55 protein-coding genes, 7 tRNA genes, 1 rRNA gene, 2 pseudogenes and 1 riboswitch are annotated in these 55,111 nt (G+C 42.2%); of the genes and pseudogenes, 46 read left to right on the top strand and 19 right to left on the bottom strand.

The genetic code is table 11. The annotated features are described in order from the left end of the window. From rrf to ASE42_RS18055, 5 genes are all read left to right on the top strand, one after another. A 5S ribosomal RNA gene (gene rrf, locus ASE42_RS18075) occupies positions 1-103 on the top strand; the annotation flags it as partial. A gap of 42 nt (positions 104-145) precedes the next feature. After that, positions 146-220: transfer RNA gene (locus ASE42_RS18070), tRNA-Asn, on the top strand. Position 221: 1 nt separating this feature from the next. After that, positions 222-294: transfer RNA gene (locus tag ASE42_RS18065), tRNA-Thr, on the top strand. Positions 295-649: 355 nt separating this feature from the next. Beyond that, positions 650-2,089 (top strand): SulP family inorganic anion transporter, encoded by a 1,440-nt coding sequence (locus ASE42_RS18060; protein WP_056768516.1) that lies wholly within the window; start codon positions 650-652, stop codon positions 2,087-2,089. 62 nt (positions 2,090-2,151) lie between these two features. Next, positions 2,152-3,117, top strand: coding sequence for a bile acid:sodium symporter family protein (locus tag ASE42_RS18055; protein WP_034283929.1), 966 nt, complete (start codon positions 2,152-2,154; stop codon positions 3,115-3,117). Between the two features lie 44 nt (positions 3,118-3,161). Here ASE42_RS18055 and ASE42_RS18050 read toward each other — a convergent pair whose 3' ends face one another. Genes ASE42_RS18050 through murQ form a run of 6 tightly spaced genes read right to left on the bottom strand, consistent with a single transcriptional unit; the run spans position 3,162 to position 10,891 of the window. Continuing rightward, a complete protein-coding gene (locus ASE42_RS18050; protein WP_041106081.1) occupies positions 3,162-4,406 on the bottom strand; it encodes an exo-beta-N-acetylmuramidase NamZ domain-containing protein in 1,245 nt (414 codons plus the stop codon). Between the two features lie 11 nt (positions 4,407-4,417). Continuing rightward, complete coding sequence (locus ASE42_RS18045) at positions 4,418-6,337, bottom strand: glycoside hydrolase family 3 protein (RefSeq protein WP_056768514.1); 1,920 nt, start codon at positions 6,335-6,337, stop codon at positions 4,418-4,420. A gap of 13 nt (positions 6,338-6,350) precedes the next feature. Beyond that, a complete protein-coding gene (gene pbp4b / locus ASE42_RS18040; protein ID WP_056768512.1) occupies positions 6,351-7,706 on the bottom strand; it encodes a penicillin binding protein PBP4B in 1,356 nt (451 codons plus the stop codon). Positions 7,707-7,719: 13 nt separating this feature from the next. Continuing rightward, positions 7,720-9,099, bottom strand: coding sequence for a PTS transporter subunit EIIC (locus tag ASE42_RS18035; RefSeq protein ID WP_056768511.1), 1,380 nt, complete (start codon positions 9,097-9,099; stop codon positions 7,720-7,722). Next, the gene (locus tag ASE42_RS18030; protein ID WP_041106088.1) at positions 9,096-9,965 is read right to left on the bottom strand and encodes a MurR/RpiR family transcriptional regulator; all 870 of its coding nucleotides are present in this window, start codon (positions 9,963-9,965) and stop codon (positions 9,096-9,098) included. The genes ASE42_RS18035 and ASE42_RS18030 overlap by 4 nt, the downstream gene beginning before the upstream one ends. A gap of 14 nt (positions 9,966-9,979) precedes the next feature. Further along, positions 9,980-10,891 carry an N-acetylmuramic acid 6-phosphate etherase gene (gene murQ / locus ASE42_RS18025; protein ID WP_056768510.1) on the bottom strand — a complete coding sequence of 304 codons (912 nt, stop codon included), beginning with the start codon at positions 10,889-10,891 and terminating at the stop codon, positions 9,980-9,982. A 220-nt stretch (positions 10,892-11,111) separates the two neighbouring features. Between murQ and ASE42_RS18020 the strand changes: the two genes are divergently transcribed. The 26 genes from ASE42_RS18020 (at position 11,112) to ASE42_RS17895 (ending at position 31,510) form a co-directional block, all read left to right on the top strand. Continuing rightward, a tRNA-Glu gene (locus ASE42_RS18020) sits at positions 11,112-11,186 on the top strand. A 6-nt stretch (positions 11,187-11,192) separates the two neighbouring features. Next, positions 11,193-11,268, top strand: a tRNA-Val gene (locus ASE42_RS18015). 3 nt (positions 11,269-11,271) lie between these two features. Further along, positions 11,272-11,344 (top strand) — tRNA-Thr (locus ASE42_RS18010). Between the two features lie 28 nt (positions 11,345-11,372). After that, positions 11,373-11,457, top strand: a tRNA-Tyr gene (locus ASE42_RS18005). 4 nt (positions 11,458-11,461) lie between these two features. Beyond that, positions 11,462-11,533, top strand: a tRNA-Gln gene (locus ASE42_RS18000). A gap of 136 nt (positions 11,534-11,669) precedes the next feature. Further along, positions 11,670-12,581, top strand: a complete 912-nt coding sequence (gene rocF, locus ASE42_RS17995; RefSeq protein ID WP_056768509.1) for an arginase — start codon at positions 11,670-11,672, stop codon at positions 12,579-12,581. A gap of 184 nt (positions 12,582-12,765) precedes the next feature. Beyond that, entirely contained in the window at positions 12,766-13,329 is a 564-nt protein-coding gene (gene sigW / locus ASE42_RS17990) for an RNA polymerase sigma factor SigW (RefSeq protein WP_024424449.1), read from the top strand. 14 nt (positions 13,330-13,343) lie between these two features. Continuing rightward, positions 13,344-13,970 carry an anti-sigma-W factor RsiW gene (gene rsiW / locus ASE42_RS17985; RefSeq protein WP_024424448.1) on the top strand — a complete coding sequence of 209 codons (627 nt, stop codon included), beginning with the start codon at positions 13,344-13,346 and terminating at the stop codon, positions 13,968-13,970. Positions 13,971-14,188: 218 nt separating this feature from the next. Continuing rightward, the gene (gene cdaA, locus ASE42_RS17980) at positions 14,189-15,010 is read left to right on the top strand and encodes a diadenylate cyclase CdaA (RefSeq protein WP_008344027.1); all 822 of its coding nucleotides are present in this window, start codon (positions 14,189-14,191) and stop codon (positions 15,008-15,010) included. Continuing rightward, complete coding sequence (locus ASE42_RS17975) at positions 15,003-16,430, top strand: YbbR-like domain-containing protein (RefSeq protein WP_056768508.1); 1,428 nt, start codon at positions 15,003-15,005, stop codon at positions 16,428-16,430. Before cdaA ends, ASE42_RS17975 begins: the two co-directional genes overlap by 8 nt. A gap of 25 nt (positions 16,431-16,455) precedes the next feature. Continuing rightward, the gene (gene glmM, locus ASE42_RS17970; protein ID WP_034284242.1) at positions 16,456-17,802 is read left to right on the top strand and encodes a phosphoglucosamine mutase; all 1,347 of its coding nucleotides are present in this window, start codon (positions 16,456-16,458) and stop codon (positions 17,800-17,802) included. A 575-nt stretch (positions 17,803-18,377) separates the two neighbouring features. Further along, entirely contained in the window at positions 18,378-20,180 is a 1,803-nt protein-coding gene (glmS, locus tag ASE42_RS17965; RefSeq protein ID WP_008360582.1) for a glutamine--fructose-6-phosphate transaminase (isomerizing), read from the top strand. Positions 20,181-20,397: 217 nt separating this feature from the next. Then, complete coding sequence (locus tag ASE42_RS17960) at positions 20,398-20,754, top strand: DUF2200 domain-containing protein (protein ID WP_056768506.1); 357 nt, start codon at positions 20,398-20,400, stop codon at positions 20,752-20,754. Positions 20,755-20,915: 161 nt separating this feature from the next. Next, positions 20,916-21,107 carry a PLD nuclease N-terminal domain-containing protein gene (locus ASE42_RS17955; protein WP_056768504.1) on the top strand — a complete coding sequence of 64 codons (192 nt, stop codon included), beginning with the start codon at positions 20,916-20,918 and terminating at the stop codon, positions 21,105-21,107. Positions 21,108-21,122: 15 nt separating this feature from the next. Continuing rightward, the gene (locus ASE42_RS17950; protein WP_056768502.1) at positions 21,123-22,040 is read left to right on the top strand and encodes an ATP-binding cassette domain-containing protein; all 918 of its coding nucleotides are present in this window, start codon (positions 21,123-21,125) and stop codon (positions 22,038-22,040) included. After that, the gene (locus ASE42_RS17945) at positions 22,037-22,801 is read left to right on the top strand and encodes an ABC transporter permease (protein WP_056768500.1); all 765 of its coding nucleotides are present in this window, start codon (positions 22,037-22,039) and stop codon (positions 22,799-22,801) included. Before ASE42_RS17950 ends, ASE42_RS17945 begins: the two co-directional genes overlap by 4 nt. A 102-nt stretch (positions 22,802-22,903) precedes the next feature. After that, positions 22,904-23,296, top strand: coding sequence for a RidA family protein (locus ASE42_RS17940; RefSeq protein ID WP_056768497.1), 393 nt, complete (start codon positions 22,904-22,906; stop codon positions 23,294-23,296). Between the two features lie 228 nt (positions 23,297-23,524). Further along, on the top strand, positions 23,525-24,247 hold the full coding sequence (locus tag ASE42_RS17935) for an ABC transporter ATP-binding protein (protein ID WP_056768495.1): 723 nt from the start codon (positions 23,525-23,527) through the stop codon (positions 24,245-24,247). Further along, positions 24,240-25,661 (top strand): sporulation killing factor system integral membrane protein, encoded by a 1,422-nt coding sequence (gene skfF, locus ASE42_RS17930; protein WP_056768493.1) that lies wholly within the window; start codon positions 24,240-24,242, stop codon positions 25,659-25,661. Before ASE42_RS17935 ends, skfF begins: the two co-directional genes overlap by 8 nt. Before the next feature lie 19 nt (positions 25,662-25,680). Beyond that, positions 25,681-26,196 carry a HEAT repeat domain-containing protein gene (locus tag ASE42_RS17925; RefSeq protein WP_041115347.1) on the top strand — a complete coding sequence of 172 codons (516 nt, stop codon included), beginning with the start codon at positions 25,681-25,683 and terminating at the stop codon, positions 26,194-26,196. A gap of 157 nt (positions 26,197-26,353) precedes the next feature. Beyond that, on the top strand, positions 26,354-26,548 hold the full coding sequence (locus ASE42_RS17920; RefSeq protein WP_025093543.1) for a hypothetical protein: 195 nt from the start codon (positions 26,354-26,356) through the stop codon (positions 26,546-26,548). Positions 26,549-26,701: 153 nt separating this feature from the next. Further along, positions 26,702-27,829, top strand: coding sequence for a DUF418 domain-containing protein (locus ASE42_RS17915; RefSeq protein WP_056768491.1), 1,128 nt, complete (start codon positions 26,702-26,704; stop codon positions 27,827-27,829). A 168-nt stretch (positions 27,830-27,997) separates the two neighbouring features. Beyond that, entirely contained in the window at positions 27,998-28,369 is a 372-nt protein-coding gene (locus ASE42_RS17910; protein WP_056768488.1) for a GntR family transcriptional regulator, read from the top strand. Positions 28,370-28,374: 5 nt separating this feature from the next. Next, a complete protein-coding gene (locus ASE42_RS17905) occupies positions 28,375-29,250 on the top strand; it encodes an ABC transporter ATP-binding protein (RefSeq protein WP_041106119.1) in 876 nt (291 codons plus the stop codon). After that, a complete protein-coding gene (locus ASE42_RS17900; RefSeq protein ID WP_041106121.1) occupies positions 29,234-29,839 on the top strand; it encodes an ABC-2 transporter permease in 606 nt (201 codons plus the stop codon). The genes ASE42_RS17905 and ASE42_RS17900 overlap by 17 nt, the downstream gene beginning before the upstream one ends. 282 nt (positions 29,840-30,121) lie before the next feature. Continuing rightward, entirely contained in the window at positions 30,122-31,510 is a 1,389-nt protein-coding gene (locus ASE42_RS17895; RefSeq protein ID WP_041106123.1) for an amino acid permease, read from the top strand. A gap of 38 nt (positions 31,511-31,548) precedes the next feature. Here the strand turns inward: ASE42_RS17895 and ASE42_RS17890 are convergent, their stop codons facing one another. The 6 genes and pseudogenes from ASE42_RS17890 to ASE42_RS17870 all read right to left on the bottom strand — a co-directional run bounded on the left by ASE42_RS17890 (position 31,549) and on the right by ASE42_RS17870 (position 38,136). Next, entirely contained in the window at positions 31,549-32,430 is an 882-nt protein-coding gene (locus tag ASE42_RS17890) for a glycerophosphodiester phosphodiesterase (RefSeq protein WP_056768487.1), read from the bottom strand. 92 nt (positions 32,431-32,522) lie between these two features. Continuing rightward, a complete protein-coding gene (glpT, locus tag ASE42_RS17885; protein ID WP_024424430.1) occupies positions 32,523-33,857 on the bottom strand; it encodes a glycerol-3-phosphate transporter in 1,335 nt (444 codons plus the stop codon). 224 nt (positions 33,858-34,081) lie between these two features. Then, positions 34,082-34,852 (bottom strand): SurA N-terminal domain-containing protein, encoded by a 771-nt coding sequence (locus ASE42_RS17880; protein WP_056768484.1) that lies wholly within the window; start codon positions 34,850-34,852, stop codon positions 34,082-34,084. A gap of 152 nt (positions 34,853-35,004) precedes the next feature. Continuing rightward, positions 35,005-36,888, bottom strand: a complete 1,884-nt coding sequence (locus ASE42_RS19400; protein ID WP_056768482.1) for a thioredoxin domain-containing protein — start codon at positions 36,886-36,888, stop codon at positions 35,005-35,007. Between the two features lie 9 nt (positions 36,889-36,897). Continuing rightward, positions 36,898-37,079 (bottom strand): annotated as a pseudogene (locus ASE42_RS19395) (DUF255 domain-containing protein); the annotation flags it as partial. A 145-nt stretch (positions 37,080-37,224) separates the two neighbouring features. Beyond that, positions 37,225-38,136 (bottom strand): DMT family transporter, encoded by a 912-nt coding sequence (locus ASE42_RS17870; RefSeq protein WP_056768481.1) that lies wholly within the window; start codon positions 38,134-38,136, stop codon positions 37,225-37,227. 135 nt (positions 38,137-38,271) lie between these two features. Here ASE42_RS17870 and ASE42_RS17865 point away from each other — a divergent pair, with 135 nt between their 5' ends. After that, positions 38,272-39,720, top strand: a complete 1,449-nt coding sequence (locus ASE42_RS17865; protein WP_056768480.1) for a PLP-dependent aminotransferase family protein — start codon at positions 38,272-38,274, stop codon at positions 39,718-39,720. Here the strand turns inward: ASE42_RS17865 and ASE42_RS18875 are convergent. Together ASE42_RS18875 and fabF are read right to left on the bottom strand one after the other, a co-directional pair. Beyond that, positions 39,691-39,912: a DUF255 domain-containing protein gene (locus ASE42_RS18875; RefSeq protein WP_082580812.1), complete on the bottom strand. Its 222-nt coding sequence runs from the start codon at positions 39,910-39,912 to the stop codon at positions 39,691-39,693. The genes ASE42_RS17865 and ASE42_RS18875 overlap by 30 nt on opposite strands. Before the next feature lie 138 nt (positions 39,913-40,050). Continuing rightward, positions 40,051-41,283, bottom strand: coding sequence for a beta-ketoacyl-ACP synthase II (gene fabF / locus ASE42_RS17860; RefSeq protein ID WP_056768478.1), 1,233 nt, complete (start codon positions 41,281-41,283; stop codon positions 40,051-40,053). A gap of 103 nt (positions 41,284-41,386) precedes the next feature. On the opposite strand from fabF, the gene ASE42_RS17855 reads away from it, so the two are divergent. Next, a complete protein-coding gene (locus ASE42_RS17855; protein ID WP_024424426.1) occupies positions 41,387-42,223 on the top strand; it encodes a helix-turn-helix transcriptional regulator in 837 nt (278 codons plus the stop codon). 114 nt (positions 42,224-42,337) lie between these two features. Here ASE42_RS17855 and ASE42_RS17850 read toward each other — a convergent pair whose 3' ends face one another. Together ASE42_RS17850 and ASE42_RS17845 are read right to left on the bottom strand one after the other, a co-directional pair. Then, positions 42,338-42,946 (bottom strand): transglutaminase-like domain-containing protein, encoded by a 609-nt coding sequence (locus ASE42_RS17850; protein WP_025092498.1) that lies wholly within the window; start codon positions 42,944-42,946, stop codon positions 42,338-42,340. Positions 42,947-42,986: 40 nt separating this feature from the next. Continuing rightward, positions 42,987-43,494 (bottom strand): annotated as a pseudogene (locus tag ASE42_RS17845) (hypothetical protein). 183 nt (positions 43,495-43,677) lie between these two features. On the opposite strand from ASE42_RS17845, the gene ASE42_RS17840 reads away from it, so the two are divergent. The 7 genes from ASE42_RS17840 to ASE42_RS17810 all read left to right on the top strand — a co-directional run bounded on the left by ASE42_RS17840 (position 43,678) and on the right by ASE42_RS17810 (position 47,753). Further along, positions 43,678-43,938 (top strand): metal-sensitive transcriptional regulator, encoded by a 261-nt coding sequence (locus tag ASE42_RS17840; RefSeq protein ID WP_003217059.1) that lies wholly within the window; start codon positions 43,678-43,680, stop codon positions 43,936-43,938. Between the two features lie 123 nt (positions 43,939-44,061). Beyond that, the gene (locus ASE42_RS17835) at positions 44,062-44,544 is read left to right on the top strand and encodes a DsrE/DsrF/DrsH-like family protein (protein ID WP_056768476.1); all 483 of its coding nucleotides are present in this window, start codon (positions 44,062-44,064) and stop codon (positions 44,542-44,544) included. 12 nt (positions 44,545-44,556) lie between these two features. Beyond that, positions 44,557-44,910 carry a rhodanese-like domain-containing protein gene (locus ASE42_RS17830; RefSeq protein ID WP_056768474.1) on the top strand — a complete coding sequence of 118 codons (354 nt, stop codon included), beginning with the start codon at positions 44,557-44,559 and terminating at the stop codon, positions 44,908-44,910. A gap of 47 nt (positions 44,911-44,957) precedes the next feature. Continuing rightward, on the top strand, positions 44,958-45,512 hold the full coding sequence (locus ASE42_RS17825) for a sulfurtransferase TusA family protein (RefSeq protein ID WP_056768472.1): 555 nt from the start codon (positions 44,958-44,960) through the stop codon (positions 45,510-45,512). Between the two features lie 14 nt (positions 45,513-45,526). Next, positions 45,527-46,654 carry an MBL fold metallo-hydrolase gene (locus ASE42_RS17820; RefSeq protein WP_056768470.1) on the top strand — a complete coding sequence of 376 codons (1,128 nt, stop codon included), beginning with the start codon at positions 45,527-45,529 and terminating at the stop codon, positions 46,652-46,654. 33 nt (positions 46,655-46,687) lie between these two features. After that, positions 46,688-46,918 (top strand): sulfurtransferase TusA family protein, encoded by a 231-nt coding sequence (locus ASE42_RS17815; protein ID WP_024427452.1) that lies wholly within the window; start codon positions 46,688-46,690, stop codon positions 46,916-46,918. A 58-nt stretch (positions 46,919-46,976) separates the two neighbouring features. Then, the gene (locus ASE42_RS17810) at positions 46,977-47,753 is read left to right on the top strand and encodes a sulfite exporter TauE/SafE family protein (protein WP_056768469.1); all 777 of its coding nucleotides are present in this window, start codon (positions 46,977-46,979) and stop codon (positions 47,751-47,753) included. A gap of 35 nt (positions 47,754-47,788) precedes the next feature. Here the strand turns inward: ASE42_RS17810 and ASE42_RS19130 are convergent, their stop codons facing one another. Both ASE42_RS19130 and proS read right to left on the bottom strand, forming a co-directional pair. Then, positions 47,789-47,965 (bottom strand): hypothetical protein, encoded by a 177-nt coding sequence (locus ASE42_RS19130; protein ID WP_162860209.1) that lies wholly within the window; start codon positions 47,963-47,965, stop codon positions 47,789-47,791. Positions 47,966-48,108: 143 nt separating this feature from the next. Then, positions 48,109-49,542 (bottom strand): proline--tRNA ligase, encoded by a 1,434-nt coding sequence (gene proS, locus ASE42_RS17805; RefSeq protein ID WP_056768467.1) that lies wholly within the window; start codon positions 49,540-49,542, stop codon positions 48,109-48,111. A 387-nt stretch (positions 49,543-49,929) separates the two neighbouring features. Next, positions 49,930-50,029: riboswitch (purine riboswitch) on the top strand. 77 nt (positions 50,030-50,106) lie between these two features. On the opposite strand from proS, the gene ASE42_RS17800 reads away from it, so the two are divergent. Next, on the top strand, positions 50,107-51,279 hold the full coding sequence (locus tag ASE42_RS17800; protein WP_025092506.1) for an MFS transporter: 1,173 nt from the start codon (positions 50,107-50,109) through the stop codon (positions 51,277-51,279). Positions 51,280-51,332: 53 nt separating this feature from the next. On the opposite strand, the gene ASE42_RS17795 is transcribed toward ASE42_RS17800, so the two are convergent. Continuing rightward, on the bottom strand, positions 51,333-52,100 hold the full coding sequence (locus tag ASE42_RS17795) for a GNAT family N-acetyltransferase (RefSeq protein ID WP_056768464.1): 768 nt from the start codon (positions 52,098-52,100) through the stop codon (positions 51,333-51,335). A 201-nt stretch (positions 52,101-52,301) separates the two neighbouring features. Here ASE42_RS17795 and ASE42_RS17790 point away from each other — a divergent pair, with 201 nt between their 5' ends. The 5 genes from ASE42_RS17790 (at position 52,302) to ASE42_RS17770 (ending at position 54,909) form a co-directional block, all read left to right on the top strand. After that, entirely contained in the window at positions 52,302-52,760 is a 459-nt protein-coding gene (locus tag ASE42_RS17790; protein ID WP_041106150.1) for a MarR family transcriptional regulator, read from the top strand. Positions 52,761-52,865: 105 nt separating this feature from the next. Further along, positions 52,866-53,096 (top strand): hypothetical protein, encoded by a 231-nt coding sequence (locus ASE42_RS17785; RefSeq protein ID WP_056768461.1) that lies wholly within the window; start codon positions 52,866-52,868, stop codon positions 53,094-53,096. Then, positions 53,093-53,554, top strand: a complete 462-nt coding sequence (locus tag ASE42_RS17780; RefSeq protein WP_056768458.1) for a DUF523 domain-containing protein — start codon at positions 53,093-53,095, stop codon at positions 53,552-53,554. The genes ASE42_RS17785 and ASE42_RS17780 overlap by 4 nt, the downstream gene beginning before the upstream one ends. Before the next feature lie 29 nt (positions 53,555-53,583). Then, complete coding sequence (locus ASE42_RS17775) at positions 53,584-54,000, top strand: DUF5301 domain-containing protein (RefSeq protein WP_056768455.1); 417 nt, start codon at positions 53,584-53,586, stop codon at positions 53,998-54,000. An 81-nt stretch (positions 54,001-54,081) separates the two neighbouring features. After that, positions 54,082-54,909 (top strand): aldo/keto reductase, encoded by an 828-nt coding sequence (locus ASE42_RS17770; RefSeq protein ID WP_056768453.1) that lies wholly within the window; start codon positions 54,082-54,084, stop codon positions 54,907-54,909. Positions 54,910-55,111: the final 202 nt, after the last annotated feature.

Raw genomic sequence — 55,111 nt, 5'->3', positions numbered from 1 at the left:
GCGAAGAGGTCACACCCGTTCCCATACCGAACACGGAAGTTAAGCTCTTCAGCGCCGATGGTAGTTGGGGGTTTCCCCCTGTGAGAGTAGGACGCCGCCAAGCTTTTTGTTTATATCCTTCCAATGGAAGAAGTTACTTTATCATTCCGCAGTAGCTCAGTGGTAGAGCTATCGGCTGTTAACCGATCGGTCGTAGGTTCGAGTCCTACCTGCGGAGCCATGCTTCCATAGCTCAGTAGGTAGAGCACTTCCATGGTAAGGAAGAGGTCAGCGGTTCGAGCCCGCTTGGAAGCTTTCCTCTATATGTTAATATGACAAGGTTTCTCGATGATGAGAAGGCTTTTTTTGTTTGTTTACATATATATTGAACTGCTCGATGATCAGTAGACTGATGACATTAGGAAAGAGAATAAAACGGCTTGCACAGAAGTGTTGCATCGATTTTTTACTTATCTCCTTCTTTTTGTTCTTGATTCTTCATTCTCTTTCTTTTATTCTTACTAAAGTGATATCCTCTATATCAAAAGACTCTGTACGTTCCTCTTTTCCCCCGAAAGTGAAGTATCGTTTGTTTTCCCTTTCTTTATCTCCAGGTATAGTTGCTCTTCTTTTTCCATGTACGGTATGTATATAAAAAGGAGTAGATGATTTGAAAGATTTATTTGTAAAGCAAGAATGGTTTGGACATGTACGTCAGGACGTGCTTGCGGGTATATTAGTCGCACTGGCTTTAATTCCTGAGGCCATTGCGTTTTCGATTATTGCGGGCGTTGATCCGAAGGTCGGCTTGTATGCATCGTTTTGTATCGCGATTGTGATTTCGTTTGTTGGTGGACGCCCAGGCATGATTTCGGCTGCAACAGGGGCTATGGCCCTCGTCATGGTTAACTTGGTCGCTGATCATGGGTTGCAATATTTGTTTGCAGCTACGATTTTGACGGGTTTGATTCAAATTGTGTTTGGATTGTGTCGAGTGTCTCGTTTGATGAAATTTATTCCGAGGTCCGTCATGGTTGGCTTTGTTAATGCGTTGGCTATTATGATCTTCATGGCTCAGCTTCCACATTTCGTTGGGGAAGCAATGGCCATGTATATGATGACAGGGGGCGCCTTGCTGATCATTTATTTATTGCCTATGGTGATAAAGGTGATACCTTCCCCACTCATTGCCATTATTGTAATGACGATATTGGCTGTATTTGGACATATTGATGTTAGAACAGTTGGAGATATGGGAGAGCTTCCTGATTCTTTGCCTGTTTTTCTGATTCCTCAAGTTCCGTTTAACTGGGAAACACTTGCTATCATTTTTCCTTATTCTTTAGCACTTGCGATGGTTGGTTTACTTGAGTCTCTTTTAACCGCACAGATTGTCGATGATATGACAGAGACGTCTAGTAATAAGAACAAGGAAGCGAGAGGTCAAGGGATTGCCAATGTGGTTGCTGGATTCTTTGGTGGTATGGCTGGCTGTGCGATGATTGGCCAATCTGTGATTAATACGAAGGCAGGAGGACGAGGCCGGCTTTCTACCTTTGTAGCGGGTGCTTTTTTAATGGTGCTGATTTTTGTACTAGGTGATGTCGTGGTTCAAATTCCGATGGCTGCTCTAGTGGCTGTGATGTTCATGGTTTCCATTGGCACATTTGATTGGAGTTCCTTTCAGCAGCTAAAAAAGAATCCGAAAACAGATTCTATTGTGATGGTTGTCACGGTCGTGACGGTGGTGTTGACTCATGATTTATCAAAAGGCGTTTTTGCAGGTGTACTGCTTAGTGCGGTATTCTTTGTCGCAAAGATATCGAAGCTTCATATTACATCTAAAGAAAGCCAGACAGGTATTTGGGAATATCGAGTTAAAGGACAAATTTTCTTTGCTTCTGTCACTGACTTGATCCAAGCTTTCCATCAGGGGAAAGAACTCCAATCTGTTGTAATTGATTTGTCTGAAGCACGTATATGGGATGAATCAGGTGTATCAGCGATAGAACGTATAAAGGAAAGGTATCAAGCAAATGGCGTCCAGGTGGACGTAGTTGGAATGGATACATCAAGTCAAAAGCTTATGAAACAGGTGAATGGTTCTTAAAAAGGGCTTTCTGTCTGTTACAATAGAAAGGGTAAGAAAGTGAAGGGATGGAGGTGGCCGGCATGCTTGTGCGTTTAAATCAAGTGCTCGGCCGGATGATGCCGCTCATTACACCTTTTAGTGTGTTACTCGGTGTTTTATTGGCGGCCTATTTAAAGGATTTTACGTTTTTGGTGCCATGGGTATTTGCTGTTATGACCTTTGCAGGGAGTTTGTCTTCTACTTTTTCGGCTTTAAAGCATACGGTGATGCACCCATTACCTTTGATTTTATCGTTTATGATTTTGCACGTGTTGATGCCTCTTTATGCTTGGTCAGCGGGACATCTCATATTTGCGGGTGATGCCATGACGATCACCGGTTTGACACTTGCAATGGTGATTCCCACAGGAGTTTCTAGTTTAATATGGGCGGCAATGTATAAAGGGAATGTTGGGTTAACGTTATCCATTATTTTAATTGATACATTGCTTTCGCCATTGATTGTGCCAGCCAGTTTGTCACTTTTAGCCGGTACACAGGTTCATATGGACATGGTCGCTATCATGAAAGGGCTGTTTGGGATGGTGGTGCTTCCATCTATTTTAGGGATGCTCGTTCGTCAATATGCAAAGCCTGCTGTGACAAAAATGATCAGTCAGACACTGTCACCTTTTTCAAAAATAGGCTTGTTTGTAGTGGTGTCGATTAACAGTTCTGTTGTCGCGCCATACTTGCGTGAACTGGATGCCGCATTTTTTAGCAAGGCAGCGACTGTGTTTCTCATTGCGATGAGCGGATATGCGTTTGCATGGTTGATTGGAAAGACGATGAAATGTACTCAAGGAGAGATTGTGGCCATCGTGTATACGGGCGGTATGAGAAACATTAGTGCGGGGGCTGTGCTTGCCATTAGCTTTTTCCCGCCTGCTGTCGCTGTTCCTGTGGTGATTGGCATGCTGTTTCAGCAAGTGCTTGCTGCCTTGTTTGGTTTCTTACTCAATCGTTTTGAGCTGAAAGCACCTGCTGTGACCAAATCTTTCTCATGAAAAAAACCTCCATCCTCTGATAGATGGAGGTTTTTTCTATGATCTTAATAGATGAGATATTTTTTTCGTTTCTTTTCGAATGTTTTGAGGTCGTGATGATAGCGTTTCATCATGTGTTTGACGGAAGTTCCTTTATTGATTTCTTCTTTCATCCAGCCATTCCCGATGAGTTTGTCAAAGCTGCCAGTTTGAAGGAACTGAAAGTCATTAGGGTATAAATCATGTATTGCTTTGATAATGGATAACCCCGTTTTCACCGCTTCGAAGGATGAGCGGTCTGTGACGTATAACTGCACACCATGAGATAGTGTACCGGCATGTTTAGAAAATGTGGGGGTGAATGACACAGGTCTAAATTGAACGCCTTTTAGTTTTAGCTGATTTAAATGATCTGCCAGCTCGCTGCTATTGATATATGGTGCACCAATGAGCTCGAATGGTTTTGTCGTTCCTCTGCCTTCAGAGACATTTGTGCCTTCAATTAATCCTGTGGCAGGATATACAAAGGTACTATCCACTGTTGGCATGTTAGGAGAAGGAAGGACGAACGGCAGCTTTGTATCATCGAATGTCATGGACCGCTTCCAATTTTTCATTTTGATGACTGTTACATCAGCATTGATATGAAACTCTTTGTTAAACAGTTTTGCAAGTTCACCAGTGGTCATTCCATGTCTTAATGGGATTGGATAGAGCCCTACAAATGAGGCGTGTTCAGGCTCTAAAACAGGTCCTTCTACTTTTAGTCCGCCAATGGGATTTGGGCGGTCTAGGACAACAAAGGGAATGTTGTTTTCTTTAGCGGCTTCCATCGCATAGGCCATCGTGTAAATATAGGTGTAATAACGAGTACCAACATCTTGAATATCAAACAGCAGGACATCTACTTTTTTCAGCATTTCAGGAGTTGGCTTTCTTGTTTTTCCATAAAGAGAGTAAACAGGAAGACCTGTTTTTTCATCGGTATAGGATTCGACGCCTTCTCCTGCTTGTGCATCGCCGCGCACGCCGTGTTCAGGTCCATATAAAGCAGTGAGCTTGATATTTGGATGTTCAAATAGGAGATCGACACTGCTTTTTATATTTGCATCAATGCCAGTCGGGTTGGTAATGAGACCAACTCTTTTCCCTTTTAGCCATGAAAGGTTGCTTGAGAGAAGTGTTTCGATCCCTGTTTTGACTGCTGTTTTTTTTCCTTTTGTATCTGTTCGTTCTTCTGCGGGAGAGGCGGCGGTCAATGTGCTCATCATGAGAAAGCTTGCGAGTATGAAACTAACTGTTTTCTTCAAGAGAATCCCTCCTATTTGATCTGTTTCCCTTTCAAGTTGAGGCCATAGCCGAATGGGTAAAGGGTTTGATTTGGATGAGTGACAGATGGGATATCAACTGGCAGTTTCCCTTTAGGTGATGCAGCTCCAAATATCACTTCTAGTCCAGCAGGAATATTTGGCTGATTGAATTGTCCGTTTGAGTAGCCTTTAAAACCGTACACAGCTAGTAAGGCATCGGCTTCTTCAAAATTTGCCGCATCATAAGGGTTTCTAAGACTCATGATGACCATTTTTTTGTTTTGTGCTGCTGCTTCTTTCATGACAGCACGAGGGAAGGCGGTTGCCCATTTTTTCGGGTCCTGAACATTGTCATCAATTACGCCATCATTCACAGCTGGGTCATTTTGGACAACGTAAGAGCCAGTGATGACATAGTCAGCTTCTTTTATTAGTTTGGCCGAGTCTTTGGTGAACGTTTTATCCGCAAAAGCATATGACTGGATGCGTACAGGCTTGATCTTTTTTTGTTTCATGAGAGATTCGACTGTGAAAGACATTGCTTTTGTCTGATCTTCGTAAGGTGCCATGACCACGATTTTGTCATTCTTTTTAGGCTTGAAAGGTAAGGTCTTTTTGTTGTTTTTAAGCAGGGTGATTCCTTCACGTGCCATTTTTTGTTCTGCTTTAAGGTGCGACTTTTTCCCGACGACTTGAGTGGCTTTTTTGATTTTTTTCTCAAGACTGATTGGTTTTTTGGAGGAAATAATGCCGCGTTTGATTTTCAATTGAAGAATTTTTTCGACAGATTCGTTGATCTGAGATATCGGAATCTCTTTCTTTAAAATCGCTTGTTTGACAGCATTGAATACATTCTCTAGGTTTTTTTCTGTTTTTAATGAGGTGACTGGTGCTGGCATGAGAGCGATGTCGACACCTGCTTTAATGGCCATCACGACGGCTTCTTCCTGTCCGAAATTATCTGCAACCGCTTTCATATTTAGAGCGTCTGTCACAACAACGCCGTGAAAGCCCATCTCTTCTTTTAATAAGTGTGTGATGACTTTTTTTGATAAGGTTGCTGGAACCATGATGTCCTCGCCATCTTTTTTGCTTCGATACGTTGTATCATCAATGGCAGGAAATTGAACATGAGCGGTCATGACCATATCTGCACCAGCATTGATCGCTTGTTGGAACGGATACAGCTCAACCTTTTTTAAACGATCTAGGTCATGCTCTACGAGCGGCAAGCCGTAGTGACTATCGACGGCTGTATCACCATGTCCCGGGAAATGTTTTAGTGTGGAAATGGTCTTTTCCTTTTGAAGTCCTTTCATGGTTTGAAGACCAAGCCTAGTGACAAGAGCAGGATCAGAGCTAAAGGAACGGACTCCAATGACGGGGTTGTTTGGATTATTATTTACATCAAGCACAGGAGAGAAGTTTGTATTGATGCCTAAAGCGTTTAATTCTTTTCCGATGATTTTTCCTGTGTCATATGCATTTTTTTTGCTTCTAGAGGCACCAATCGACATATTTCCTGGGAAATGTGTTCCCTTTTGTAACCTTGTGACGATTCCGCCTTCTTGATCAATGGAAATGAGTAAAGGAATGTTTGGTGATGCTTTTTGAAATTCATGGGTGAGTTTCACGGTTTGTTCCGTATCAACGACATTTTCGGCAAACAAGATGACACCGCCTAGATGATATTTTTCTACAAGATGAGATACTTCGTTATTCATCTTTGTGAAGCCTGTAGGTACGGATTCATCTTTTGTTTGCCAATTGCGAAAGTCCGGCATGAGCATTTGACCTATCTTTTCATCCAGTGACATATCCTGAACCATTTGTTTAGCGGTTGGCAGAGAGGCGGAGCTAACCTTTTCCGTTGGAATGGAAGAGGTTAGCAGGGCTAAAACCAGTGCAGCGGGGAAGAGAGCTTTCAACATCGAATTCCTCCTTTTACTGAAAAGATTCGTAGATTGCGGTCATGATGCTTCCATAAGTGCCAGTTGGGAACAGGTCACCTTCAAATTGATTAGGATTTGTTTCTGGTGAAACAACGGGTGAATGTTTCTTATTCGTCAGCAAGACGACACCTAAATCGTGTTTAGGATCAATCAACGTCATGGTGCCGGTCCAGCCAGTATGCCCATAGGCTTCGTTACTTGCATATTTTCCAAACATCCATTCCATGTCAGTATGACCGTTTTTTCGCCAGCCTAGCCCGTAAGTTGGGTTCGTATCAGATGAGGCTGTAAAGAGATCGATAGAAGCCTGATCAAAAATGGTTGTTTTTCCATAGCCTCCTTTGTTAAGCATCAGCTGTAGCAGCACGGCCATATCTGAGGTGTTCGAGAAAAGTCCAGCGTGGCCGGAGATACCTGCCATTGAGTAATATGCTTTCTCGTCGTGTACTTCACCTAGCAGGGTGTACCGTCGGATGTTTTCAAAATCGATTACACCGTCTCGTGAATTGCCTAAACGTTCAGTTGCTGCAAAATGCTTCGGCTTGAACCCTTTTTGCAGTGGATTGAACATTGTATGTTTGAGACCTAGCGGCCGATAAATCGTTGACTCGACATATTGATCAAGAGGCATGCCTGTTTTCTTCTCGATGATCATGCCTAGCAGCATGTAATCAATGTCACTATAAATGTGCTGGGTACCTGGCTTGTATTGCAGCGGTACCTTTGGCAGCCATTTCATCGTTGTTTTTCTGTCTTGAGAATAAAAAGAGCCAGCTGATTCTTTGCTATAAAATAAGACACTGGAAGGGAGACCCGCAGAATGGGTGAGAAGATCTTTTACCCGAAGCTGGTCTTTACCGGTTACCTTTGCATCAGGTTCATCCTGAAAATCTGGAAGGATGGTCTGTATTTTTTCGTTGACATCAAGTTTTTTCTCGTAGACAAGCTTTTGCAGGGCATAGTTGGTCGCATACATTTTTGTATTGGATGCCAAATCGAATAGTGTATCCTTTTTCATTTTTTTATACGATTTGAGCTCTGTTGTGCCATCGTATTTTTGCCGGTAGCCATAGGCTTTTTGATGGACGATCTTTCCGTCCTTGATAATGATGAGAGCGGCTCCTGGAAATCCTGCTTTGATGTCATTTTGAATCATTTGATCAACCTTCCTCAGCTGCCTGGAAGAAACACCTACTTGTTCCGGTCGTTTTGCTTTTTTTAAGACGGGATATCCTTCAGGAGCTGTTTTAGACAAAGACGATACAGGATGGGAGCTAGTTGCAAATGTTTGTACTGGTAACCCAAGGAGCATGAGCAGACATGTGATCAAAAGAAAACATTTCTTCAAGGTCTAGACCTCCTTATTGATTGTGATCCTCGAACTCAACAGCCATATCATCATGAAACCCAAATAAGTATGTGAAGAAAAATCCAGCAACATATGCGATAAATAGTCCAATTAAGTAAAGAAGCATTTGATGTGTGTGAACAATAAATGTTAATGGAAGACCGGATACCCCGATGGCTTTCGTCGCAATTTGGAAGTAGGCTTGAAATGCGCCGCCGATTCCTGCACCAAGACAAGCGGTGAGAAATGGTCGTCCCAGCGGGAGTGTGACACCAAAAATGAGTGGTTCGCCAATGCCCAGCATCCCTGAAGGAAGCCCACCAGCAATTGCTCTTTTGAGCTTTTTCTTTTTTGTTTTCATATAAATGGCGAATGCAGCGCCTACCTGTCCTGCACCGCCCATAGCGAGAATTGGCAGAAGAGGGTCATCTCCAATTGAATTGATGAGTTCCATATGAATCGGTGTCAGCCCTTGGTGAAGTCCTGTTACAACAAGCGGGAGGAAGGTCGCACCAAGAACAAACCCTGCGAAAATACCGCCCATATTTAATAGGTAAGTCAGTCCTGAGGTGATGGCATCAGATATAAATCCGCCGACTGGCATGAAGACAACGTACGTGAAAATGCCTGTAATGAGTAGTGTGATGGTTGGTGTGACGATGATATCAAGTGATTGCGGGACGAAGCGTCTAATTCGGGTTTCCACAAGTGCCATAAAGATGGCGGCTAGAAGAACACCGATGAGTCCGCCTCTGCCTGGTAGAATATTTGTGCCAAATAACATAATGTCTGCGGAGGCTGGGTTAATAATGAGGATACCAGCTAATGCGCCTAATGCAGGAGAGCCTCCAAATTCCTTTGCGGCATTTGTTCCGACTAATATCCCGAGATAAGCGAACAGGCCAGACCCTATAACCGTTAAAATAATCGCAGCTTGGGATTTTTCGTCAAGCCAGCCTGCTTGCACGATTGCTTTTGTAATCCCGGTGATTAGACCTGAGGCAACTAGTGCCGGAATGATTGGAATGAAAATGCTGGCAATCCGCCGTAAGAACAGCTTGAACGGTGTGCGGTTTTTTTGTGAAATGGCTTGCTTGTTTTTTTGTGCTTCGTTGTTTAAATCATAAGAGCCAGAGGCATTTAGCAGCTGTTCAAACGCACTTGATACTTGGTTGACAACACCAGTGCCTAAAATGATTTGAAGCGTTTCTGCTTCGACGACGCCAATGACGCCATCGAGTTCTTTGATTGCTGTGACGTGAACTTTTTCATTGTCAATCGGTGTAATTCGGAGCCGTGTCATACAATGTGTATGGGAAGAGATATTTTCAGAACCACCACAGAGTGAAAGAATGTCTTTCGCCAACTGCTGATATTTCTTTTGATGACTCATGTTGAATCCCCCTTTGATTTTCGTTTCATGGAGCGGATGGCATGCCTTGTCTTGTCAATATATTGCGCTGTCTCTTCATATTGACGAGAAGCTAAACTGAGGAACAAGACATCAATTAAGTAGAGCTGTGCCATTCTAGAGGAAGTGGCAGCACTGCGAAAAGGTGCTTCATTGGAACCGGACGTCGATAGGTGAACATCACATAAAGCAGAAACGCTTGTATGACCTGGATGTGTTAAAGCAATGGTTTTCACTTGGTTGTCTTTTGCAAGCTGAAGGGCTTGAATGATGTCTAACGTTTCTCCTGAAAAGGAGATACCAAACACAATGTCATTCTCTCCCGCATTTGCAATGACCGTAGATGCAATGTGCATGTCAGTGAAGGCTGTCGCTGCATAGTTAATTCTGAGAAATTTCTGCTGGGCATCAGCTGCGACGATGCCAGATGCACCAACTCCGATAAAATGAATTTGATTTGCATGCAGCAGTAATTGAACAGCCTTTTCTAAAGCTTCTGGATTTAAAATAGAAGCGGTGTCCTTGATCGATTGAATAGAGTTTCCTGCTGTTTTTTGAATAATGGATTGAAGCGGTTCATCTTGTTCGATATCTCTGTAGCCTTGTTTATCGTCATGCATCAAATCTCCAGCGATCCGCATTTTTAAATCGTGATAGCCATCCAGCCCGAGAGATTTACAAAGGCGGATGACTGCAGAGCTGCTTGCGCCAGCTGCCTGACTAATTTCATGTACTGTGCTTTTAATGACTTTGTCAGGATGGGCAAGGATATAGTCTGCAATGATTTTTTCAGATTGGGGAAGCTTTGATTTGATTGTGTGTAGTAGGGTAAGTCCACCTGCTGACATGAGCTCTGCCTCCTTTAGGATTGATAACGTGAGATCGCTTTGTCAATATGGCCATTCGTTTTGTTGAGTAAATCTTTGGCTGTTTTCTTGTCTGTGTTTGTTTGGAGCATGACGATGGCAGTTTTGACTTCTAAGTCTGCTGCTTCAAGAGTCTTTACGGCTTGTTCGTAGGAAGCATTTGTCACATGTTGAATGATGGTGATGGCGCGTTCTTTTAATTTATGATTGCTGACTTTTACATCAACCATCAGGTTTTCATATACTTTGCCTAGTCTAATCATGACTGAGGTGGAAAGCATATTTAAAATCATTTTATGAGCGGATGCTGCTTTCATTCTTGTTGACCCAGTGATGGCTTCTGGTCCTACAATGACCTCAATGGCGCAATCTGCAAGCTCGCTAATTTCTGCCTCTTCATTGCAGCTGAGTGCTACTGTTTTAGCTCCAATTGACTTTGCGTAGTTTAAAGCGCCGATGATATAAGGTGTTCTGCCGCTTGCGGCAATACCGACGACTGTATCTTTTGATGTCAGGTGAATGTGTACTAAATCCTGTTTGCCTGCTTCTTCACTGTCTTCCACATCTTCGGCAGCTTGAGAAAAAGCTGAGTCTCCGCCTGCCATGATGCCTACAATCACATCAGGTGAGACGCTATAGGTTGGTGGACATTCGACAGCATCCATTACGCCAATTCTGCCGCTTGTTCCGGCGCCTAAATAAACGAGTCTGCCTCCATTTAAGATGGATTCATAAGCAAAGTCACTTGCTGTTTTGACATGTGGAAGTACAAGGTTGACTGCTTGAGCGACCTTCATATCTTCTTCATTGATCATCTGGAGTATTTCCAGCGGGTCTGCTTGTGAAATTCCCATTGTGTTGGGGTTTCTTGATTCTGTTGTCAAAGAACGCAGTTGAGACGGCTGCATGTGACATACCTCCTTATTTCTTCATTTTCAGTATATTGAGTATGATATGAAATTTCAATATTATATTTGAATATTGAAATTATATTTCAGTCGAGATGTTGAACGAATAGGGAGTAAATAGTTAGAAAATAAAAAAAATAAAAATCCCCTTTACAAAAGGGGGACAACCTGTATATAATAACTTTTGTCAGCTTCACGGAAACAACAAACTTGACAAACTGGCCCGTTGGTCAAGCGGTTAAGACACCGCCCTTTCACGGCGGTAACACGGGTTCGAATCCCGTACGGGTCACCATGATGTGGAGGATTAGCTCAGCTGGGAGAGCATCTGCCTTACAAGCAGAGGGTCGGCGGTTCGAGCCCGTCATCCTCCACCATATGCCGGTGTAGCTCAACTGGTAGAGCAACTGACTTGTAATCAGTAGGTTGGGGGTTCAAGTCCTCTTGCCGGCACTGTTTTTTCTTTATCAATTCCATATGTGGAGGGGTAGCGAAGTGGCTAAACGCGGCGGACTGTAAATCCGCTCCCTCCGGGTTCGGCGGTTCGAATCCGTCCCCCTCCACCATTTTTGGGCTATAGCCAAGCGGTAAGGCAACGGACTTTGACTCCGTCATGCGTTGGTTCGAATCCAGCTAGCCCAGTTAAGACACCTTTTTGAAAAAGGTGTCTTTTTTTATGTTGGCAGAGGGACTGTATAACTATTCAAAATGTTGTTGAGTTGAGTCAGAAGGCATCAAGAAAGTAAAATATAAGCATGAACGGAAAGGGGATGTACATATGGGAGAGCAAAAGAAGGTCACGATTATTGGAGTTCCAATGGATTTGGGTCAAACGAGAAGGGGCGTCGATATGGGGCCGAGTGCGATTCGTTGTGCAGGCGTAAAAGAAAAATTGGAAACGCTCTCATTTGATGTAGAGGATCTTGGAGATATTCCAGTTGAACAAAGAGATGATGAGAAAGGTTTATATACAAGTGAAAAGCTGAAAAATTTGACGGAGAATGCTGGGGCAAATCAGCTGCTTGCTGAGAAGGTTGACAGTATTGTGCAATCTGGTTCGTTTCCGCTCATTTTAGGCGGTGATCACAGCATTGCGATTGGCACACTTGCTGGGGTAGCCAAGCATTATGAAAACTTAGGAGTCATTTGGTATGATGCACACGGGGATTTGAATACGGAGGAAACGTCTCCTTCTGGAAATATTCATGGCATGCCGCTTGCTGTCAGTCTCGGTTTTGGGCATGCAGATTTAACGAACATTGGCGGTTATTCGCCTAAATTGAAGCCTGAAAATGTCGTTATAATTGGTGCTCGATCTTTAGATGAAGGAGAGCGGGCATTGATTCGAGAGAAAGGCATTAAAGTGTATACGATGCATGAAATTGATCGTTTAGGGATGACAAGGGTGATGGAGGAAGCGATTGGGTATCTAAAGGAGAGAACAGATGGTGTCCATCTGTCGCTTGATTTAGATGGATTAGATCCAGCGGAATGCCCTGGTGTAGGTACTCCGGTAGCAGGCGGCATTAGTTACCGGGAGAGTCATCTCGCAATGGAGCTTTTAGAGGAGGCGGGTATTTTAACGTCTGCTGAATTTGTTGAAGTAAATCCGGTTTTAGATGAGAAAAACAAAACCGCTGAAGCAGCAGTTGCGTTAATTGGTTCGTTAATGGGTGAAAAGCTATTGTAGAGCGGGACTTGTTCCCGTTCTTTTTTTGTTTTGGGAAAATTTAAGGATATGTTAAGGTTTTTACCGGTTGATAAGCGTAACACACTGTCAAAAATTTGTTACACTATTTTTTAGAGGAGAATGAAACCTTTTGGAAAGAGGTTCGTATACATAAAGACCGGTGAAGGCAGAGGTTGAATATACTATGGACACAATGATTAAAAAGAGAATTAAGCAAGTGAAAAAAGGCGACCAGAACGCATTTGCAGACATCGTAGACCTGTATAAAGACAAAATTTATCAGCTGTGCTACCGTATGCTTGGGAATGCACACGAAGCGGAGGATATTGCGCAGGAGGCGTTTATTCGTGCTTATGTGAATATCGAAAGCTTTGATGTGAATCGCAAGTTTTCCACGTGGCTGTACCGCATTGCAACCAACCTGACCATCGACCGTATTCGCAAAAAAAAGCCGGATTATTATTTAGATGCAGAGGTGGCAGGAACAGAAGGGTTAAATATGTATTCTCAAATTGCTGCTGATGGCATTTTGCCAGAGGATGAGGTGGTGTCTCTTGAATTATCGAGTACCATTCAGCAAAAAATTCTAAGATTACCCGATAAATATCGTTCGGTCATCGTATTAAAGTATATTGATGAACTCTCGTTAAAAGAAATTAGTGAGATTCTGAATATACCAGTTGGTACGGTGAAAACGAGAATACACAGGGGTAGAGAGGCTCTCCGGAAACAGTTGAGAGACCTTTGAGTGAGGTGATTTTGATGAGCTGTCAGGATAGAATCGTCCAGCTTATGCATCAGTATTTAGACGGGGACATTGAGCCCCAAGACGAAAAAGAATTAAAAAGCCATCTGCAATCGTGTGAGGAGTGCCGTACTCATTTTCAACAAATTGAGAAATCCATCGCGCTAGTGCAGAGTACATCTCATATAGAAGCACCATCTGATTTCACTGCAAAGGTGATGGCAGGTCTTCCAAAGGAGAAAAAGCGTGTGTCGGTTCAAAGATGGATCAAAGCTCACCCGCTGATGGTAGCCGCTGCCCTCTTTCTCATTTTAATGGGAGGCAGTCTGTTTACGAGCTGGAATACCGATCATAATTTCAGTGTGTCAAAGCAGCCGAATCTCGTCGTTGAAAATGATACAGTGACCGTACCTAAAGGGGAAACCGTAAAGGGTGATGTCACTGTCAAAAATGGCAAGCTGATTGTAGAAGGCAAGGTTGATGGAAATGTCACCGTCGTCAATGGGGAACAGTTGACTGCTTCTGCCGGACAAGTCACTGGTCAAATTAATGAAATTAATGAAGTGTTTGATTGGATTTGGTACAAAATGAAATCAACAGCACAAAACGTAATGCGGGTCATTGGGCCAGAGGAGCAAAAGTAACTCAATCGGCTTAAAGAGCAGTCTCTAAGGGGGGCTGCTCTTTTTCTATACATTGGTGGGATTCACGCATACTAGCAACTTAGCCAGATATGGCAACTATTTTCCTTGCTGAAACAAAATGTGGTATAATAGCCACGCTATGTATTGATACATAGGCTCTTTTTATATTAAAAAATGCATCAAACGAAGAATAACTGAAAATTCTGGAGGACGAGGAAATGGCTTTAGGGGATATTCCTTTTTTGCAGTACCTCGGTAATGCTGTTGATATTCTCGTTGTTTGGTATGTGATATATAAATTAATGATGGTCATCCGCGGAACAAAAGCGGTTCAGCTTTTAAAGGGAATTGTGGTCATTGTTCTCGTCAGGATGGGAAGTGCGTATCTCGGTCTTAACACACTTCAATGGCTGATGGATCAAGCGATTACGTGGGGATTTCTTGCGATCATTATTATTTTTCAGCCAGAGCTAAGGAGAGCGCTTGAGCAGCTTGGGCGCGGCCGTTTCTTCTCAAGAAGCGGGACACCTGTAGAGGAACAGCAGCAGAAAACGATCGAGGCAATTACAAAAGCAATTAACTATATGGCGAAACGCAGAATCGGCGCACTGCTAACAATTGAGCGCGATACCGGAATGAATGATTACATAGAGACAGGAATTCCTTTGAATGCAAAGGTGAGTTCAGAGCTGCTCATTAATATTTTCATTCCGAATACACCGCTTCATGACGGTGCTGTCATTATGAAGCGGGATGAGATTGCAGCTGCAGCTTGCTATTTACCGCTGTCAGAAAGCCCTTTTATCTCTAAGGAGCTGGGGACGCGTCATAGGGCTGCAGTCGGAATTAGTGAAGTGACAGACAGCTTAACTGTCATCGTTTCTGAGGAAACTGGCGGCATTTCTGTCGCAAGGAATGGTGATCTTCACCGAGAATTGACAGAAGAAGCGCTTGAAGAAATGCTGATTGCTGAATTTAGTAAGAACAGCAAAGATGCTTCCTCGACCAAATGGTATTGGAGGGGCAAGAAAAATGGATAAGATTTTGAATAATCGCTGGGCCGTTAAGCTTCTTGCATTGGTCTTCGCTTTATTGCTGTATGGTGCAGTCAATTCAGCGCAAGCGCCCACGCCGAAAAAAATCGGTGAATCCTTTTTCCCAACATCGACGACAGATGAAGCAACTTTAACCGACATTCCTGTTAAAGCGTATTATGATGACGAGAAGTACGTCGTCACTGGTGTGCCGCAGACAGTCAATGTCACGATTAAAGGATCAACAAGTGCTGTGAAAACAGCAAGACAAACAAAGAATTTTGAAATTTACGCAGACATGCAGAACTTATCGACAGGTACACATAAAGTGGAGCTGAAGGCAAGAGATGTATCAAAGGGACTCACACTATCGATTAATCCATCTGTGACGACTGTGACGATACAAGAAAAAACGACAGCTGAATTTCCTGTTGAAACCGAGTTTTATAATCAAAATAAAATCAAAGACGGCTATTCACCTGAACAGCCCATTGTGAATCCGAAAAACGTCACAGTTACTGGATCAAAGGACGTCATCGACAAAATTTCTGTCATTAAAGCTTTTGTGAACTTAGAAGATGTCGATCAGCAAATTGAAAAAGAGGCGAAGCTCACTGTGTATGATAGCAGCGGGAATGAGCTGCCAGTCGAAGTAAGTCCGTCCGTGGTGGATATTACGGTCCCAATCTCTAGTCCAAGCAAAAAGGTCCCTTTTAAAATTGAGCGGACGGACAGCTTGCCAGAAGGGATCAGCATCTCAAGCATTGAGACAAGCCCGAGTGAGGTCACAGTGTACGGCTCTCAAAAGGTGCTGGATGCCCTTGATTTTATTGATGGCGTCAAGCTGGACCTAAGCAAGATCAAAGATGATACGGAGATTGATGCCGATATTCCCCTGCCAGATGGTGTGAAAAAGGTATCACCCGAAACCGTTAAGATCAAAGTGAAGGTTGCAACAGCTGAAGAAAAAAAGATCGATAATGTACCGATTTCTGTCGTGGGTTTGAGCAAGGATCTCACTTCTGATTTTGTGAGCCCCTCTTCTGGACGGCTCACGTTAACAGCAAAGGGATCAAAGAGTGCGATTGATAAACTAAAGGCTTCAGATGTTGAAGCCTATATCAATGCAGGGGACTTGAACGAAGGAACCCATGAGGTCAAAGTTCAAGTGAATGGTCCTCAAAATGTGACTTGGACATTATCGAGATCAAAGGTCAAAGTGAAACTCACTTCTACTGATACAGAGGATCAGCCGGCTTCGACGAATGATCGGAAGGATCAAAAAGATCAACAAGATCCATCAACTGATGACGATGGTCAGGGTGAGAAGAGTAAAGAAGAATCCACGCAAGATAAAGCAAAGAAAGAATCGAGTCAAAGACAGCGGGTCAAAGAAGATAAAAAAGAGGACGAAGCGTCCTCTTGAATGGTAAAAAAGGAGCGATTGAAGCATGGGCAAGTACTTTGGAACTGATGGTGTAAGGGGTGTAGCGAATAGCGAATTAACGCCAGAGCTCGCATTTAAAGTTGGGAGATTTGGCGGCTATGTGCTCACGAAGGATAAAGAACGTCCAAAGGTACTCGTTGGTCGAGACACACGTGTATCTGGTCATATGTTAGAAGGAGCGCTTGTTGCAGGCTTACTTTCAATTGGAGCTGAAGTGATGCGTCTAGGTGTGATCTCAACACCTGGTGTGTCTTATTTAACGAAGGCAATGGATGCTGAAGCGGGTGTCATGATTTCTGCTTCACACAATCCAGTTCAAGACAACGGCATTAAATTCTTCGGCGGTGACGGCTTTAAGCTGTCAGATGAACAGGAAAACGAAATTGAGCAGCTGATGGATCAGCCAGTCGATCAATTACCACGCCCAGTTGGAGCCGATCTTGGAACGGTGAACGACTACTTTGAAGGCGGTCAGAAATACTTGCAATTCTTAAAGCAGACAGCGGACGAGGATTTCACAGGTATTCACGTGGCGCTTGACTGTGCACACGGTGCAACCTCTTCTCTAGCGACACATTTATTTGCAGATTTAGATGCTGATGTGTCTACAATGGGAACATCTCCAAATGGATTGAATATCAATGATGGTGTAGGCTCCACTCATCCAGAAGCACTTTCTGCTTTTGTGAAGGAGAAGGGTGCAGATATTGGTCTTGCGTTTGATGGTGACGGTGACCGTTTAATTGCAGTCGATGAAAAAGGTGATATCGTAGACGGCGATCAAATTATGTACATATGTGCACGTTATTTGAAGGATGAAGGCCGATTAAAGGATGACACCGTCGTGTCAACGGTTATGAGTAACCTTGGTTTCTATAAAGCGCTTGAGAAGCAAGGCATTAAGAGCATTCAAACAGCTGTTGGTGACCGCTATGTGGTCGAAGCGATGAAAAAGGATGGCTATAATGTCGGCGGCGAGCAGTCAGGTCATTTGATTTTCCTTGATTATAATACGACAGGTGATGGCATGCTTTCTGCGATCATGCTTGTGAATACGCTCAAAGCGACAGGGAAAACATTATCAGAGCTTGCAGCGGAAATGGAAAAGTTCCCGCAGCTTTTAGTGAATGTGAAAGTGTCTGATAAATATAAAGTAGAAGAAAATGAAAAAGTAAAAGCGGTGATCCAAGAGGTCGAAAAAGAGATGAATGGTGACGGCCGTATCCTAGTTCGTCCATCGGGGACAGAGCCGCTTGTACGTGTCATGGCAGAGGCGAAAACAAAAGAGCTGTGTAATGAATATGTGGCTCGAATTACAGCTGTTGTGAAAGAAGAAATGGGCATTGAGTAGTAGATGAAAGCAAACCGCTGGCAGCGGTTTGCTTTTTTTCGAATAAACGACATAATTGGATGGATCTATACGAATGATATAAGCGAGGGCAACTTGAAGCTGCCTTCATACATAGGAGAGCACATCAAAGGTAGAACGTGACAAGCCTCATCGCATATAGTGTAGGGAGGTCTCACTTTCTCAAATGAAGGGGATCACCCGCTAAATTGTGATTGACGGAGGTCAGACCTTATAGTACAATCATCCTTGTGTTACTGGATTTTTATTCTATCAGGAAAGGCAGGGTAGATGTTCAGGAACTCTCTTATAATTATAGCGCCCGAACTAAGCGATCGGACGAAAGATGCTTAGTTGACGAGGATGGAGGTTATCGAATTTTCGGCGGATGCCTCCCGGCTGATCAAAAAAAGAGATCACAGCCGTAAGTGTTTCTTTAAACCAAAGAGGTGACTCTTTGTACAAAGGGAATACACATGATCTCCCAAAATAAACATGTAGAGAGGGACGAAGAAATGTCCCTTCTATTTTAGTAGGCTTTCTTTGTCCCTTTCACATGATCGGGAGGAAGAATATTTATGTGTGGAATCGTAGGTTATATTGGTCAGAATGATGCGAAGGAAATCTTACTAAAAGGTTTAGAGAAGCTTGAGTACCGCGGGTATGATTCAGCAGGTATCGCTGTGGCAAACGAAGAAGGCGTGCATGTGTTCAAAGAAAAAGGACGTATCGCTGAGCTTCGTGAAGTCGTGGATGCAAACGTGGCATCTTCAGCAGGAATCGGACATACACGCTGGGCAACTCACGGTGTGCCAAGCCATCTAAATGCGCATCCGCATCAAAGTGCTTCTGGCCGTTTTACGCTTGTTCATAACGGTGTCATTGAGAACTATGTACAATTGACACGCGAATATTTACAAGACGTCACACTAAAAAGCGACACAGATACAGAGGTTGTTGTTCAAGTCATCGAACAATTTGTAAACAGAGGTCTTGATACAGAAGAAGCTTTCCGTCAAACGCTTCTTCAACTAAAAGGCTCTTACGCAATTGCCCTTTTCGATAACGAAAACAAAGAAACAATCTATGTGGCGAAAAACAAAAGCCCATTATTGGTTGGTTTCGGCGAAGATTTCAACGTTGTGGCTTCTGACGCAATGGCGATGCTTCAAGTAACAAACGAATATGCGGAATTAATGGATAAAGAAATGGTCATTGTCACAAAAGACGAGGTCATCATCAAAAACCTTGACGGTGATATCATGACACGTCCTTCTTATATCGCTGAGCTTGATGCAAGCGACATTGAGAAAGGCACATATCCTCACTACATGTTAAAAGAAACGGATGAACAGCCGCTTGTTATGCGCAAAATCATCCAAGAATATCAAGATGAAAACGGCAAGCTGTCAGTCGCTGGCGATATCGCAAGCGCAGTAGCAGAAGCAGACCGCATTTACATTGTGGCTTGCGGAACGAGCTACCATGCTGGACTTGTCGGTAAACAATACATTGAAGACTGGGCAAAAGTACCTGTAGAAGTCCATGTAGCAAGTGAATTCTCTTACAACATGCCGCTTCTATCGAAAAAGCCGTTGTTCATCTTCCTTTCTCAATCTGGGGAGACTGCGGACAGCCGTGCTGTACTTGTTCAAGTCAAAGAGCTTGGTCATAAAGCATTAACGATCACAAACGTACCAGGATCAACGCTTTCTCGTGAAGCGGACTTCACATTGCTTCTTCATGCAGGACCAGAAATCGCAGTGGCTTCAACAAAAGCCTACACAGCACAAATCGCTGTACTTGCAATCCTTGCATCCGTTGCAGCTGAATTAAATGGTCAATCTCTTGACTTTGATCTTGTGAAAGAGCTTGGTATTGTGGCAAACGCAATGGAAGCCCTTGTCGATCAAAAGGATGAAATGGAACAAATCGCTCGTGACTTCTTCACAGTGACACGTAACGCATTCTTTATCGGAAGAGGACTTGACTACTATGTGTGCCTTGAAGGTTCACTAAAACTAAAAGAGATCTCTTACATCCAAGCAGAAGGCTTTGCTGGCGGAGAACTCAAACACGGCACAATTGCTTTAATTGAAGAAGGCACACCGGTCATTGCCCTTGCAACGCAAGAGCACGTGAACCTCAGTATTCGCGGTAACGTCAAAGAAGTCGTTGCACGCGGAGCAAACCCATGTGTCATCTCACTAAAAGGTCTAGAAGACGAAGGCGACCGTTTCGTCCTTCCAGCTGTACACCCAGCACTTGCACCACTTGCATCTGTTGTTCCATTGCAGCTAATCGCTTACTATGCAGCCCTTCACCGCGGGTGTGATGTGGATAAACCACGTAACCTTGCGAAGAGTGTGACGGTGGAGTAGGTTTAAATAAAATCGGATTTTTGATACCCCTTTAGATATCGTTTCTAAAGGGGTATTTTTGTTTCATTAGAACTGGAACGTACGAAGATTTTTGATTAAGGGTACAATATTAGAAGATTTACATGGGTTATAATGTGCTAAGTACATTATAAATAGAATGCCAAACGCACCTTGCGCAGGTAATACAGGTTAAATAATAAAGAAAGAGAGCAGACACATGACCAAACCTAAAATTTACACAATGAGCTTTGCAAAAGTCTATCCTCTCTACATCGCAAAGGCAGAGAGAAAAGGACGAACAAAGGCTGAAGTCGATACGATTATTTGTTGGTTAACAGGGTACAGTCCAGAAGAGTTGCAGGAACAGGTGGATAAAAATACAGATATAGAAACATTTTTTGCCGAGGCTCCTGAGCTTCATCTTTCCCGCAGTTTAATTAAAGGAGTCATCTGTGGTGTACGGGTAGAGGACATTGAGGAAGAAACCATGAAGAACATTCGTTATCTAGATAAGCTGATTGATGAGTTAGCGAAAGGAAAGAAGATGGAAAAGATTTTACGAGGTACATCATGAGAATAACAAGCAAGCCCAGTGAACTAACCTTCACTGGGCTTTTTTATATTTATAGATCATTCGACCAATAAAAATAAAATCCATTTGAACGAATTCACTCTTCATGTCGTCAAAAGAAGTAATACCAAAACAAATTGGCGTTTGAAAAAGGAGTGGCTTGGATGGATATGAAGATGATATTACCTCTTATTTTGCTGCAAGCGATGTTGATGGTGATTGGTTTGTTTGATTTGTTGAAAAGAGACCCATCGAGAATCAGAGGAGAGTTGAAATGGGTTTGGGCGTTGGTGATCGTGTTTGTGGCGAGTGTCGGTCCTATTGTCTATTTGATTTTTGGTCGTAAATCATCTTAAAAGGGGGGGATTTGCTTGAATATGCTGGAGTGTCATGGGCTGACGAAATCGTATGGTCCGAATGAAGTTTTAAAAAATGTTTCGTTTTCTGTTGGGGAGGTTGGATGTGTTGGCTTTTTAGGAGCCAATGGAGCGGGGAAGACAACAACGATCCGGATTTTGACGGGACTTGCTCGTCCTACGTCTGGTGTCGTGAAGGTGGCGGGTATGGATGTGACAAAGGACATGGATCAAATCAGTCATGTGATAGGGTATTGTCCGCAGCATCCTGCATTTTATCAGGATATGACGGGGCAGGAGTGGATGCATTGGGGTGGCGGGTTATTTCATTTAGAGAAAAAAATCATTCGCTCCAAAACAGAGGAGCTGTTGAAGCTTTGCCGCATATATGAGGCGAAAGATCGTGCCATTGGCAGCTATAGCGGAGGCATGAAGCAGAGGCTTGCCATTGCACAAGCGCTTATCAACAGCCCGAAGGTTCTCATCTTGGATGAACCTGTGTCTGCACTTGATCCCATGGGGAGAAAAGACGTTCTGACATTGATTGAGCATCTGAAACAAGAGATGTTGATCTTTATGTCGACCCATATTTTAGATGACATTGAACGTGTGGCAGATCATATTATCATGATCAATAGTGGCAAAATTGAGATGTCTTCTTCCATGAAACAGATCAAAGAAGACTATATCCAGCCAGTGATTGAATTTCAATTAGAACAACAGAATACGAAATTAGTGGCTTTGTTAAAAGAGCGGCATTGGGTGGAGGAATGTATTGAGACAGAAAACGCTTATCAGGTGCGAGTGAACGATCAACAAATAGCATTGAAGGAGCTGCCTTGTCTCATCACTGAATCTGGCGGTGTTCTCCTCCATTATCAACTATCTAAGCTGACGCTTGAAGATATTTTCATGAAGGTTGTGAATGCATGATGATGTTGAAAAAGGAATTTAGGGAGTTATTCACTAGTTATAAAATGTTGTTTGTGCCAATCATTTTTACGATTTTAATGATTACGCAGCCTATTACGCTCAAAATGCTGCCGGATCTTCTATCGAAATCAGCTAATTTACCTGAAGGATCTACATTTTACATACCAGAGCCTAGTGCAGGAGAGGCTTTGGCGAGTGCATTGAGTAAATTTGATTCGCTAGGTGTGTTTATCCTGATTATGATCGTGATGGGGGCGATCGCTGGAGAGCGTGCCTCTGGAGTGACTGCGATGATTATGGTGAAACCGATCAGTCGAACGAGTTACTATGTCTCGAAAATATGCGCCTATGCCTGTTTGACTTTGTTTAGTTTGGTGGTGGCGGTGCTTGCCTCTGTTTATTATGTGGACATTCAATTTGGGCATGTGGATTGGGTCAATGTGTTAAAAGGAACACTTCTTTATTATCCAAATTTATTGCTGATTGTGGTATCGACCATTTGTGCTTCGGCGTTCTTTCAACGTTCTGTCACAGCTGGCGGTGTGTCGCTTTTGATCAACCTTATTCTGTTTACCGTACCTTCATTTTATGAAGAGACATTAGGGAAGTTTGCGCCTAAAGGCGTGACAAGTGCAGCCGAAGAGATGATTCATAAAGGGACTTATTCGGATCAGGCACTTACAAGTTTTCTAGGTGTATCGGTATTGATTGTTTTCTTTTTTCTCATAGGATGTTTTCTTTTTAGAAAACAAGAATTATAGCAGTATCTTCAGGTTTACTTTGAGCATAAAAATCTGAATACGGTTGAAAATTTGATATGATGATAAAAATTGACTGTATTTTCAGAAAAGGGGTTTTTATCAATGAGAACATCACGTAATCCTGAGACCATTCACCCGCCAGTTGCCCCATATACCCATCAAATAGAAACAACTGGACCACAGCGGTGGTTAACTCTATCAGGTCAGGTGGGAATGGAAGCGGATGGGACAATCCCCGAAAGTCCGTTGGAGCAGCTAGAGCTAGCGTTAGAGAATGTGAAACGAAATGTAGAAGCGGCAGATATGGCTGTGGAAGATATAACGAAACTAGTATTTTATCTCGTTGGAGAGTTCGATGCTGAGAGCAGGAAACAAATTATGGGGCAGTTTTTAGGCGATCATCTGCCTTGTATGACGATGATTTATGTGGTGGCTTTGGCTTCACCTGCTTTAAAGGTTGAGGTGGATGCTTGGGCGTGTCAGGAGATGGTATAGGGTTAATAGATAAAAGATTGGGATGCTGCCACCCAATCTTTTTTTATTTTGTACATAAACTATTTTCTTTTTCCGTTGTATATAGAATAGATTACCTCATTCCTATTACCTTGTTATTCCCTATATGGTAATATTAGGGTTAGTGAATAGTGGGTCTAATGACATTCGTTTTTAATTTTAACACACCATAGATAAGCATACATCACTCTAATAAAAGGGAGAGATTTGATGCCGTTCATGGAGATTCAGAATGTAAGCAAGCGATATAGCAATGGTGATGGGATAGAGGGTCTGTCATTTTCCATCGAAGCAGGTGAGGTTGTGGCGCTGCTTGGGCCTAATGGTGCCGGGAAGACGACAACGATTCGGTGTGTAACAGGTCTATATAAACCAGATGGAGGGGATATTCTCATAGAGGGTTTCCCGCCTGGTCATGCCCATGTCCAAAAACAAGTAGCTCTTATTCCTGATCAGCCGTATTTGTATCCAGATTTAACGGCTGCTGAACATGTTCAATTCCGTGCTCGTGGATATCATAAAGGCTTAAAACAGTTCAAGGAAAAGGTATATGAAGCGTTGAAAGAAGTAAATATGGAAGAGAAGATGAATGAACTGTGCGGAAGGCTGTCAAGAGGCCAAAAGCAGCGTGTCGTCTTAGCAGGAGCCATTGTTCAAGATGCCTCCCTTTTTATATTAGATGAACCGACTGTCGGGTTAGATATTCCGTCTAAACAGTGGCTGTCTAATTGGCTGAGACAAAAAAGCAGTCAAGGTGGGTCGGTCTTTGTGTCGACTCATAGTCTGGAGTTCGTTCTCGATACAGCCAGCAGGGTGGTATTGATTCGAGACGGTGCCATCATGAAGAGTATGGATGTTCCTCAAATAAAGGAAGAACAGGTTGAGTGGAGGGCAGAAGTCATTCAACTTCTGGGGGAGTGGTCAAGTGAATAACACACTCTCCCTTTTATGGATGAAATCTCAAAGGCGCTTGATCAGTAAAAATCAAGAAAAGAAAATGCCTTTTCTGATCTTACTTCTTTTCATAGCGGCAATTGGTTTTCAGCTAAGCGCAGTTTCAAGTATGGGTGATTGGGATACAAGTGCAGCAGGATGGATTATTGTCTGTTTGTTTGTTCTTTATACGGGTTTTGGTTTGTTTACGAATCGGCTGCCTAGTCAGATGAACGATATCACTTGGTTATATGGAAATGGCGCTTCTTTATGGACGGTTGTTATCAGTGTATGGATGTATCACATTTTCTGGCGAGGGGCTCTTTTCATTATCTCTGCTTTGGCTGCGGACCTTCTTCTGTTTTTTATGACACAGCAGTACCCGTTTCTGCTTGGAAAATCACTCATCCTGACAGGGCTGTTATGTTTGGTCGAAACTTGGATGATTGCGGTGTCTTGTGCCAGAACCATTCAAGTATACAAGCGTTTGCTCTTACTCGGTTTTGTATTGATGTTTTGCTTCTTTGCACTGCTTGTGTTGAATCAATTGATGATGAAACAGCCCTCATTGATGAACTTTGCTGATTCTTTGATGTTTCAATCTGGACGTATGATCGAAGAGTTCTCCATTCTTTCTGTCTTCATTTTTATTGGAGTGATGTTTCTATCTTTCATGATGATGTACAAGGCTAGTCATCGTTTAGAGATGAAGGAGTCTTTAGTCAAGGAAGCAGTATTTTGGGAGGAATTTGAGGGGAAACATATTCAATCAAGTCCAATTGTTCAAAAAAAGAGCAGGACATGGTGGGGACTTCCGGCATTAACGGGCATTTGGGCTTTTCTTTGGATTGAATTATTGCTGATAAAAAAGTATATGATTTTCCATGTACTATCTACTATGCTGTTAATTGGTACTTACTATGTCGTCTTTACTTATTTTTCAGATTGGCTGAATCTATTCTTGATCGTCATCGCGGCATCCGTTCTTTTTAGTTCATATTATGCAGGGATTGTAAGACACGCACAAACGGGAGTGCTCTACCTTTTTCCAGGTGCTTTATATCAAAAAATCATTCTGTTAGAGGTGTTTCAAACCTTTTGGCTGTATGCTTTCTACTTGATTTCTCTTTATTTGGTTGAGATTCAGGATGTATTGTATTGGACCTTATTTGGTGGAGGAGTTTATATATGGTTTTTGGCCATACGGCTCTTTACCTTTATGCAGCCTCTGAGAAGAGAAAGGAGTTTTGCTTTGGCCGCCTATTATCGATCATTGCTATTTGCGTTTGTGATCAGTGCGATGGTCATGATTAGCATTCATCTCATCACTGATGGCTTGTTGACTACAATTGTATCCCTAGCGGCTGGGGCTGGATTTTATGTGCTTTGTTATCGATACCGTGCGGTTCATTAAAAAGAGGAGTTGATTGTAAATGAAACCAGAAAATAAGCTGTCTCAATCCGTTCAACAATTGGCCAATACAAATGAAGTAACGATCGTTCAAGCAATAGGAGATTTAAGAAAATATGGAAAAGATGCAGTGCCCGTCCTTGTTGAGGCTTTAAAAGAAAAAGGCTCTCTGCGGAACATTGCAGCAGCTGTACTTGGTGAATTTGGAGCAGATGCGGGGGACGCAGCAGAACCGCTAGCTCGGCTATTAGAAAGTGACGAAGAAGATACAAGAATGGCCGCTGCCATGTCACTCATGAGGATTGGGAAACCTAGCTTGCCATTTCTTCTGGCACTTGCTAAACGTTATGAGGGACCTACTTGTTTCTGGGCATCATGGTGTATCTCTTGGATTGATCCATCAAAAATTGAAAAAAACATGTACGAGTGCTTAAAACAAGAACAAGAAAATCCAACAGGCAGCGTTACTCCTTTTGCTGCTGAGGAAGCATTAGGAAAAATCATCGCCTTTCAGTTAAAAGATAAGGGGGATGAATAGTGGGAACGCAGAAACTCAACTGGCCTGAGCATCTTCCTTGGATTTGCCCTTAAGATCAAAGGAGTTTTTAGGGTCAATGAATAGCTTGGAAAATGGGAGATACCGGCTGGTTAGAAAAACATTCATTTGGTTAGTAAGTATCAAGGAGGAGAGAGTGTTGTTTCAATCAAACAAAGAATTAAAAAGAAACGTCATTTTTTTCGCAGGTGTTGGAGCGGTTTTGCTGATTTTAATGATGCTGAAATGGTTGCCGATTTCTGCAGACTTGGAAATGGCGTTGATTTTATTCGGTTTGGGAATTTTGTTTTATTTGAAGCGTGTGCTGCGGGAAGAAGAAAGTCATAAGTCATAAGTATTTAGTATGATACCTAGAATATAGATTCTAGGTTTTTTTATTAAATTTACCTTAAAACGCACTTTTTCACATGGGGATGGAAACCATTTTTTTAAAAGTGTGGTAGGATAAATATGCTTTATCTTTATATTGTCCGAAGGAGCTGTCGTCTTGAAGGGATCTAGGGTTGAGTTAATTGATAGTTTACGTGGTTTTAGTTTATTAGGTATTTTGATTGTGAATATGCTTAATTTCCAATATGATTATGATTTTGAGAAAATGTTTGATTCGAGTTTTTGGGGACAGGAATTCGGTGTATATGTGACGGAAATTTTGTTCCAAGGGTCTTTTTATCCGATTTTTTCTTTTTTGTTTGGGTATTCTTTTATCAAGCTGATTGAATCGACGAAGGCCAAGGGATTAAATACGAATGCCATTGTCGTTCGCCGTGGTTTTGGTTTGATTGTGCTTGGGATGCTGCATTACATCTTTATTTGGAACGGTGACATTCTTCTTTATTATGGAGCTTGTACGTTTTTCTTGATGATGTTTTTGAGCAGCCGGATTAAAACAATGCTTATTTGGTCGGGTGTGTTAGGTGCGTTGTCATTAGTCGTTTTGCCATACATGATGAAATTTGTTTATGGGACTGATGATTTATTAACCGATGTGTATGCAAAAGGTGATTATGGGGATATTTTGCTCAGCCGGATTACGGTTGAAGACGATATGATGATTGTGACCATGATCCTAGCGATCGTGACCATTGCGCTTATGCCGATATTAGGTTTTCTTTTTGGTACGATCATGGTTGGCCCGTTTGCACTGCTTGGCATGGCGATCGGGAAAAAGGGTCATTTGACAGAAGAAGATCGAGGAATGGCTTATCGTAAAGGCTGGGTTTGGATGATTATCATCGGGCTCGTTTTAAAATGTGCGACGTTCATTGATGCTCCTTGGAGTGAATTGGTGATTACGCTGGGTGCCTATGTGCTGACGATTGGGTATATTCAAGCCTTTATTGTTTTCTACTATTCGAAGGCAGCCCAAGGTTTCAAACGCCTGCTTGCAGGGCTTGGCCGTTTGTCTCTCTCAAACTATTTGGCGCAGTCGATTATTTGTACAACGATTTTCTATTCTTATGGACTTGGTCTATTTGGACAATTGGGGTCAATGTTTGGGCTGCTGCTTGCTGTCGGACTGTACACAGCACAGCTGTTCATCAGCTACCTCTATTTGAAAAAATGGAGAAGAGGTCCTGTGGAGTGGCTTATGGGAAAATGGGTATATTGGAAATAAAGCATTTTGTTAAAGAACCGCATGGCTTAAGGGCTGTGCGGTTTTTTATTTTAAAAAAATGAGGAGAACATTTTTAAAATGGTTGAATATTCTTTCAGTGTGTATATAATGTATATATAGTGTATATACAATATTTTGTTCCAACTATCTGAAAAAAGAGGTTTTTATATGCAAATTACGATTTCAAACCATTCTAAGGAGCCTATCTATGAGCAAATTACGAATCAAATCAAATCGATGATTTTAACGGGTGAGCTTGAAGAAGGTGCAGCGTTGCCGTCTATTCGAAAGCTGGCGAAGGATTTACAAATTAGCGTGATTACAACAAAGCGAGCGTATGAAGAGTTAGAGAAGGCGGGATTTATTTATTCGATTGTAGGCAAGGGATCATTTGTTGCGGAACAAAACCTAGAAGTGATGAGAGAGAAGAAATTGAAGGTGATCGAGGAACAGCTTGGAGCAGTAGTCACAAACGGGAAAGAATTAGGCTTATCTTTTGATGAATTGCAGCAGTTATTAAAGTTCTTATATGAGGAGTGAGATGAGTGGAGCATGTGATTGAATTTAAAGGAGTATCGAAACAATTCAAGGATTTTTCCGTTCAGGATCTTGATTTACGGGTTAAGAAAGGCTTTGTCACAGGGTTTATTGGAGAGAATGGAGCGGGTAAGTCGACCACCATTAAAATGATCATGAATTTGTTAAAACCCGATTCAGGTGACATAAAAGTTTTTGGATTGGATTATCATACTCATGAAAAAGAGATTAAGGAACGAATCGGATTTGTTTACGATGCCAATGTTTTTTTTCCAGGGTTGAATTTAAAGGACATCAAACGGATTGTGGCTCCTGCCTATAAACGCTGGGATGACCAGCTTTTTGATCAATATATTGAACAGTTTGGTCTGCCGCTGAATAAAGCGATCAAAACATTTTCAAAAGGCATGCAGATGAAGGCTTCACTAGCGATTGCGCTGTCACATCATGCAGAGCTGATTATCATGGATGAACCAACTGCTGGTTTAGATCCGGTTTTTAGAAGAGAGCTGCTCAGCACGTTACAAGAATTGATGATTGATGGAAATAAGACGATCTTTTTCTCGACGCATGTGACGACTGATTTAGACCGGATTGCGGATTATATTGCGTTTATACAAAATGGAAGGCTGGTTTTTCAACAGTCGATTCATGAAGTGGCAGAGGGTTATGCGCTTGTGAAAGGAAGCCTGGAGTTATTGGATCGAGATACAGAAAAGGCCTTTGTCCATATCCAGCGTACAGCAGCCGGATTTGAAGCATTAACCGATCGGGTTGATGAGGTGAAACTTATTTTTGGGGATGCTGTTGTGATTGAACCGGCGTCGCTTGAGGATATCATGTTTTATTTGAAAGGCGGGGTTGCGCATGTTTCATTTAATTAAGCGTGATGTGATTTTGCAAAAGAAGCAGTTACTTATTTTTATTCCGTTTATCTTATTTTTTATTTTCATGGATGTCCATCCAGTATTGACGTTTATAGTCGCTAGTGTCTTCATTCCATTTAACACATATGCGTATGATGAAAAGGCAGAAACGAATATTCTATTAAATTCTTTGCCTTATACCCGGAATGAAATTATTGCCTCCCGTTATCTTGGTGCCGTTTTTTATATGGTCATTGCGATCGGGCTGACAAGTGCTGCATTACTTGTGTTTGGGAAGCTGTTTTCGATGTCAGATATTGCGATTGGTAGCGGGTTGTTTTTATTGTTCGCGGCGTGTACGTTTCCATTGTTTTATATCTTAAAGCCTGGCTATATCACAACGGCAGTGATCATTGGCTTTATCGTATTATCTGCTATGGGACCGCCTGTTGTTCTCTATTTAGCAGAGCAATTTAGTGGGCTCACTGATTTTATCATGAATTTATCGATCCCTGTTCTATATACGGGGTCAGCTGTGCTGATTATACTCTTCTACTTGCTGTCTTGGGGACTTTCTACTGTGATTTACCAGAGGAAAGTGTTTTAGGAAAGCAATTGCCGAAGTTCCTATAAATTTACAGAGCTTAGAAGACCGTGTGAGCGGTCTTTTTTTGAAGATTTTTCTGGTTATTGATTATATTAATATAAAATAATTTGAACTTACTTTTATGTCAGAATATTTTGTTAATAGTGTTTTCCTCAAAAAAACAATTGTTTTTTAAGGGTAGATTTATTATGATAATATACATCGAAAGATTGATGTTTCTCAATCAGAATGAAAATTCTGATTTTTATTTTTTATGTTGTTTGTTGATGAGGGGGAAGAAAAGTGGCTCAAAAGGAATTAAAGAGAGGGTTAAGTGCCCGCCATATTCAAATGATCGCTCTTGGCGGCACAATCGGTGTTGGCTTATTTATGGGGTCAGCGAAGGCCATTCAGTGGACAGGTCCATCGGTTCTTCTAGCTTACGCAGTGTGTGGTATTTTTATCTTTTTTATTATGCGTGCGATGGGAGAAATGTTATATCTTGAGCCGAGTACAGGGTCGTTTGCTACATTCGGGCATCAATATATTCATCCGCTTGCAGGGTATATGACGGCTTGGAGTAACTGGTTCCAGTGGGTCATTGTCGGAATGTCTGAAATTATTGCGGTTGGGGCTTATATGAAATATTGGTTCCCAGAGCTGCCTGCGTGGATTCCAGGGTTAATTGCGATGATCATTTTAGGAGCGGCCAATTTGATTTCGGTTAAGTCGTTCGGTGAGTTTGAATTTTGGTTTGCGATGATCAAAATTGTGACGATTATCTTGATGATTGTTGCAGGTTTAGGCATTATTTTCTTCGGTTTTGGAAATGGCGGGACTCCTATTGGGCTGTCTAACCTTTGGGCGCATGGCGGGTTCTTTACAGGTGGATTTAGCGGATTCCTGTTTGCATTGTCTCTAGTTATTGCTGCTTATCAAGGTGTCGAGCTCATTGGGATTACAGCGGGTGAGGCGCAAAATCCGCAAAAGACGCTGACAAATGCCATCAAAAGTATCATCTGGCGTATTTTGATTTTCTATATCGGTGCGATCTTTGTCATTGTGACTGTGTATCCTTGGGATCAGCTGAATACCCTTGGCAGTCCATTTGTGGCGACGTTTGCGAAGATCGGGATTACAGCAGCGGCTGGTATTATTAACTTTGTTGTCATTACAGCAGCGATGTCCGGCTGTAATAGTGGTATTTTCAGTGCGGGCCGTATGCTTTATACATTAGGTGTGAATGGTCAGGCGCCTGCTTTCTTTACGAAAATTTCGAAGAACGGTGTACCGTATTTTGGGACATTCGCTGTGCTGATTGGTTTAGCGATAGGAGTGGTCCTGAATTATGTTTCTCCGCCAAACATTTTTGTCTATGTGTATAGTGCGAGTGTCCTTCCTGGGATGGTGCCTTGGTTTGTCATTTTGATTAGTCATATCGGCTTCAGAAAGGCAAAGGGGGCAGCACTTGATCAGCACCCGTTCAAGATGCCGCTGGCGCCGTTTTCTAACTATCTTACAATCGGATTTTTATTGATGGTTCTTGTGTTTATGCTCATTAATCAGGATACGCGTATTTCTCTTATTGTAGCAATTGGGTTCTTGATTTTAGTTGCACTTAGCTTTTTTGTATTTGGAATTGGAAAACGAAAGCCGATTGAAACAGCTTCATCTAATCAAACGGTGAAATAATCAAAAGCCTTGCGGAGCGGACCGCAAGGCTTTTGTTGTTACAACGAGGCTTTGACACGGTTAAAGACATCTGGATAGTTGGTGAAAAGGCCGGTGACGCCGTATTGCAGTAGACGGGTCATGTCTGCTTCGCTGTTTACCGTATATGGATGAAGGAGGAGTCCGTGGCTTCTGACCTGCTGGACGTTTTCAGGTGTTAATGCTCTGAAATTCGGTCCAACACCCACGGCGTACGTTTTGATAAAGTCGAGCTGATCGTCTGTGATGGATGTCATTTGGTTTCTGTCTAATAGCTGTACTTTTGGCAGGCGTGGGGCTAATTTCTGCAGCTTTAGCAGGCTGTCTTCACTAAATGATTGTATGATAACCTGCCCTTTTCTTGTGTGTTTCCCAAGAAGGTGATGTTTCTTTAAGGCGGCCAATAGTTTTTCTTCCATTTGCGGATAAAGGTCTGGTTTTTTTGTTTCAATATAATAATTCTCTCGTTTGCCGAAATAGCGCAGCACCTCATCTAATGTAAGGACTCTCTGTCCGATATAGTTGGCATTTTGTCTGTCGGGATTGGCTTCGTTAAACCATGTACCAGCATCAAGCTGTTTGATTTCAGCAAGTGTGAGGTCTTTGACCCAGCCTGTTCCGTTTGTGGTTCGGTCAACGGTTTCATCATGCATCACGATGAGATGTCCATCCTTTGTCATTTGAAGGTCGAGTTCGAGGTAATCTGCATTCATCTTTGTGGCGAGCTTGTAGGAAGCCAGGGTATGCTCTGGTGCATACCCTGATGCTCCGCGGTGTGCAACGGTTAAGATGCGATCTGGAGATAAAAGGTTTTCATGTGCCGATACGGTGGCCGGCACCCACGCAAAAGACAGTAAAGCAAAAGAGAGCAACACGAAAGCAAGTAATCTACTTTTCTTCATATTTTATCCTCCTTTTACGGTAACTGCCTCCATCATAAGAAATAGATGTAAAGAGCATGTTGGGCGGATATGAATCTTTTATGTGATTTTCATTAAGCTTGCTCTACGCGTTTTCCTGTATTCCATGTCATAGCGAGGAAAACAATCGCAAGCACACAAGAACCAACCAGTAAAATGAAGCCTCCTGTCCAGTCATAGTGATCGACGACGACGCCCATCATGGCATTGGCAAAGGCAGAGCCGCCTATGTAGCCGAAGAAGCCTGTCAGTCCGGCAGCAGTGCCAGCTGCTTTTTTTGGAGCGAGATCAATGGCTTGAAGTCCAATGAGCATGACCGGTCCGTAAATCAAAAAGCCGATGCTGATGAGGGCAATGTTATCGACCATTGGATTGCCTGCAGGGTTTAGCCAGTAAACAAGAACGGCAATTAACACCCCGGCCATAAAGATGACGCCAGCTGGTGCGCGGCGGCTTCTAAAGAAGCGGTCACTGATCCAGCCGCACAATAATGTACCGGGAATGCCTGCATATTCATAAAGAAAATAAGACCAGCGTGAATGCTCTGGTGAAAAGCCCTTTGCTTCTGTTAAGTAGGTCGGCGCCCAGTCAACGACACCGTAACGGACAAAGTACACAAACACGTTGGCAATGGCGATATACCATAGGAATTTATTGTTGAGTACATATTTAAATAAAATCTCTTTCACTGTTAATTCTTTTTCTTGATCCTCATAGTTTTGTGCCGGATAGTCATTTCGATATTCCTCGATTGGCGGAAGACCAGTGGATTGCGGGGTATCCCGTACGAGAAGAATGATCACGAAGGAGACGATAATGGCAATGATGGCAGGGAAGAAAAAGATACTTTTCCACGTTGCAAACAGTACAATTCCTAATGTGATAAGCGGTGCAAGAATTCCGCCGCCGATATTGTGAGCGACGTTCCAAATGGACATTTTCGTACCACGTTCACTAACCGAAAACCAGTGCGCCATCGTACGCCCGCATGGCGGCCACCCCATGCCTTGAAACCAGCCGTTTAAGAACATGAATAAAAACATGATCCATACACTGGATGTGACCCATGGAAATGAGACAAATAGGATATTGATAAGAGCTGATAAAAAGAGTCCGGCAGCTAAAAAGTATCTAGGGTTACAGCGGTCTGAGATCATCCCCATGATGAATTTACTAAAGCCATAAGCGATAGATACGGCTGCGAGTACAAAGCCTAATTCACTTTTCGTGAACCCCTCTTCCTGTAGATATGGAATGGCAAAAGCGAAATTTTTGCGCAGCAAATAGTAGCCCGCATACCCGATAAAGATGCCTAGAAAGACTTGCAGCCGCAGCCGCTTATACGTCTCATCTGTTTTGGCATCATCAAGCCTGTCGATATGTGGAGCAGGTTTAAACCATTTGAACATAAAGATCCTCCTTTTGTAGATGTCCGATTGACTGAAGCAAAAGTACGAGAATGGCTTTTGATCCTGTACCTTTTCAGAGACAAAAGAATTGTTAGCGCTTTCTTTTGTACTCCCATCATATCGGATGGAAGAGACGTTTATGATGAGGCTTTTGTCATAAATTTGGAAAAATGGTTCGTGAAGTAACAAAAAAATCCGCACAATGGCGGATTTTTTCTTAGCGGTTACAGAGTCACATTAATTTTCGCAGATTTCTTTAGTTTTTCAATTTCTTTTTGTACTTCTTTTTGCTTTTCTTGAGATTCTAGCTGTTTTTTTATTTGTGATTTAACCTCTTTGTATTCTGGTGCTTTTTGCTTTTGTTTTTTCATTTGATCTGCGTATTGATCATAGTACGCTTTGACGTCTTTCTCAGAGACGGAGGCTGATTTGATTTCTTTGTCGACATATTGGCTGTATTTGATGCTGTCGGCAATGTCGCTTTTCAGCTGATCCAATGTAAGTCCGCTCTTTTTCAGTGCTTCTTCGAATTGAGCGTTGTCTTTAAACTGTTTCTTTTCTTCCTTTAGCTGCTTATCTACCTCTTTGTCAGAGGCTTTGAAGCCCTTCTTCTCAGCATCTTGCAGGATGAGCTCTTGTCCTACGAGCGCATCAATGGTTTGTTTCTTGACTGCTTTCTCGCCTTCTTTAGAAGTTGGGTCTTGCCCGGACTGCTGAAGCTGGCCTTGAATGGTAGATAAGGCGCTATTGTATTCACTGCCTGTGATTTTGTCTTTGTTGACGGTCGCAACGACCTTTTGATCATCGATTTTTTGTGCGTCTAATTTCTTTTGCATTTCTTCCATTTGCTTTTGCTGCTCTTTTTGATCAGCCTGTGTTGTTTCCTTGTTTTTGGCTGAATCGTTTTGCTTATCTTGTTTGGCATCGTTTGACGAGCAGGCTGCAAGTCCAACAGATAACAAACAAGCGATGAGTGTGTATGAAACCTTTTTCATCATTTTCTCTCCCTTCGGTATGAGAACATCTAGTGCGCATTCTAACCGTTTTTTAGGAAAAATAAAACCGTACAGACAATTTGTTAGCGGATTGACATGTTTTTTATCTGTTTGTCCTCATTTTGTCTTCTCATAGTCATCTCATGACAAACTCAATTGTGGAATAATTGTTCCATCACTTCGTCGATATTGGTGATTGGCTGGCGGCAGCTGTAGTTTTCACAAATATACACGGTGGTTTTGCCATCGATTGTTTTGTAATCTTTTGTAAAGGGCGCGAGCTTCGCTAATTCTTTCCCTGTTTCGGCAGTCAATATGATATCAAATGGCACGAAGCGTTTTTGAAGCGCCTGTAAAAGCTGTTCTTTTTGAGGGTCGCCGTTTTTTCCGAGAATGATGATTTCTCTTTTCGTTGCATATTGACTTAGGAGCCCTTGCAGAAACGCTGTGTGTCCACTTGGGTAGGAAGAGACATCGACATAAAAGGCTTGGAACATCTGCTGTAATGTGTCTAGCCAATCCTGACGTCCGGTCAGTCTGCTTAGCATGAGAAGGTGCTTGAGTGCAGTGCTGTTGCCAGAAGGCATGGCACCGTCGTACACTTCTTTTTCTCGAACGATGAGCGCTTCCGCGTCTGATCCTGAGAAGAAAAAGCCCCCTTTTTCCTTGTCCCAAAACAGCTCAAACATGTTCTCGGCAATGGCTGTGGCTTTTTCCAGCCAATCTAATTCAAAGGTCGCTTCGTATAAAGACATATAGGCTTTTAACATATGCGCATAATCCTCGATAAAGCCGAGATGCTTCACGTCATCTTCTCTGTAGCGGACCATGAGCCGCTCATGTTGAACAAGATGTGTTTCTAGAAAAGACATCGCCTGCTTCGCCATATGGATCGCTTCCTCTTCATCAAAGACCCTTCCTGCTTTGGCGAGAGCTGCGATCATCAGCGCATTCCAAGATGTAAGCACCTTGTCATCGACAAGCGGCGCGGGTCGCTGCTGTCTGACTGATTGTAAAATATACCGGGCTTCTTGCAGCTTAGACTGAAGGGTTTTATCACCGATCGAAAAAGAGGCTTTGATGTCCTCAAAAGAGGTAGAAATGGTATGAGGGATGTTCTCCCCTTCAAAGTTCCCCTCTTCTGTGATGTGATAGACTTCGCAAAATAAATCGCCAAGCTCCTCCCCTAAATGGGTGATGATCTCATCTTTTGACCAGACGTAATATTGTCCTTCTTTCCCTTCAGAATCTGCATCTATCGCTGAATAAAATGAGCCGCCCGGATTCATCATATCTTGTTTAATAAATTGGATCAGGTGTTGGACAAGCTTTTTATACTCAGGTTTTGAGGTGAGCTGATACGCTTCTGTGTAAGCTTCCATCAGCAGCGCGTTATCATACAGCATTTTTTCAAAATGCGGCACAAGCCATTTTTCATCCGTCGAATAACGAGAAAAGCCGGAACCAATATGGTCATATATACCGCCATTTGCCATTCCATCTAACGTTTTCGTAACTGCATACAGCGCATTCTCCTGTTCAGTCCATTCGTAATAGCGCATCAGAAATGAGAGCATATGAGGTGCAGGAAATTTTGGTGCGGAGCCGAATCCGCCATACAGCGTATCAAAGCTGCTCATGAGCTGATAATAGGCTTTGTGAACTGCCTCTTGAGACAGTGTGTTTTCTGTCTGCCCAGCTGCTTTAATCCGCAAGTTATTTGTCGCTTTCTCAGCCAATGATTCAATATGATCTCGGTCGTTATGGTACGCATCCAGCAATTGTGTCAGTGCCTCGATGAAGCCAGGACGCCCGTATGCACTTCTTTTTGGGAAATATGTCCCCGCATAAAAAGGCTTTTGATCCGGCGTGACAAACACGTTGAGCGGCCAGCCGCCTTGACCCGTCATCATCTGACAAACAGACATATACATAGAGTCGATGTCTGGACGCTCCTCACGATCGACTTTAATCGAAATAAAATGCTCGTTTAAGATGTCAGCGACTTGTTGATCTTCAAAGCTTTCGTGTGCCATGACGTGGCACCAGTGACATGTTCCTTTGGTTATCCATACCCAATAGATACGAGAACAGGCTTGTTTTCGCGTTTCGCTTTTTGAAAAGCTTCTTCTCCCCAAGGGAACCAGTCCACAGGGTTATGAGCATGTTGAAGTAAATAAGGAGACTTCTCAGCGATTAATCTATTGGGTTTACTTTTGTTTGGCATGGGATCACCTGCTTTCTATTAATTTGTACGTTTAACATACCATAATTCCCTAAAAAAATTCATACACTCCATTTTGTGAATCAAACCCAAGTTATTAAAAAGGAGAACTGCTTATGACTCTATTTTCAGGGTTAACTTCATCACCTTATTGCTTTTTAGATAAGAAATAAGGAATTAAAATCTTTATCTTTTTATTTACTGTTAGATAGGAGAAACACACCCCGATGACTGTAACCATCCCGCCTGTCAGTGCAATAAACGTAGGTACTTCACCTAACCATACCCAAGAAATGGCCAAGGCTACGGCTGGTGTTAAATAAAGTGAAATTGTTGCTTCTGAAGCACCGACAAGTGAAGTTACATACGCAAGTGCAAAGTAAGGCACAACCGTTGGTAATAAACCTAAATAAACGATAGACAAAGTTGAGTTCATTGAAGCGTTCAAAAACTCTTCCACTAAGCCAGGCAGAAATACAAGCATAGGTATTGTCCCGCCCCAAATAGTGAATGTAACAAATGGAATAAATCCATATTTTTTTATATAGCGAGCTTGAAAAACGAAATAAATACTCTCCGAAAATGCTGCCAGCAGGATTAACAAAATGCCGTTCACTGAATTTGTATAGTTTCCCGCCCCAAATGAAATGATCAACACACCCAATAAACTTATAATAGAGCCGATCCATTTATAAGAACCAAAATGTTCACCAAAAAACAGACGAGATAACATTGCAGAAAAAATAGGTGTCATGGTCACGAGTAAGCTTGCTACCCCTGCGCTGACTGTTTTTTCTCCGATATTCAGCAAAATGTGATATAGTGTAAAACCTAAAAATCCTAAAGATAAAATAGCAGGGATATCCTTCATGTCGGGTAAATGCATATGAGTCAAAACAGCAAAAACCAACAATGCCATTGACCCAATCAACAAGCGAAACAAAGCGAGGTGTTCCGGCGTATAACTCTCCAAACCCGCGCGAATTCCCGGGAAAGCTGATGCCCACAACCCAATCATCAGACTGTAAGATATGCCGATTCGAATTGTTTTCTTTCGCATTTTTCTCACTCCTCTTTACAAAAACCAACCAGTTATTTAATGTGTTTCTATACTAATAAAGATTTGATGATATGACTTCAACCAGTTAAATAGATTTTGACCCAACCACTTTAGTTTTTAAGGAGGATACTTTTTATGAGCGCTTCAGAAGAAAGAAGGATGAGAAAGCTTCCTAAGTACATACAAATCATTCAATTTATAAAAGATAAAATAGGAAATGGAGAATGGCCGATTGGAAGTAAGATTCCAAGTCAGCGCACGCTTGCCAAACACTTTGAGGTGAATAGGAGCACAGTAATTACAGCTTTAGAGGAATTGATGGCGGACGGATTAATCGAAGGCAGAATGGGAAAAGGGACGGTTGTTACGAACAATACATGGACACTTTTGGCTAAGAATTCCGCCCCCGATTGGGATCAGTATGTAACCTCTGGAATCCAGCGGCCAAGCCAAAAAATCGTTCAAGAGATCAATAAATCAGAATCAAATTCTGATCTTATACAGCTCAGTAAAGGAGAACTTTCAAAGGAGATTTTTCCTTTAACTGCTATGAAAGAGATGATGGGAAAGGTATCTCAAAACATAGAGGCATTCGGATATGAGGAACCAAAAGGATATTTACCTTTGAGAGAGGCATTAAGTGGCTATTTAAGAACAATCGGAATTCAAGGCTCATCCTCTTCCATTCTTATTGTTTCGGGTGCGTTGCAAGCCTTACAGCTAATATCAATGGGGCTTTTACAAAGGGGATCGACCGTTTATCTTGACCAGCCGTCCTATCTTTATTCATTACACGTATTTCAATCAGCCGGTATGAAGCTGACTGGAGTTCCTATGGATAATGATGGACTTTTGCCGGAACATATCCACGTGGCAAGGGGGGAGCGGGGGAGGGCTATATTATATACAAATCCCTGTTTTCATAATCCAACCGGTATCTCAATGTCAGAACGGCGACGGGAAGAAATACTTGCGGCAAGTGAGAATGCACAGCTTCCCATTATTGAAGATGACATATATCGTGAGTTATGGATCGATGAGATTCCTCCAAATCCTATTAAAACAATAGATAAAAATGGGCATGTGCTTTACATAGGAAGTTTATCTAAGACATTAAGCCCCGGCTTAAGAATTGGATGGATCGTCGGTCCAGAATCAGTGATTGAACGTTTATCCGACATAAAAATGCAAACAGATTACGGCTCCAGTTCGTTATCCCAAAGAGTAGCGGCAGAGTGGTTTACATCCGGTGAATACCAACAACATCTAGAACAGGTGAGAAGTCAATTAAAGGTGAGAAGGCAATTGGTCATGAGTCTTTTAGAAACCAATTTGAAGAATGTTGCTACATGGAATATTCCGAAGGGAGGATTCTTTGTCTGGGTAAAAATATTGCCTTCACTATCTATGAAATCACTTTATACAAAAGCTTTGACAAAAGGGATACTTCTCAATCTCGGCAGTATCTATGCTCAAGAAAAGGGGAACTATATTCGCTTATCATATGCTTATGCATCTCTTGAAGACCTACAAAAGGGAATTTATGAATTGGGTTTAATGATTAAGGAATTGGCAAGCAGATAAATATATAATGAATACTAAAAGACAGTGACAAGTGGCGTAACCGATGCTGACAAGCACTGGTTTATTTTCACGTTTGGCTTTATCGAAGGCTTCTTGCCCCCACGGGTACCAGTGAACTGGGTTGTGGGCATGCTGAAGGAGATATGGTGATCTTTCATTGATGAGTGGGTTGGATGTTTCGTTGTTTGACATGGGTCACCTGCTTTCTAAATGTTTTTTAGTATTCTCTTTTCTCCATTTAATATATCAGATTGCTGAGGCTCGTCATCATTTGTCTGTGAGTGTTCCCAAAATGAAAAAATCAAGGGCTATAAACCCTTGATAGCTACATCAATCGTAATGCTTTAACAAGATGGCTGAATTATGTCCTCCAAAACCAAAAGAATTGGATAGCCCATATTTCAATGGAAGCTGTCTCGCTTCTAATACAACATCTAAGTTGCAGTCTGGATCTTGATTCTCTACATTAATAGTTGGCGGAATCATTCCTCGTCTCAAACTTTCCACTAAAGCAATGGCTTCTACTCCGCCAGCAGCACCAAACATATGCCCTGTCATTGATTTGTTTGCCGTTGTTGGAATTTCACCTGAACGATCACCAAATAATTTCTTAATAGCTAGAACTTCTGAACGATCACCTACTTGTGTACTTGTTGCATGAGCACTAATAACATCGATGTCATCTGTTGATATATTTGCACTTCTCAATGCTTTTTTCATGGCTAAGTAGGCACCTTTACCTTCTGGGTGGGATGCTACCATATGATGAGCGACTGAACTAGCTCCGTACCCAACTACTTCACATAGTATCGGCGCATCTCTAAGAATCGCGTTTTCTAATGATTCTAATACTAAGATACCTGCGCCTTCACTCATCACAAAGCCATCTCTATCTGTATCGAAGGGACGGCTTGCCCGGCTTGGGTCTTGGTTTCTAGTAGATAGTGCGTGTGCGTTTCCAAAACTGGCCAAAGATATCTGTGAAACAGCAGCTTCTGCTCCACCGGCAAATATAATATCTGCATCATCATTTCGGATCGCATTGAAAGCTTCACCAATAGCGGTGTTCCCAATAGAACAAGCTGTGACTGGTGACAATGATGGCCCTTGTGCCCCTAATCTAATGCTGATTTGGGCCGCAGCTGCATTTGAAATCATCATGGGGACAAGGCTGGGGCTTACTCTTGAGGGACCTCGTTTATCTAATACATTGACATGATCAACAAGCGATTGGATTCCCCCGATTCCTGAACCAACATATACGCCTAAACGTTCAAGATCAACTTGATCTAACTGTAATTGCGAATTTTCTAATGCTTGTTCGGCTGCTGCTAAGGCAAACTGACTAAAACGGTCTAATCGTTTTGCTTCTTTTCTTCCCAATATTTCATCTGCATCGAAATCACGAACGATTCCAGCTATTTTTGTTTTATAATCAGTTGTATCAAAAGAATCAATGAGAGATATTCCCGATTGTCCTTTGATTAGTTGATTCCAAAAGCTATTTACATCATTTCCAAGTGGAGAAATAATTCCCATTCCAGTAATGACAACTCTTTTCATGATCATTCCCTCCTTGTTTTTATTAACTTTAGCCATTGTGTTATCCTATTACAAGTTGTTGTTTATCCTAGTATAATTAATAATATTTTAAAGGGAGATCTTCATGAAACCTGAAACAAGACTTCAAGCATTATCAGAATTTCTAAAAAACCAACGTTCGAAAATTACGCCCCAAATGGTTGGTCTACCTGTAGGCACCCGCAGAAGAACACCAGGACTAAGAAGAGAAGAAGTGGCTCAACTAGCCGGTGTGAGTCTTACTTGGTATACATGGTTAGAGCAAGGAAGAGATATAAAGGTATCGACTTCGGTATTAGATGCGATTTCTCGTGCATTACAATTAAATAACGATGAAAGGAGATATTTGTACGCTTTAGCGTTAGAGGAAGGAGTGAAACAATCCTTTATCATTGAGAATGAGAAGGAAATCAGTCCGGCTTTAGTGAAAATTTTGCAGGAACTTCGTTATTGCCCGACGATTGTATCGGATAGAAGAAGTCAGATTGTTGGCTGGAATCAAGCAGCTGCGAATGTATTTTTGGACTTTGAACAAATCAATCCGGCAGAAAGGAATATCATACGCTTACTATTCGCAAGAAAGGAATTTAAAAGTTTAGCGGTGAATTGGGAGCATTTTGTTAGAGGATATATCGCCATATTTAGAACGTATTATGGACAGTATGTGGCAGATGACTGGTATGAGCAATTTATAGAAGAAATGGAGCAGGCATATCCTGAGTTTCGTAAAATCTGGAATGAAAATGAGATCAGCTATGCACCTGAAGTATTAATTGAATTTCGTCATGCTAAGGCAGGTAAAATGTTGTTTAATCTCACTTCATTACAAGTGTATGGAGATACTGATCTAAGATGCAGCGTCTATACTCCAGTTGAGGATACTGATACGGAGCTTAAGTTAAAACGTTTGATTGAAGGCTAGGTTTCGTTAATATAAAATAGATCCCAAGCCGTCAGTGACAAGGGACATAACCGATGCTAACAAGCACCGGTTTATTTTCACGTTTGGCTTTGTCGAAGGTTCTTGGCCCCAAGCCTATATCTTTTCTGGTAAATGGTGTTGATACATCTCAATAGCGTCTGTATGTTCTTTTAAAATACTCATTGTTTTTGGATGGGGTCTTACATATATCAAAGGATAGTCGACTTCATCTAATTCTTGTTGGGTATGAAAAGCTAATCTTTCATGATCCAGTGAGAATTGAGCATCAATTCCTGTTTTGTTGCCACGAGAGTCTAATCGAATCCATTTATTAAGTGATTGCAGAAATACTGCATTTAATGCGTGAATACAATATCCTTTATCTGGCGTATCGAACAACATTAATCGCTGGTAACAGAAACCTGTGGGTATTCCTTGTGAGCGCAATAGAGCAGCCAATAGGTTCGATTTTGCGTAGCAAATTCCCTCTTTATAAGTTAATACCTCTGATGCATGACAAGTCACTCGTTTGGATTGGATATCCCATGTATGGGGAATTTCATCTCGAACAAACTCATAGGCTGCTTTTGCTTTTTCTATTTCTGTCTGCAATGGATTGAAAAGTTCATTTGATTTTGCTCGAATAAGAGGATGAGAATAATCAACTTCAGCTAGTTCACATAAATAATCATCAAAATTTTTAGATTCACATGTCAAGTTCATGATAATGTCCCCTTTTCTCTATACTTTTACCGCAGGAGGTCTATTTCTTCACCAACACATATTGTAAGTTTTCTAATTCAAACATATCAATCAGTTCATCGATCTCTTTAAAATCGATATGTTTTCCAAATCGTTTTTTGCTTAGGTCAATTTCTACATCCAATTGATCATCCTTTTCTTTCGTTTCGAGTCCATCTACACAAGAATAGATTTCGATGGTTTCTCCTTTTGACAGCTCTTTTTTCAATGAATTTAAAAAGTGCACGAAGAGAATGAATGATGTCTAATTCATAAACAAAAGGATGCGTGAATTTGTTTCTTACCGCTTCATAGACGGGATCTAGATAATCAATGTGAATACCTTCGAAATCCTCTTCTGTTTCAAATACTTCTATCAAAAGTTCTTCTTTTTGATAGGTTTTTGGCTTTTTTTGTTTTTTATCAAACATGTTGATATTGAGTTCAGAGAATGGTTTATAGGTAGGATTTTGACCAATGGTACCAAGCGGCAGTTCTTTGTTTGAACCAATATAATGATGTAAAGTCATGGGCTGTCCTCTTTTCTTCAATGATTTCTCGTTCGTTGATTATTTTCTTTTTATCAATAAATGGTGGAATGTGCAATTCTTTTCACATACGTTCTCTACAAAAGAGAAAGGCAAGTCGTTTGACTAAATACCTCTTAGGGTATACTATCTGTTCATAGAAAAAATAGAAAGGGGTATTTGTGAATGGAATATAATCAACAGATGAAGAACCGTCTTCGCCGGATTGAGGGGCAGATTAAAGGGGTTCTTGCGATGATGGAGCAGGGAAAGGATTGTCGCGAGGTGGTGACGCAGCTGTCTGCATCACGCAATGCCATTGATCGTGCAATGGGTGTGATTGTGAGTACAAATCTTGAACAATGTGTCCGTGAAAGCCTTGAACAAGGCAAGGATACGGAGGGGCTTGTGAAAGAAGCGGTTGAGCTATTGGTGAAAAGCCGGTAAAAAATTCTTCAGCCTTTGAAGGTTGACGGATTTTTTTACTTGTTATAATATACCCTTACCGGTATGTGTATATATTTTTTGGTTTTTATATACCCCCATGGGTAATGATGAAGGAGGAGCAGAATGGAAGGACAGAAGAAACGCACGACGATTGTGCTATTTAGTGGAGATTATGATAAAGCGATGGCGGCATACATTATTGCCAATGGTGCAGCAGCCTATGATCATGAGGTGACGATTTTTCATACCTTTTGGGGGCTGAATGCCTTGCGCAAGGATGAAATGGTGCCAATGAAAAAAGGTTTTTTAGAAAAAATGTTTGGCAAGATGATGCCGCGCGGGGCTGATCGAATGGGCATTTCAAAGATGAATTTTGCTGGAATGGGTCCAAAAATGATTAAGCACGTGATCAAAAAGCACAATGCCATGACCTTGCCGCAGCTCATTGATATGGCGAAGGAACAGGAGATTAATCTCGTAGCATGTACAATGACGATGGACCTTTTAGGGCTGCAGGAGAAAGAATTATTAGATGACATTCAATATGCTGGTGTGGCCGCTTATTTAGCAGAGGCTGAAATCGGAAGTGTGAATTTATTTATTTAGTGAGGTGATGAAATGATTCAAACGATTTTGTTCATCCTGGTGATTGGCTTACTCGTGAGCCGGTTCCTGCCGGTACGAGGTGTGAACCAAATGGATGCAGCTGATATGAAGAAAAAACTGAAAAACCAAGGTCAACAGCTCATTGACGTACGATCACCAGTAGAATTTCAAACAAACCATATTAAAGGGTTTCGAAACATTCCTTTACCTCAGCTAAAAGAACAAGCAAATCAGCTTGCGAAAGACAAAGAGGTCTATGTGATATGCCAAAGCGGAATGAGAAGTATGCAGGCAGCGAAAATATTGAAGAAGCAAGGATTTACTCATATTACAAACATCAAGGGTGGTATGAATGCTTGGCATTAAGCACGCATGAAAATATACCACCACCCCTATATAAAGGAGGACATCACATGCAGCAACCAACAGTCATTTTAGATGCAAAAGGATTGGCATGCCCGATGCCGATTGTGAAAACAAAAAAACAAATGAATGAGCTTTTGCCAGGAGATGTACTTGAAGTGCAAGCTACCGATAAAGGATCAGCAGCGGATTTAGCGGCTTGGTCAAAAAGTGCCGGCCATGAGTTTTTAGGAACAAAAGTAGAAGGACAGGTGCTTCATCATTTGATTCGTAAGGGCGGAGCGCAAGAGGAAGAGTCCATGATTTCGGAAATATCTTTGAATGCCTTTCAACAGAAGGTAAAAGAAGATCAATCTCTGTTTATTTTGGATGTACGAGAGCTGGATGAATACGAAACGGGGCATATCCCAGGAGCTGTTCATATCCCGCTTGGTGAGGTGGAACATCGTGCTGAGGAGTTAACAAGAGAATCGGACATTTATCTCATCTGTCATTCAGGCAGAAGAAGTGAATTAGCTGCGCAAAAGCTAAAAGAGAAAGGATTTCAACAATTAATCAATGTGGTGCCAGGCATGAATAGCTGGACAGGAGCCATTGAAAAATAGGAGCTGAATAAAACATGACGGTAAAAGCCATGACTGCAGAGCAGTTAACAAAAAAGATCGTGGGCAAAGAGCCGCTCTTTTTGCTAGATGTGCGAAATCAAGCAGATGTGCAGGACTGGAAGATTGAAGGGGAAGCAATCGTTGATATGAATGTGCCTTATTTTGATCTGCTTGACGGAGTAGAGGGTCTTTTACAGCACATTCCTAGTGACCATGAAGTATTGGTGGTTTGTGCTAAGGAAGGTTCCTCTATCCTGGTGGCGGAGATGCTGTCAGAGGCTGGCGTGCCTGTTCATTATTTGCAGGGCGGCATGAAGGCATGGAGTGAGCATCTAGAGCCAGTGAAAATAGGTGATTTAAGTGGCGGTGGAGAGCTGTATCAATTTGTACGGATGGGCAAAGGGTGTCTGTCCTATATGATCGTGTCCAATGGAGAAGCCGCGGTTGTAGATGCAGCTCGAATGACGGAGATCTATATCGATTTTGCGAAAAAGCATGATGTCTCTGTGACGCATGTGTTGGATACTCACCTTCATGCGGATCATATTTCTGGTGGGAAAAAGCTGGCTGAACTAACGGGTGCTACCTACTGGCTGCCGCCAAAAGATGCAGAAGAGGTAACCTTTGAATATGAACGTCTTGAAGAAGGACAGCAGATAACGATTGGAACAGCTTCTATTGATATTCAACCCATTTATTCCCCGGGACATACAATCGGCTCAACATCTTTTATCGTAGACAATCAATATCTTCTTTCAGGTGATATTTTGTTTATTGATTCAATTGGAAGACCTGATCTTGCTGGAATGGCGGAGGACTGGGTAGATAATTTGAGAGAGACGCTTTATGAACGGTATATGGCGTTTTCAAAGGAATACATCGTTCTGCCTGCGCACTTCATGACCATCGAAGAAATGAATGAAGACGGCAGTGTTTGTAAGGAGCTCGGCTCACTTTTAAAAGAAAATCATGGGCTCCATATTGAAGATCAACATGTGTTTAGAAAGATGGTGACGGAAGGTCTGCCTGCACAGCCGCATGCCTTCCAAGAGATTCGTCAAGCCAATATGGGGAAGCTGAACCCAGATGTGGAAGAGCAACGTGAAATGGAAATGGGTCCAAACCGTTGTGCGATTCGATAATGTCCAATAAAATAAGAGAAGAGGAACGATTAAATGACATCTGATCAACTATTAGACGTAACAGGGCTCGCATGCCCAATGCCGATTATTCGAACGAAGAAAAAAATGAACGACTTGGCGGAAGGTCAAGTTTTAGAAATACATGCAACAGATAAAGGGGCTAAAGCTGACTTAGCCGCATGGGCGAAGTCAAGCGGACATGAATTGATCACGCAGACAGAAGAAGGTCACGTGTTGAAGTTCTGGATGAGAAAAGGGTCCTAAAGGATGTAGGGGTATCTGCTGAAGATCCCCTTTTCCTTTTGCAAAGGAGGAGACCAGCGTGGATTTTGCATTTTTGATTACACTTTTTATCATCGGATGTATTGGTTCCTTCTTATCAGGGATGGTGGGGATCGGCGGATCTGTGATCAACTATCCCATGCTGCTTTATATCCCGCCTCTTCTCGGTGTGATGGCACTATCAGCACACGAGGTATCAGGGATTGGCGCCATTCAAGTGCTTTTTTCGACACTGGGTGGTGTACTTGCTTATCGGAAAAGCGGATTTTTACATCGCTCGCTGATTTTATATATGGGAAGCAGTATATTGGCGGGCAGCTTATTAGGCAGTTATGTATCACATTTTATGCCGGAGAAAGGGATGAACCTCGTCTATGGATTACTCGCCATTGTAGCGGTTATTCTCATGCTGATTCCGAAAAAAGGGCAGCGTGCAGACGCAGAGGGAGAAGTCACTTTTCATAAAGGGCTGGCATCAGCTATTGCCTTTGTGATTGGGAGTGTTTCAGGGGTATTAGGTGCAGGCGGCGCATTTATTTTAGTGCCTGTGATGCTGTCTATTTTAAAAATACCTGTCCGGATGACGATTGCGTCGTCACTTGCGATTACGTTTCTTTCTGCGATAGGCGCATCGACTGGAAAGGTATTGACGGGTCAGGTCATGCTTCTTCCTGCTGTTGTGCTGATGGCGGCAAGTTTGGTGGCAGCTCCGATTGGTGCGAAGGTCGGTCAGAAAATCAATGCCGTCTACTTGCAATGGGCACTTGCTGTGATGATTACGGCGACAGCGGTCAAAATTTGGCTGGATATTTTATAAAGAAAAGACCAACAAAGCAAACATGTTGGTCTTTTTTATTGGACGTCATCGTGCTCGATATACGTTTCTAGTGCGGGGTGGTACTCTTTTTGATAATGAAGGTTGGGACATGTTTTCACGACTTTGCCTTGCAGGGCATTGGACTTTGAGACTTCTAATGCGGATTTACATTTAGGACAGCGTTCGGCAAAGAATGAGGGCCAGCGTTTCATGTATCACCACTCCAGTTAATGTCTTAAAAACCGATTATATTAATATGAATTATAGGGGATCATGCAGGTGAGGTCAATGGGTGTTTGGGTCTTTTTAACAAAAAAGAAGCATCATGAGAGATGCTCCTTTATCGTTCATATTCTTAATAGGCTTTCGCCCAGAACACCATATCAGATGCAGGCTTGCCGCAGCAGACACATGTGTCAGAAATGGTTTCCTGTTCGAATGGGATACAGCGTGAGGTCGCGCCTGTTCTTTCTTTAATGTCGTTTTCACAGGCTTCATCACCGCACCACATGGCTTTAATCAATCGGTTTTCTTCCGCAAGAAGTTGCTCAATGTCTTCGATTGTGTGGGCGTGTGATGTCTTTTCGTGTAATCGTTCTTTCGCTTTTTCGTACATCGTCCGCTGGATGTCTTCAAGTGTTGCTGTGATGGTTTGTTCAAGTGCATCTAACGTGACAGCTTGCTTTTCACCAGTGTCTCGTCTTGCGAGCATCACTTGTCCTTTTTCGATGTCCTTTGGTCCTACTTCTACACGTAGCGGAATACCCTGCATTTCACACTCGTTGAATTTCCAGCCTGGCTGTTTATCGGTTGCGTCGATGTCAGCACGTGCGATGCGGGCGAGGCGATTCTTCAATTCGTAGGCATGATCCAGTACCCCTTCTTTATGAGAAGCGATTGGCACGATACGCACTTGGGTTGGCGCAATATTTGGCGGGAGGACGAGCCCTCTGTCATCGCCATGCACCATGATCATAGCGCCGATAATTCTTGTTGTGAAACCCCAAGAGGTTTGCTGGACATGCTCTAGTTTTCCTTCACGGTTTAAGAATTCGATGCCAAATGCTTTGGCAAATCCGTTCCCGAAGAAATGAGAAGTGGCAGTTTGCAGCGCTTTTCCGTCATGCATCAAGCTTTCAACCGTATAGGTGAAGCGAGCGCCGGCGAATTTTTCCTTCTCTGTTTTTCTCCCTTTAATGACAGGAATGGCAAGGAGATCTTCGCAAAGAGAAGCGTAAGTGTGAAGCATTCTTTCTGTTTCTTCAATCGCTTCTTGCTCAGTCTCATGGCACGTGTGCCCTTCCTGCCATAGGAATTCAAGGGTTCTGAGGAAGGGACGTGTTGTCTTTTCCCAGCGGACAACATTGGCCCATTGGTTATATAGCTTCGGTAAATCACGGTAGGAATGAATAATGTTTTTGTAATGCTCAGCGAACAGCACTTCAGAGGTTGGTCTGACGCAGAGCCTTTCTTGTAATTCGGATTCACCGCCGTGTGTCACCCACGCCACTTCAGGAGCAAAGCCTTCGATATGATCTTTTTCCTGCTGAAGCAGGCTCTCTGGGATAAAAAGCGGCATATAGACATTCTCATGACCCGTTTCTTTAATTTGGCGGTCAAGTTCGTCGCGAATATTCTCCCAGATTTTAAAGCCGTACGGCTGAATGATCATACTGCCTCTCACGCTTGAATAATCGACGAGCCTTGCCTTTGTGACAACATCTGTATACCACTGGGCAAAGTCGTCTTCCATGCTTGTAATTTTCTCAACAAATTGTTTTTTTGACATTGCAGGTTCCTCCTTTTTAAAAACAAAAAAGCTGTACTTTAAGTTAGGGACCATTCCTGGTGGTACCACCCTAATTTAAAGCACAGCTTTACACTTAATCATGATAACGGTATGAACCGCTGTATGAAACAGAACTAAATCGGCAGGTTCACTTGAAGATGTCAGTAGGAACTTCTCAGCACCGTTCCCTCTCTGTTAAAGATCGATTCAAGCTACTATTCCAGATCTACGTTGATCCTTGTTCGTTGATTTTTCATCAGTTTACCTGTAAATGGGGGAGAAAGCAAGTTGTTCTGATTCCTTTTACAGCGCCTTTTGTTTAGGTAACGGAATGGTAGTATTTTTCTATTTTTACAGCTTGCGAGTTATGTAAGGCTATGCTAATATATGTGAAGAAAAAAATAGACTTGTATAACCTCAATAATATGGTTTGAGGGTTTCTACCAGGATCCGATAAATCCTGATTACAAAAGCGCGCTTTCCTTTTTTGTAATCAGGGTTTTTTTGTTTGTCTGCACCCTGTATCAAAAGTGAAAGCGATGATATACAGAAGGGATGTTAGACATGAACTGGAGAGTATATTTATTAGCCGTTTCTACTTTTGCGGTTGGATTAGTTGAGCTTGTGGTCGGAGGCATTCTGCCAAGTCTTGCAGAGGATTTGAATGTGTCTCTTGCAACAGCCGGACAGCTTATTACGGTATTTGCAATTGTGTATGCCATTTCAGCACCCGTGCTGCTGACCGCTACAGCCAAAATCGAACGAAAGCGCCTTTATTTAATCGCGTTATTGGTGTTTACATTAGGGAATGTGTTCACTTATTTTAGTTCGACCTTTGCCCTTGTCATGATATCAAGGGTGTTGATCGCGATGAGCACAGCGCTAGTGGTGGTGTTGTCACTGACGATCACTGCTAAATTGGTGGAACCAGCGCATCGTGCGAAGGCATTAGGGCTGATTTTTATTGGTATTAGCTCCTCACTTGTTCTCGGTGTACCGATCGGTATTTTTATTACAGAGAGCTTTGGCTGGAGAGTGATGTTTTTAGGAATCAGTATTCTTTCTGCCATATCGATGGTGCTGATCTATTTTCTATTGGAAAAAATGCCTGTTGAAAAAGTGACGCCTCTTAGAGAGCAGATTCGTTCTTTAGGGCATCCGAAGATTTTTAGTGCACACTTGATCAGTTTGTTTATGCTTGCAGGCCATTATATGCTTTATTCTTATTTCACTCCATTTCTGATGGAAGTTCTGCATATGACCCCGTTTTGGATTAGTATTTGTTATTTGATCTTCGGGCTTGCGTCTATAGGCGGGAATGGATTTGGCGGCTGGCTGAGTGACAAACTGGGTTCAGGAAAAGCGATTTTGCTTGTGACAATCGCGTTTGCGGTTGTCATGTTTACCATTCCTTATACAGCGGGGGTGTTCGCGCTCTTTATGGTCATGGTTGTCCTTTGGGGTGCGCTCAGCTGGGCACTGACGCCTGCTTTGCAGAGTTATTTGATTCAAACAGATCCTGTGACGTCTGATATTCAGCAGAGCTTAAATACATCGGCTTTGCAAATCGGCATTTCGATTGGATCTGCGGTTGGCGGAGTCATGTTTACGATGACCGGTTCATCTGTTGATCTGGCTAAATTCGGTGCTGTGTTTGTACTGATTGCCTTTAGCTGTGCGGTGATTTCGCTGAAGAGACCGCCGCTTTATATGGATCGTCAGCATCATGCTGAATAGCTGCCTAAAGATAGGCAGCTTTTTTATGTTCATTTCAAAGGGAAAGTACCTTTCTATTCAAAGACGGCCATTTCGCCGATTGGTTGGAAGCCGGCACGCTGGTAAATATTTTTGCCGTCTGCTGATGCTTGTAAGATGACACATTTTTGTTTATTCTCTGTCTGGGTTAGAAGGTAATGAAACATGTCACTGCCAAGTCCTTTTCCGCGGTGTTCGGCCCTTGTCATGACATCATAAATACCGTAGCTGTCGTTTGCCTCGAATAATAAGCCTGTTGTGACCGGCTTTTGGTGTTCATACCCCACGAACATGCGAGCTTTTGAGTGTAATGCTTCAATCGAAAAACGCTGGAAATAGTCTTCTAAGGCGGCGGCCTCTTTCGACCCTTTGAATAGTTCAATAAAGATATGTTTGTAATCAAAGAGTGTCTGCTCATCAAGAACTTCCTTGATTGTAAGTGCTGGGGATGTGACTGGATCAATGTCACCTGTATGCTCTAGCATCATGATGGTATTGCGTTCGACCTCTTGAAGCTGATATTCCTTTAATAAATCAGCCCAATCAGGATGGAGTAAACGGTGATCAACCCATGTGCTGAAGATGAGTTTCTGTGACCGCATGTGTTCAATGGCTGCTTTCACTTTTTTTGGATCTTGGATTTGAGCTGATGTCGGTAAGAGCAAATTGAACGTGTCAGTCGATATATGAGTATTTGATAGAACGAAATCGTCCGATGCAAGGAAGGTTCCGTTTACAGCAGAGGAAAACAGGTGTATCTTTTCTTCTAACTGGCGAATGGCCATTTGTTGTTCAGGTTTCATTTAGCTCACCTTTTCATTTTGATAAATTGGATGACATCCCCATGATTATAGCATGTGACTGGTTGAGGGGAATCTAGTATAAAAGTACATATGCAATTTTCAGGTCCGATGTCCTATTATTTTACTCACATCGACATTTCTTTTGACTCCTTTCTTCATTATTAGTACCATTTTATTAACCAGTTAAGAGTGGAGGTTCAGATGGAAACAAAAGAGCAGATTGTATTAAAAGCGATTCAAGATCTGATTATGCATAGGGAAAAGAGACGGAATGATCCAACAGATCCACTGATTACCACGACTGATACACTCAAACAAGAATGGACACTCACACAGCTTCACATTTTATCGATGATTCAAGCCAATCCAAACGAATCAAACAATACATTTCTATCTCAACAACTAAAACTATCAAAGCCAGCTATTACAAAGGCTGTGAAAAAACTAATTGAAAAAGGCATGGTGGACTATTGCCACCGGCAGGGTGATAAGAAATCTGTCTATTATTCTTTGACAGAGGAAGGAAAGCAATTGGCAGCGCTTCATGATGAACTACATGAAAATGCAGTCACGTCCTATTTAGAATTTCTACAGCAGTTTCATGAAGATGAATTACAAGTGATTGAGCGTTTCTTAAAGGCTTGGAAAGAAAAGATATAGATAAAAAACCGAAACCATCGTAAAGAGGAGATGATTTCGGTTTTTTATGGTAAAATTAACATATATTGATGTTATTCGAGGCCATGAAGAAAGGGAGGGAGCTCATTGGAGAAAGAAATGATAGAAAATTATAAAAAATACGTATTCATCATGCCATTCGTGGGATTGTTTGTCAGCGTGCTATTATTTGTTTATTTTTTTGGTATTGCAGGACCTGGAGAACCAATTTGGGGTGCTGCTTTGTATTGTGCTCTGCCCTTTTTGGTGAATACGATATGTTTCTTGCCTTTATGTATTTATTTTAAAGTCAGCAAAAAAAGTGAGGAACATACATGATTGTCGTCAGTGCTTGTCTTGCTGGGTTGAAGGTTCGGTATAATGGCAGCCATCGATTAGATCAGCGAATTGAGGAGCTTGTTCAGGAAGAAAAGGCTGTGACAGTTTGTCCTGAACTGCTTGGCGGCCTTTCCACGCCAAGGCCTCCCGCAGAAATCATTGGCGGAGACGGACATGATGTATTACAGGGCCTCGCCTCCGTGATTGATGTACATGGAAATGATGTCACGGAGATGTATGTAAAAGGCGCGAAGGCCGCGCTGGAACAGGTTCAGTCTCTAAAAGCGACGGCAGTTGTGTTAAAAGAGTACAGCCCCTCCTGCGGCAGCCGGATGATTTATCGTGGAGATTTTAACGGGGGGACAAAAGCTGGAGATGGAGTGACATCCGCCTTGCTTAAACAGCACGGAATTCAGGTATTTTCTGAGGAGGATGATTGGACTTCACTGTTTTTATAGGTGTGGTGTGAATAGAAGGAGGAGTTAGGTTGAAAAAGTGGATGATTGGTTTAGTCGTCATTATTTTATTAGGAATTGGTATTTATTTTCTAATCAATGCAAAAACATACTCTTTTGATGATGTGGCCTCAATTGATCAAAACAAGGTGACTTCGATTCAAATTGAGCATGATAATGAGCGTGTTATGGTTGAAAAGAAAGAGGATATTCAAAAGCTGCTGAAGGAATTTTCGGGTATGAAATTAAAGAAGGTGAATGACTCTAAAAAAGACACAAAAGAGTCTTATTGGATCAGGGTGTTAGAGGATGGCAAAGCGACATACGGATTCATCTTTTATGATCAAGCTTATTTAGAAACATATGATGGTTCTAAAACAAAAAATCGGATCAGCGAATATCAAATCGTTGACACCAATCAAGTTGATATAGGAAAATATATCAAATAGATCAGCCAGAATTTCATGCATGATCAATCGAAAATTAGGGTATAGTGCTTGGTAGTTAAAAATGAAGCGGAGGTTTGTTTGATGAGTGGATTAACAGATACAGTCACATTAGCAAACGGAGTAAAAATGCCGAAGCTAGGCTTTGGTGTATGGCAGGTAAAAGATGGAGATGAGGCTGTAAATGCCGTCAAAGAAGCTCTTGAAGCGGGCTACCGCAGCATTGATACAGCAGCAGCCTATCAAAATGAAGAAGGAGTAGGCAAAGCCATTCAGCAATCAGGCATTTCGCGCGATGATCTATTCATTACGACAAAGGTCTGGAATAATGATCAAGGCTATGAATCAACACTCGAAGCCTTTGAAACAAGTATGGACAAGCTGGGGCTAGATGTATTAGACCTTTATTTAATTCATTGGCCAGTTGAAGGCAAATATAAAGAAACATGGAAAGCGCTAGAGAAACTATATAAGGATGGACGCGTTCGAGCGATCGGAGTGTGTAATTTCCATCAGCATCATTTAGAGGATTTATTGGAAGAGGCAGAAGTTGTGCCAATGGTGAATCAAATCGAGCTGCATCCGAAGCTGACGCAGGAGCCTTTACGAGACTACTGCAAATCGAAAGGAATTCATGTTGAGGCGTGGTCGCCATTAGGAAGCGGGAAGCTTCTAAACCATCCTGTTCTTCAGGATATCGCGAAAAAACATGACAAGTCAGTAGCGCAAGTGATCCTTCGCTGGGACTTGCAGCATGGCATTATCACCATTCCAAAATCTGTGACAAAGAGCCGAATCATCGAAAACACACAAGTCTTCGATTTCGAGCTGTCCGCACGTGAGATGGGTGTCATTGATCAGCTCAATGAAGATGAGCGCACAGGTCCAGATCCAGATAACTTTGATTTTTAATCGAAAGAAAAGCACAGGTGCGATGGGACTGACCCCATAAGATGAGACAAATAAAAAACACCTTCAAGTTTGAAAACGGATCGTTGTGATCCGAAATAAAACATGGAGGTGTTTTTTCTATGGGGACAAGAGTGAGTTATCCGGTTGAAGTCAAACAGAAGGCTGTAGAAATGAGATTGGCAGGCGTATCAATGAAAGAGAT

This window comes from Bacillus sp. Root920 (assembly GCF_001429445.1).
In the GTDB taxonomy this organism is placed as follows: domain Bacteria; phylum Bacillota; class Bacilli; order Bacillales; family Bacillaceae; genus Bacillus; species Bacillus safensis.
Note: the sequence above shows the minus strand (reverse complement) of the source record. Positions and strands in the feature narration are given on the sequence as shown.

Bases quoted from the DNA above. Each gene is read 5' to 3' on its own strand.
- ASE42_RS18055 (WP_034283929.1), top strand. From the start codon at position 2,152: ATGCTTGTGCGTTTAAATCAAGTGCTCGGCCGGATGATGCCGCTCATT.
- ASE42_RS18045 (WP_056768514.1), bottom strand. From the start codon at position 6,337: ATGTTGAAAGCTCTCTTCCCCGCTGCACTGGTTTTAGCCCTGCTAACC.
- ASE42_RS18035 (WP_056768511.1), bottom strand. From the start codon at position 9,099: ATGAGTCATCAAAAGAAATATCAGCAGTTGGCGAAAGACATTCTTTCA.
- ASE42_RS18030 (WP_041106088.1), bottom strand. From the start codon at position 9,965: ATGTCAGCAGGTGGACTTACCCTACTACACACAATCAAATCAAAGCTT.
- murQ (WP_056768510.1), bottom strand. From the start codon at position 10,891: ATGCAGCCGTCTCAACTGCGTTCTTTGACAACAGAATCAAGAAACCCC.
- rocF (WP_056768509.1), top strand. From the start codon at position 11,670: ATGGGAGAGCAAAAGAAGGTCACGATTATTGGAGTTCCAATGGATTTG.
- sigW (WP_024424449.1), top strand. From the start codon at position 12,766: ATGGACACAATGATTAAAAAGAGAATTAAGCAAGTGAAAAAAGGCGAC.
- rsiW (WP_024424448.1), top strand. From the start codon at position 13,344: ATGAGCTGTCAGGATAGAATCGTCCAGCTTATGCATCAGTATTTAGAC.
- cdaA (WP_008344027.1), top strand. From the start codon at position 14,189: ATGGCTTTAGGGGATATTCCTTTTTTGCAGTACCTCGGTAATGCTGTT.
- ASE42_RS17975 (WP_056768508.1), top strand. From the start codon at position 15,003: ATGGATAAGATTTTGAATAATCGCTGGGCCGTTAAGCTTCTTGCATTG.
- glmM (WP_034284242.1), top strand. From the start codon at position 16,456: ATGGGCAAGTACTTTGGAACTGATGGTGTAAGGGGTGTAGCGAATAGC.
- glmS (WP_008360582.1), top strand. From the start codon at position 18,378: ATGTGTGGAATCGTAGGTTATATTGGTCAGAATGATGCGAAGGAAATC.
- ASE42_RS17960 (WP_056768506.1), top strand. From the start codon at position 20,398: ATGACCAAACCTAAAATTTACACAATGAGCTTTGCAAAAGTCTATCCT.
- ASE42_RS17955 (WP_056768504.1), top strand. From the start codon at position 20,916: ATGGATATGAAGATGATATTACCTCTTATTTTGCTGCAAGCGATGTTG.
- ASE42_RS17945 (WP_056768500.1), top strand. From the start codon at position 22,037: ATGATGATGTTGAAAAAGGAATTTAGGGAGTTATTCACTAGTTATAAA.
- ASE42_RS17940 (WP_056768497.1), top strand. From the start codon at position 22,904: ATGAGAACATCACGTAATCCTGAGACCATTCACCCGCCAGTTGCCCCA.
- ASE42_RS17935 (WP_056768495.1), top strand. From the start codon at position 23,525: ATGCCGTTCATGGAGATTCAGAATGTAAGCAAGCGATATAGCAATGGT.
- ASE42_RS17925 (WP_041115347.1), top strand. From the start codon at position 25,681: ATGAAACCAGAAAATAAGCTGTCTCAATCCGTTCAACAATTGGCCAAT.
- ASE42_RS17910 (WP_056768488.1), top strand. From the start codon at position 27,998: ATGCAAATTACGATTTCAAACCATTCTAAGGAGCCTATCTATGAGCAA.
- ASE42_RS17900 (WP_041106121.1), top strand. From the start codon at position 29,234: ATGTTTCATTTAATTAAGCGTGATGTGATTTTGCAAAAGAAGCAGTTA.
- ASE42_RS17890 (WP_056768487.1), bottom strand. From the start codon at position 32,430: ATGAAGAAAAGTAGATTACTTGCTTTCGTGTTGCTCTCTTTTGCTTTA.
- glpT (WP_024424430.1), bottom strand. From the start codon at position 33,857: ATGTTCAAATGGTTTAAACCTGCTCCACATATCGACAGGCTTGATGAT.
- ASE42_RS17880 (WP_056768484.1), bottom strand. From the start codon at position 34,852: ATGAAAAAGGTTTCATACACACTCATCGCTTGTTTGTTATCTGTTGGA.
- ASE42_RS19400 (WP_056768482.1), bottom strand. From the start codon at position 36,888: ATGGCACACGAAAGCTTTGAAGATCAACAAGTCGCTGACATCTTAAAC.
- ASE42_RS17870 (WP_056768481.1), bottom strand. From the start codon at position 38,136: ATGCGAAAGAAAACAATTCGAATCGGCATATCTTACAGTCTGATGATT.
- ASE42_RS17865 (WP_056768480.1), top strand. From the start codon at position 38,272: ATGAGCGCTTCAGAAGAAAGAAGGATGAGAAAGCTTCCTAAGTACATA.
- ASE42_RS18875 (WP_082580812.1), bottom strand. From the start codon at position 39,912: ATGTCAAACAACGAAACATCCAACCCACTCATCAATGAAAGATCACCA.
- fabF (WP_056768478.1), bottom strand. From the start codon at position 41,283: ATGAAAAGAGTTGTCATTACTGGAATGGGAATTATTTCTCCACTTGGA.
- ASE42_RS17855 (WP_024424426.1), top strand. From the start codon at position 41,387: ATGAAACCTGAAACAAGACTTCAAGCATTATCAGAATTTCTAAAAAAC.
- ASE42_RS17850 (WP_025092498.1), bottom strand. From the start codon at position 42,946: ATGAACTTGACATGTGAATCTAAAAATTTTGATGATTATTTATGTGAA.
- ASE42_RS17840 (WP_003217059.1), top strand. From the start codon at position 43,678: ATGGAATATAATCAACAGATGAAGAACCGTCTTCGCCGGATTGAGGGG.
- ASE42_RS17835 (WP_056768476.1), top strand. From the start codon at position 44,062: ATGGAAGGACAGAAGAAACGCACGACGATTGTGCTATTTAGTGGAGAT.
- ASE42_RS17830 (WP_056768474.1), top strand. From the start codon at position 44,557: ATGATTCAAACGATTTTGTTCATCCTGGTGATTGGCTTACTCGTGAGC.
- ASE42_RS17825 (WP_056768472.1), top strand. From the start codon at position 44,958: ATGCAGCAACCAACAGTCATTTTAGATGCAAAAGGATTGGCATGCCCG.
- ASE42_RS17820 (WP_056768470.1), top strand. From the start codon at position 45,527: ATGACGGTAAAAGCCATGACTGCAGAGCAGTTAACAAAAAAGATCGTG.
- ASE42_RS17815 (WP_024427452.1), top strand. From the start codon at position 46,688: ATGACATCTGATCAACTATTAGACGTAACAGGGCTCGCATGCCCAATG.
- ASE42_RS19130 (WP_162860209.1), bottom strand. From the start codon at position 47,965: ATGAAACGCTGGCCCTCATTCTTTGCCGAACGCTGTCCTAAATGTAAA.
- proS (WP_056768467.1), bottom strand. From the start codon at position 49,542: ATGTCAAAAAAACAATTTGTTGAGAAAATTACAAGCATGGAAGACGAC.
- ASE42_RS17800 (WP_025092506.1), top strand. From the start codon at position 50,107: ATGAACTGGAGAGTATATTTATTAGCCGTTTCTACTTTTGCGGTTGGA.
- ASE42_RS17795 (WP_056768464.1), bottom strand. From the start codon at position 52,100: ATGAAACCTGAACAACAAATGGCCATTCGCCAGTTAGAAGAAAAGATA.
- ASE42_RS17790 (WP_041106150.1), top strand. From the start codon at position 52,302: ATGGAAACAAAAGAGCAGATTGTATTAAAAGCGATTCAAGATCTGATT.
- ASE42_RS17780 (WP_056768458.1), top strand. From the start codon at position 53,093: ATGATTGTCGTCAGTGCTTGTCTTGCTGGGTTGAAGGTTCGGTATAAT.
- ASE42_RS17770 (WP_056768453.1), top strand. From the start codon at position 54,082: ATGAGTGGATTAACAGATACAGTCACATTAGCAAACGGAGTAAAAATG.